Source organism: Mycobacterium colombiense, assembly GCF_001953985.1.
GTDB classification, from domain to species: domain Bacteria; phylum Actinomycetota; class Actinomycetes; order Mycobacteriales; family Mycobacteriaceae; genus Mycobacterium; species Mycobacterium colombiense_B.
The window spans coordinates 1-57,458 of sequence record NZ_MBEI01000032.1; the positions used below are offsets into that span (position 1 = coordinate 1).

Here is a 57,458-nt window from a genome sequence, read left to right on the forward strand (position 1 = left end):
ATCCGTTGTGTTGACCCAGGTCTCCGCTGGCCAGCGTCGCTCGCAGCGCCGCGTTGAGCCCGTCGTGGTTGCGCTGGCCCGGGGTGCGGGTGTCGTGCTGCACCGCCTCTTCCGAAGGGGCGCCGTCCGCGATTGGAGTGTCGTCGTCGGGGTTGCACATGCCGGGGGCGGCGAGCTTGGCCAGTACGGCCTCCCAGCTGGCTCTGGCTTCCGGTGTCAGCCATCCACTCAGGCGCGACATGCCGTCGGCCTGCTGATTGCCGAGCACCAGCCCACGCATCCGGGCCCGGTCGGCGTCGGTGTAGTTGCCGTCGGGATCCAGGCAATCCATCAGGCGCCGGGCGAGCGTGGCGAAGTGCTCGGGCCGAAATTCGGCGGCCTTGGCCGCCAACTGCTGTTCGGCGTGCACACAGGTCTCGAGGTCGACGGACTCGGGCAACTGGTGAAAAAACCGCCGGATCACCGCCACGTGGTCAGCCCCGATCGCCCCGTGTCGCTGGGCCGCCGCAGTGGCAGGCAACACCGGCGCCAACGGCTCACCGGTCAACGCCCGGCGCGGCCCCAGATCGGCCGCCTCGGCGATGCGGCGGCCGGCCTCGGCCCGGCTGATGTGCAACCGATCGGCCAACACCCAAGACAGCTTGCCGCCCAACTCGGTCGAATCCCCTTGCTCACCAATCTGATTGATGAGTTGATGACTTGGCGTCTGGAGTTTGCGTATTACGCATTCGAACTTCTCCAAGATTCCCAGGCGTTCCGGGTTGGTCAGCGCCTCGTAGGAATGCTCCTGGAAGCGGGAGGCCACCGCGCACAACGCGTCAATGTCGCGCTGAAGCTCCTCGCGGTCGGTCAAAGTCATGTGCGCCGCCCACTCGGCGGTGCGAACGGGCTCCGGAGCTCATAGATGAGTGCATCCAGCCGGCCGGTCAGAAATTCGTATCCGTCCAAGGCCGCGACCCGCTCCGATGCCGTCATCGAATCCAAGGATGCGAACAGCAGGTCTTCCGCCGCCTCGAACCTGTCGAGCCATGAGCTCCAGCGACTGACCGCAATTATCGAACGCATGTTCGAATACTACGACAGCCTACCGACAAAATCCGCCGCGGTGAAAACACCGGGGCCAAAGTGGCGCAAGTGATTTCGGGCCGGCCTGAAGCCCCTACTTCGGGCCGGACTGGAGCCCTCTCACCGACCGGGCCGAAGCCCTACTTCTGTTCGTAGGTGGCGTGGATGACCGCCCGCGCGATGGCGTGCTGGAACAGATTGAAGCCGAGGAAGGCCGGGCTGGCGTCCTCGGGAAGATCCAGCTTGTCGGTGTCCACGGCGTGCACGGCGATGTAGTACCGGTGTGCGCCGTGACCGGCCGGCGGCGCGGCGCCGATGTAGCGACGCTGGCCGGCGTCGTTCACCAGCGTCAGCGCGTCCCCGGGCAGGTTGCTGCCATCGCCGGCGCCCGCGGGCAGCTCGGTGACGTCGGCCGGCAGGTTGGCCACCGCCCAGTGCCAGAACCCGGAGGCCGTCGGAGCGTCGGGGTCGTAGACGGTGACGGCGAAGCTGCGGGTCTCGTCCGGGAATCCCGACCAGCTCAGCTGCGGGCTGACGTCTTCGCCGCCCGCACCCATGATTCCGCTGACTTGCGGATTGGCCAGCGGCTGGCCGTCGGTAACCGATTGCGAGGTCAGCGTGAAAGTCGGCAGCTTCGGCAACGATGCGTACGGGTCAGGAGCAGTGCTCATGGCGGTCCTCTCGTGTGATCGGCTTGGTGATCTAGCAGTGGGTCAGGAAGTGGGCCAGCACCTCGGTGCCGAACCGCAGCGCATCGATGGGTACCCGCTCATCGACACCGTGGAACAGCGCGGTGAAATCCAGGTCCGGCGGCAACCGCAGCGGGCTGAACCCGAAACAGCGAATACCCAAGCGCGCGAACGACTTCGCGTCGGTACCACCGGAAAGCATATACGGCACGGTACGGGCACCCGGGTCGTGCGCCAGCACCGCCTCGTTCATGGCATCGACCAGGTCGCCGTCGAAGCTCGTCTCATACGACGAGAAGTCCTTGATCCACTCGCGCGTCACGTCCGGCCCGAGCAGCTCGTCGATCTCGGCCTCGAACGCCTCCTTGCGCCCCGGCAGGATCCGGCAGTCCACCACCGCCTCGGCGATGGCGGGCACCACGTTGGCCTTGTATCCGGCCTTAAGCATGGTGGGATTCGCGGTGTCGTGCAGCACCGCCTTGAGCATGCGGGCCATCGGGCCCAGCTTTTCGATCGCCCCGCGCAAGTCGCCCGATTCGGTGTCGAAGGTCAACCCGGTCTCCTCGCTGACGGCGGCGAGGAACTGCGCGACCGAGTCGGTCAGCACGAGCGGAAACTGGTGACGGCCCAGGCGGCCGACGGCCTCGGCGACGGCGGTGACGGCGTTCTGGTCGTGCACCATCGACCCGTGTCCGGCCGGGCCCCGCGCGGTGAGCTTCATCCAGGACAGCCCCTTCTCGGCCGTCTCGATCAGATAGAGCCGACGCTCTCCCCCGTCCCGGCGCGGCACCGTCAGCGAAAAGCCGCCAACCTCACCGATCGCCTCGGTGACGCCGGTGAAGAGGTCCGGCCGGTGATCGACCAGCCACTGCGCTCCGAAGGTTCCGCCGTGTTCTTCGTCGGCGATGAATGCGAAGACCAGGTCGCGCGGCGGCACGATGCCCGCGCGCTTCAACTGGCGGGCCACCACGATCATCATGCCGACCATGTCCTTCATGTCGACCGCGCCGCGGCCCCAGACGAAGCCGTCTTTGATCGCACCGGAGAACGGGTGCACGCTCCACTCGGTCGGCTCGGCCGGCACCACGTCGAGATGCCCGTGGATCAGCAGCGCACCGCGCGACCTGTCGGCTCCCGCCAGGCGGACGAACACGTTCCCGCGGCCCGGCGCGCCGGACTCGACATACTGCGGTGCGTAGCCGACCTCGGCGAGCTGCTCAGCGATCCACTGCGCGCAGTCGGCCTCGCCCTTGGTCGTCGCCGGTTCGCCGGTGTTGGTGGTGTCGAACCGGATCAACTTGCTGACCACCTCGACCACGTCGTCGCTCCGGTTGGCCGGCACCTCGGTCGCCCCGCTCTGAATGGTCACAACCACCTTTCCTACCATTGCCGCCGCTGGACGGCTCGATGCCGATCATCGAGACTTCTGGGAGGAGCTGGATTGGGTTCGCGGCGCGCGATCCGATAGCCTTAGCTGCCAACCCATGCTGGTTTGGCCTTGTCCGAGTGGCGGAATGGCAGACGCGCTAGCTTGAGGTGCTAGTGCCCTACTAATGGGCGTGGGGGTTCAAGTCCCCCCTCGGACACACGACTGAGGTGAGGGAAATGGACGCTTGCGTTCATTTCCGAGCCGATGGAGTGTGTTGAGCGGCGAAGCCGCGATCACACCCGTATCTATTGCCGAATATGCCGCTTCGGTGGCGGGTAGACGCCCCTGGCGATCGTCGCGGACAGCCATCCGATCGCCCACCCGGCGCATACCAGCAGGAACGTGTGCCGGGAGGCGGCGTCGCCCGCCGTGGAAACCACCGCCAAAATGACCGCCCAGACGATGCCGCAGGCGATGCTGTATGCCGTGTACGTGCCGTAACGCCGTCTCATCTCGCCGATCCTCTCGGTCGTGCTGACACTGCAGCCAACCCGAACTTTGCCACCGCGCTCGGCCTGACGCACGTAGCCTGGAGGGAAGTCCATCAGCCGGGAGCGTTAACGAATGAACCCATCGAGTGGCTTTGTCCGGCGGACCTCATCGAAGACGTTCGTCGACCGGCGCGAGGCCGGACGCGCGCTGGCACAGCAGCTGGCGGCCTATCGCGACCGGGACGATGTGCAGGTATTCGGCCTGGCGCGCGGCGGTGTGCCGGTGGCCTGGGAGATCGCCGCCGCCCTGAGGGCGCCGCTCGACGTCTTCCTGGTGCGCAAGCTCGGGGTGCCGCAGTGGTCGGAGTTGGCGATGGGCGCATTGGCCAGCGGCGGTGGCGTGGTGATGAACCACGACGTGGTGGCCAGCCTGCGCATCACCGACGAGCAGGTCCGCGAGGTGATCGACAGCGAGACGGCCGAGTTGCTCCGGCGCGAGCACGCCTACCGGGGCGGTCGCCCGATCGCGGACCTGCGCGACCGGATCGTCATCCTGGCCGACGACGGAATCGCAACGGGCGCAAGCATGCTCGCCGCCGTGCGAGCCGTCCGGGCGGCCGGGCCGAAATCGATCGTGGTCGCCGTGCCGGTGGGGCCGGAGTCGACCTGCCGCGAGCTGGCGCAGGAGGCCGACGACGTGGTGTGCGCGACCATGCCGCCCGGATTCGAAGCGGTCGGGCAGGTCTACGACGACTTTCACCAGATCAGTGACGACGAGGTCCGCGAACTGCTCGCCACGCCGACCGGCTGAGGGCCGAACGGGCGCGCGGGGTGTTACTTCGTGGGCTCGTCGCCGCGGCCCTCGGCCACGACCTTGGACTCCTCGGTCGGTGTGGTCTCCCCCGTCGTCGCGGGTTCGCCCTCACCGGGGACTTCCTCGGGGTAGTCGACGTACTCGCCCTCATCGGCATGGGCCTCGTCGGCATCCTGGGCTTCGTCGCCGCCCAGGTCGCGCCGCTGGCGTTCGCGCAGCGCGTCGAGGATCAACAGCACCACGCCCACCACGCTGGCGGCGATGCAGACCCACGCCACCAGCTCGTTGCTCGTGACGACCGCGAACACCAACGCGACGAGCCCGATCAGGGCCAATACCAGCGCAATGATGAGCATCAGTCATCCTCCAAGCGACGAGCGGGATCGCGGTTTCAGGTCCTAGTGTGCCAACCCCGAAGCTCGGCGAGTGACCGGCACGCCCGAACGGCTAGTTGTTGCCCCGGTTGAACTGGTCGAAGCTGCCGGCATCCGCGCTGGAGTCCACGGGTGCCGCGGATCCGCGCTGGCCGAGTTCCTCCAGCTGAGACTCCAGGTAGGTCTTGAGCCGGGTGCGGTATTCGCGCTCGAAGGTGCGAAGCTGCTCGAGGCGGCCTTCCAGAACGGTGCGCTGCTGGTTGATGGTGCCCATGATCTCGGAGTGCTTGCGTTCGGCGTCGGCCTGCAGGGCGTCGGCCTTCTCCTGGGCCTGCCGCAGCTGGGTCTCGGAGCGGGATTGCGCATCCGCGAGCATGGCGTCGGCGCGCTGCCTGGCCTCGGTGACGGTGGTCTCGGCGGTGCTGCGAGCCTCGCTGAGGATCTGGTCGGCGTTGGCGCGGGCGTCGGCCAGCATCTTTTCCGACTCGGTCTTGGCCGTGGTGGTCAGGCGGTCGGCGGTGTCCTGCGCCAGCGTCAGCACTCGAGCGGCCTTCATGGCCTGTTCCTCGTTGTTGACCGCCGCGGCCGGGGCAGCGGCCGGCGCCGGCTTGACCGGTTCCGGTTCGGGGACGGGCTCGCGCACAGGAATGGCCTGGGTGGGCGCGGCGGCGGCCCGCGACGCTGCCGCGCCACCACCGGCGGCCAGCTCGTGATCGAGCTCTTCGATCCGCTGGCGCAGATCGCTGTTCTCTTCGATGAGCCGGGTCAGCTCGGCTTCCACCAGATCGAGGAAGGCATCCACCTCGTCTTCGTTGTAGCCCCGCTTGCCGATCGGTGGCTTACTGAACGCCACATTGTGGACGTCGGCTGGTGTAAGCGGCATTGTTTCGTCCCCTCAAGTTCCTGTCGAACGTTCTGGAAAGTGTAGAACGCAGTGGTAGCCGTGGTGCAACTGCCGTCCATCCTGTCACACCAGGCGCGACCGTTGCTGATAAGCCCAATAAATAAGAGCCAATTTCAAACAGTGAGGCCCATAAAATCCGAAACCTTAGAAATTTTAAATCGGCGGAACCAAACCGACGCTAAAACGTGGCCGAACCGTCTCCGGGCGGGAATGGGCCGCCGCTGACGGGCCCGCCGGCGGGCCGCGCGCGGGCCATGGACGCTAGGCCGCGGCGCCGAACGCCAGCTGCATGCCGATGAACGCGACGAGCAACAGCACCATGATCGACAGGTCGAAGCGGACCGCCCCGATGGTGAGCTGCGGAATCAGCCTGCGCAGCAGTTTCACCGGCGGATCGGTGATCGACAGGATGATCTCCAGCACCACCACGGTGATGCCGGTGGGATGCCAGTCCCGGCTGAACGAGCGGATGAACTCGACGACGACCCGAGCGATGAGCAGCAGCCAGAAAATGAATAGCGCAAACCCAAGGATCTGAAAGAACAACACCAACTGAAGTGCCCCGACCTTACCTCTGAGATTGCCCGGCGATGCCAAGCGCCGCGGACCAGCGCGGCGCCTGCCAGCGTACCGACTCCGGGTAAGAGGCCCTATCTCACGTCGCCCCCGGGACCCGTCGACGATCCGGCTCGCCCGCCGGGAAGCGGGCGGCGGATGCGTCTATTGGTAAGCGTAGAAACCGGTTTCGGCGATCCGGCGACGCTCCTCCGGGGATACGTCCACGTCGGCGGGCGACAGCAGGAACACCTTGGTCGCGACCTTGTCGAAGGAGCCGCGCAGCGCGAAGGCCAGGCCGGCCGCGAAGTCGACGAGCCGCTTGGCGTCGGCGTTGTCCATCGACACCAGGTCCATGATGACCGGGGTGCCGTCGCGGAAACGCTCGCCGATGGTGCGGGCCTCGCTGTAGTCCTTGGGCCGCAGCGTGGTGATCTTCGACAGCGGGTGGCCCTCTTCGAACATCATCGCCATCCGGCGCGGGTCCATCGCCAGCGCTCCGCGGGTGGAGTTGCGCAACCACGAGCCGAAGCGCGGGCCGCCGCGCTCAGGGGCCCGGTCGAAGTCACGGGGGTGGACGGCGCCGTAACGGGGCTCGTCGCCGTAGCCGCCGCGGTAGCCGGCGGGCGGCGGGTAGTCGGCGGGATCGCGGCGCGGGTCGTCGTAGTCGTCTTGCTCGTAGCGACCGTATCCGTCGTCAAATCGCGGGCGCGGAAAACCACGAGACGGGGCGTGGTCGTCGTAATACTCGTCCTCGTAGTCGTCCATTGGGGCCATACCGAAATAGGCCTTGACTTTGTGCAGTGTGCTCATTGCGTTGACCCTTCTAGCCCCTGGGAGTAGTGGTGTTAGTGATAAAGCTGTTACTGCAGTGACTACTTACGGTGACGGTAACCGCCGTGGACCCATTAACGCGGTACCGACACGCACACATGTCGAACCGTGTTGGACGGCGATTTCGAAGTCGTTGGACATGCCGGCGGACAGCCCGACGGCGTTGCGATGCGACTCGAGAACCCGCCGATGCTCGGATTGGAGCCGGTCAAACGCCTCATCGGGGTCCGAGTCCAGCGGCGGAATCCCCATCAGCCCGACCAGGTCCAGGTTCTTGGAGTCCTCGACCTGGTCGCACACCTGATCGACGGCCCCCGGCCGGGAAATGTCGACGCCGCCGCGCGTCTCGTCGCCGTCGAGGCTGACCTGCACGTAGATCCGCATCGGGGCGGTGCGGCGGCCGTCGTTCAGCGCCGCCGCCACGCCCTTGTCCAGGGCGGACACCAGGTGCGCGCTGTCGACGGAATGCGCGGTGTGCGCCCAGCGCGCCACCGACCGGGCCTTGTTCCGCTGGATATGACCCACCATGTGCCAGCGCGGATTTGCCACATCCGCGCGCCCGGACGCCGCCAGCAATCGGGTGACTTCGGCCACTTTCGCCGTCGCTTCCTGATCCCGCGATTCGCCGATGACGCGACAACCCAATCGGGACAAAGTCACAACATCGGTTGCTGGGAAGTATTTGGTAATCGGCAGAACTTCGATTTCGCCGACATTGCGGCCCGCCGCTTCCGCCGCCGCTGCAAGGCGAGAACGCACCGACGCCAATGCGTGCGTCAATTCCGATTCGCGGTCTCCCCCGGCAGGTACCTCTACCGCCATCGCGGTCACTCCATCCAGATCAGTGAGGCCAGCCGGCCGGTCGGCGCATCCCGGCGATGACTGAACAGCGCCGCGTCGTCCACCGTGCATCGCGGATCGATATCGATTGCGGTCACACCCAAATCCGTTAGCTGACAAGCGATTCCGGCCCGCAGGTCGAGTCCGGGGGTTCCCGCGGCGGTGGTGGTCCGGCTGCCCGGCAGCGCCGCCTCGACCTCATCGGCCATGGCCGCCGGCACTTCGTAATTGCGGCCGCTGACCGCCGGGCCCAACAGCACCGAAATATCTTCGGGCCGCGCGCCGAGCTCCAGCATCGTCTCCACCGTGCGGGTCACCACGCCGCGCTGGGCGCCGACCCGGCCGGCGTGCACCGCCGCGGCCACGCCGGCGCGCGCGTCGGCCATCAACACCGGGACGCAGTCGGCGGTCACCACCGCCAGGGCGAGTCGCGCCGTGCGGGTCACTAGCGCGTCGGTGTCGTCGACCGCGGTGTCACGCGCTCCGTCGACCACCTCGACCCGAACACCGTGGACCTGGTTCATCCACACCACGCGCCCGGCGCGCAGGCCGATGGCGGCGGCCAGCCGGGCCCGGTTGTGGGCGACGGCCGCCGGGTCGTCCCCGACGTGGTCGCCGAGGTTGAAGGTGTCGAACGGCGGCTTCGAGACGCCACCGGCGCGGGTGGTGGTCACCCGCCGGATGCGAACGCTCACGTGACCAGTATCCGGATTCCGCTGTCGGCCAGGCGGCCCCGACGGTCGCGGCCGGGGGTCCAGGGTCACGGGCATGTTCTCAGCGGCGCATGAACGGCGGCACGTCGACGTCATCGTCATCGCCGCCAATATTCAAGGTCGAGCCGTTGGTGTGAACCGGCACGCTGACCGCGTCGACCGGTTCGAACAACGTCGAGGTGAGCTTGCCCGCCTTCGCCGACTCGATCCGGTGCGCACCGCCCTTCTCTTCCTTATCGGCACTGCCGCCGATCACGGGTTTACGCCCGGCGCCCGCGGCATCGAAGCCCGCGGCGATGACGGTGACGCGCACCTCGTCGCCCAGCGAGTCGTCGATCACCGTGCCGAAGATGATGTTGGCGTCCTGGTGGGCGGCGTCCTGCACCAGCGAGGCCGCCTCATTGATCTCGAACAGGCCCAGGTCGCTGCCGCCGGCGATCGACATCAGCACGCCGTGGGCGCCTTCCATCGAGGCTTCCAGCAGCGGCGAGTTGATGGCGATCTCGGCGGCCTTGAGCGAGCGGCCCTCGCCGCGGGCCGAACCAATACCCATCAGGGCCGTTCCCGCGCCGGACATGATGCCCTTGACGTCGGCGAAGTCCACGTTGATCAGGCCCGGGGTGGTGATCAGGTCGGTGATGCCCTGCACACCGTTGAGCAGCACCTCGTCGGCGCTGCGGAAGGCGTCCATCAGCGATACCGCGGCGTCGCCCATCTGCAGCAGCCGGTCGTTCGGGATCACGATCAGGGTGTCGCAGCTCTCGCGCAGCGCCGAGATGCCGCTCTCGGCCTGGTTGCCGCGCCGCTTGCCCTCGAACGAGAACGGCCGGGTGACCACGCCGACAGTCAGCGCTCCCAGCTTGCGCGCGATGCTGGCGACGACGGGCGCCCCGCCGGTGCCGGTCCCGCCGCCCTCGCCGGCGGTGACGAACACCATGTCCGCGCCGCGGAGCAGCTCTTCGATCTCGTCCTTGGCGTCCTCGGCGGCCTTGCGGCCCACCTCCGGGTCCGCCCCGGCCCCCAGGCCGCGCGTGGACTCGCGCCCGACGTCGAGTTTGACGTCGGCATCGCTCATCAACAGCGCCTGCGCGTCGGTGTTGATCGCGATGAACTCCACGCCTTTGAGGCCTTGTTCGATCATCCGGTTGACGGCGTTGACGCCGCCGCCACCGATACCCACGACCTTGATGACGGCCAGGTAGTTATGCGGGGGGGTCATCATTCGTCTTCCTCCCTGATGGGCTTGGCTCAGCTCTCCCGGCGGTGGGCTCCTCCGGACGTTCGCGGGCCTCCCTGGCAAACCCTCAACCTCAACCATAGAGTTAGAGTTATGTCAAGTAGTTCCGCGCAACCAGAACGGTATGGGTATGGCGCGCCCTAACCACGCAGGCGCGCCGACACGCGTCCCGCAAATTTTGGGCCAATTTTCCCGCGTCGGGCGGCGTGCGCGCTGTTCGACGGCGCATCGCGCGGCGCGACGTGATGAAGATCGCTACTTGACCGTCGGCAGGTCCGGGCTGGACACGTCGTAGGTCTTGCCGGGCTGGGTCAGCAGCGCGGCCAGCTTCTCGGCCTTCTCATCGGTGCGGTCGGTGGTCCCCCAGATCACCACCCGGCCGTCGCCCAGCGTCAGGGTGATCGAGGCCACCGACGGGGCAGCGATGCGGCCGACCTGGCCCTCGACCTCGGGACGCAGCGCGGTCAGTACCTGCAGGGCGGCCTTGGTCGCCGGGTCGTTCGGCCCGGGGTCGGCGACGTCGAGGTACGGCAGCGCCGGGGGCGGCGGCCCGGTCGCGAAGTCCACGCCGTCGCGGTCGAAGAGGTGCGGGCCGTCGGGAAAGTCCTTGACGGCCACCGGGATTCGCTCGACGATGGTGATCCGCAGCGCCGACGGATACTGGCGCTGCACCCGCGCGCTGGCCACTCGCCGGATCGCCGCCACCCGGTCGGCGACCTGGTTGGTATTGATCTGCAGCAGTGGCGTTCCGATCCGCACCCGCGCCGCGTCCAGGACCTCGTCCCGGGTCACCACCCCGGTGCCTACGACGACGATGTTGCGAGCCGACATCGCGGGGGTGAAGTAGAGGATCAGGGCCAGCCCGATGCCGACGATCACCAGCAGGACCGTCACCAGCAGCATCTTCAGGCCCCGAACCACGCCCCGCGCAACGGGTTTGGGCTCGTTGACCAGCCGTCCACTGGCCCGGCGCTTCGCCTCGCGGCGGGCCTCTTCGATGGCGGTGGCGCGGGCCTGCGCGGCGCGGCGCTCGGCCCGCTCCCGGCGGGCGCGCCGCCGCGGCCCCTCGACCTCGGCCTGGTCGGCCTGCTGACCGTCGCCCGCGTCGCCCTCGCCCTCGCCCGTTCCGGTGGCCAGCGGTTCGGTGACCGCGATGTCGCCGGCGTCGTCGGCGTCGTCGGCCGGCTGACCCTCCGCCGGTTCGCCGACGACGTCGGCCGGGACGGGGTCGTCCGGCTGCGTCATCGCATCGCCCCGGGGGCGCTGCGATTGGCGCGCACCCGCAGCGCCGTGACGATCTCGGGCCCCAGCAGGGTCACGTCGCCGGCTCCCATGGTGACGATGACGTCGCCGGGCCCGGCGGCGGCCGCCACCTGCTCGGAGGCCGCGGCGAAGTGCGGGAGATAGCGCACCGGCACGCTGACGTGCTCGGCGACGCTGGCCCCGCTGACACCGGCCAGCGGTTGTTCGCGGGCGCCGTAGACGTCGAGCACGAAGACCTCGTCCGCGGCGTCCAGGGCCTGCCCGAACTCCTCGGCGAAAGCCTTTGTCCGCGAATACAAATGGGGCTGGAACACCGCGATGCTGCGGCCGTCACCGCTCTGCTCCAGAAGGGTGCGGACCGCCGCCAGCGTGGCGACGATCTCCGTCGGGTGGTGGGCGTAGTCGTCGAACACGCGGACCGAGGCCGCGCTGCCGACCAGTTCGAAGCGGCGGCGCACGCCCTCGAAGCCGGCCAGGCCGTCCAGCACCGCATCGATCGGGGCGCCGATCTCGAGCGCCGCCAGCAGCGCGCCCACCGCGTTGAGCGCCATGTGACGGCCTGGCACCGACAACCGCATCACCCGCGGGTGCTTCTCCGGGTCGAGTTCGGGGGCCAGCTGGATCTGCGCGACGGCTCCGGTGCCCTGCTGCTGCCACGACAACAACGTCGCGGCGAGTTCGTCGCCGGGCCGCGGAGACCCGTAGCGCAGCACCCGGATGCCCAGCTCGGCCGTGCGCCGTGCCAGCGCCTCGGCCCCCGGGTCGTCGACGCAGACCACCAGCGCCCCGCCGGGCGCCAGCCGCTCCACGAAGGCGTCGAACACGGCGACATAGGCGTCGGCGCTGCCGTAGAAGTCCAGGTGATCGGTCTCGATGTTGGTGACCACGGCGACGTTGGGGGTGTACTCCAGCAGCGAGCCGTCGCTTTCGTCGGCCTCCGCGACGAAGCAGTCGCCGCTGCCGTGGTGGGCGTTGGTGCCGGCCTCGCCCATCTCACCGCCGACCGCGAACGACGGGTCGCGCCCGCAATGCTGCAGCGCGACGATCAACATCGACGTCGTCGTCGTCTTGCCGTGCGTGCCGGTGACCATCAGCGTGGTGCGGCCGGCCATCAGCTTGGCCAGCACGGCGGGCCGCAGGATCACCGGGATGCCGCGCCGCCGGGCCTCGACGAGCTCGGGATTGGTCTTCGGGATCGCGGCGTGCGTGGTGATGACCGCGGTGGCGCCGCCGGGCAACAGATCCAGCGAGGATGCGTCGTGCCCGATGTTGATCTGCGCGCCCCGGGCCCGCAGCGCGTGAACGCCGCGGGACTCCTTCGCATCCGAGCCGGACACCAGGCCGCCGCGGTCGAGCAGGATGCGGGCGATGCCCGACATTCCGGCTCCCCCGATGCCGACCATGTGCACCCGCTGCAGCTCGGGTGGCAGCTGGTCGGTGCTCATGGCTTGCCCCCGGCCGGCGAGCGGCGGCCCAGCCGGGCCTTCCTGGCGATGTCCAGTGCCGCGAGGGCGACCTGGCGCGCCGCGTCGGGATGCCCCACCAGCGCGGCGGCGGTGGTCATCGCCGCCAGGCGCGGCGGGTCGCCCATCAGCCCCGCCACTTCCCGGGCCACCAGCTCGGGCGTCAGGTCGGCGTCGGCGACGATCATGCCGCCGCCGGCGTTGACCACCGGCAGCGCGTTGAGCCGCTGCTCGCCGTTGCCGATCGGCAGGGGCACGTAAATGGCAGGCAGGCCCACCGCCGAAACCTCGGCTACCGTCATCGCACCGGACCGGCAGATCACCAGGTCGGCGGCCGAATAAGCCAGGTCCATCCGGTCGAGGTAGGGCACTGCCACGTAGGGCGGGTCGCCCGGCTGGGGCGCTGGCAGGTCGAGCGTGTTCTTGGGCCCGTGCGCGTGCAGGACGGCCACGCCGGCGGCGGCCAGCCCGGCGGCCGCCCCGGAGACGGCCCGGTTCAGTGAGGCCGCGCCCTGCGAGCCCCCGAACACCAGCAACACCCGGGCGTCGTCGGCGAAACCGAAGAAGCGGCGCGCCTGGTCGCGCAGCGCCGCGCGGTCCAGCGAGGTGATGGTCTCGCGCACCGGCACCCCGACCACCTCGGCGCGCGGTAGCCCACAGTCGGCCACCGCGGACAGCACCCGCTCGGCCGTGCGGGCGCCCACCCGGTTGGCCAGCCCGGCGCTGGCGTTGGCCTCGTGGATCACCACCGGGACCCGTGGCTTGCGCGGCGAGACGCCGCGGGCGGCCAGGTAGGCCGGCAGCGCCACGTACCCACCGAAACCGATCACCACGTCGGCGTCGACCGCCCTGAGCACGGCACGGGTCTCCCGCACGGCCCGCCACACCCGTGAGGGAAGCCGGGCCAGGTCGCCGCTGGGTTTGCGCGGCAGCGGCACCGGGGTGATCAGCTCGAGGTCATAGCCGCGCTCGGGCACCAGCCGGGTCTCCAGCCCCCGGGCGGTGCCCAGCGCGGTGATCCTGACCTGCGGATCGAGGGCGCTCAGCGCGTCGGCGACGGCCATTGCCGGCTCGACGTGGCCGGCGGTTCCCCCGCCGGCGAGCACCACCGACAGTGGCTTAAAAGCCGACAACGCGGCACCGGCGGGCAAAGGGTTTACCCCCCGCCCGCCGGTCGGCTTGTTGACCGTGTCGTTCACCCGTAACGCTGACCTTCCAGTGCGCGAGCGCGTCGTGGCTGACGCTGGCCGGCCGCCTGGCTAACGCGGCGCTGGCCAGATCCATGATGCCTCGCCCGTGATCGAGCGGTACCCCCAGTCTGGCGAGCCGGCCGCCCGCCCGTGCGCGGTAGCGCCGGCCGCAGCGGGGCATCGGCCCTATGGGGGGCCTTCTGGGAGGCCTTGCGGGGGGCCTTGCGCCCCGGCGCACCGGCGCCCTTACGCGGCGGCTCGGCCGACTTCGGTCGGGCGCGCTTGCGATCGCGGAACGCCTCCAGGCGCGTCGGCGAGTAGGGCTCGGGCAGCGGCAGCCGCAGGATCCGGTTCACCTTGTCGTCGCGGCCGGCCCGCAGCGCGGCCACCGCCTCGGGTTCGTGACGAGCCGCGTTGGCCATGATGCCGATCATGAAAAGCGTTGCCGCGGTTGATGTTCCACCGGCGGATATCAGCGGCAGCTGAATGCCGGTGACCGGGAGGATGCCGATGACATAGCCGATGTTGATGAAGGCCTGGCCCAGCACCCACATGGTCGTGGTGGCGGTAAGCAGCCGGAGGAACGGGTCGGCCGAGCGGCGGGCGATCCGCATCCCGGTGTAGGCGAACAGCCCGAACAGCACCAGCAGCGCGAAGGCACCGATGAATCCGAGCTCCTCGCCGATGATCGCGAAGATGAAGTCGTTGTGGGCGTTGGGCAGGTAGTTCCATTTGGCCACGCCCTGGCCCAGGCCGTCGCCGAAGATTCCGCCGTGCGCCAGCGCGAATTTGGCCTGCCGGGCCTGGTAGCCGGTGTCCTGCGGGTCGTTCTCGGGGTTGATCCAGGACCGCACCCGCTCCGACCGGTAGCCGGCCGACATGGCCAGGACCGCGCCGGCGACGAAGACGGCCAGCAACGAGGTGACGAACACGCGCAGCGGCAGGCCCGCGTACCACAGCAGGGCCAGCAGGATGATGCCCAGCGACACCGTCTGCCCGAGGTCGGGCTGTGCCACGATCAGCGCCAGCGCGATCACGGCCGCCGGCACCAGCGGGATCAGCAGTTCGCGCAGGCTCGCCCGCTCCAGGCGACGGGCGGCCAGCATGTGCGCGCCCCAGATGGCGAAGGCGATTTTCGCCAGTTCGGACGGCTGCATCGAGAAGCCCGCGACCACGAACCACTTACGAGATCCGTTGGCCAGGTTGCCGATACCGGGAACGAGCACCAGCACCAGCAGGATGACGGTGACGACGTAGCCGGTGAACGCGACGCGGCGGATGAACCGCACCGACATCCGCAACGAGGCGTAGCAGGCGACGAGCCCGATCACGGTCCACAGCACCTGCTTGCCGAAGATCACCCAGGCCGATCCGTCGGCGTCGTAGGACCGCACGCCCGACGCCGACAGCACCATGATCAGCCCGAGCGTCGTCAGCAACCCGGCCACGGCGATGACCAGGTGAAAGGAGGTCATGGGCCGGCCCAGCCAGGCGCCGAACCGGCTGTGCGAACCGCCCTCCCCGGCGGCGGCCTTGTCCTTCTTGGCCTTTGGTGGCTTGTCGGCCTTCTTCTCGGCCTTGGCTTCCTTTTCAGCCTTGGCTTCCTGCTCAGCCTTGGCTTCCGCGGTGTCGTCCGTGGCGTCGGCGTCGTCGGCCGGCCCCGGCTCGGCCGCGGCGGTTTCGGTGGCGTCTTTCCCCCGGCCCAGCAGCCGGGTCAGTGCGTTACCCACGCCCGCCCTACCGCAGCGCCGCGCGGACGGCGGCCGCGAATGCGTCGCCGCGGTCGGCGTACCCCGCGAATTGGTCGAACGATGCGCCCGCCGGTGCCAGCAGCACGGTGTCACCGGGCCGCGCCACGGTACGCGCCGCTGCCACCGCCGCGTTCATCACCGCCGCGCCCAGATTGTCACCCGTTTGTTTGACTTCTGTCACATCTGCCCCAGAGACCACAGCAGTCGCATCCATACCAGCATCCTCGCCTGTCACAACGTGCAGGACGGGGACATCCGGCGCGTGTCGCGATAACGCCTCTGCAACCTCTTGTCGGTCTCGGCCGATGAGCACCGCTCCGACCAGCCGCGATGCCATCCTGGCGACCTCGGCATCGACCGACGCGCCCTTCAGCAGACCGCCGGCGATCCAGACGACGTGGGGGTAGGCCAGCACGGACGCCTCGGCGGCGTGCGGGTTGGTGGCCTTGGAGTCGTCGACGTAGGTGATGCCGTCGGCGACGGCCACGATTTCGGCCCGGTGCCGGCCCACCCGGAACGAGGCGATCGCGGCCGCGATCGCCTCGGCCGGCACGTCGACGCAGCGCGCCAGCGCCGCGGCGGCCAGGGCGTCGAGCACCCCGACCGGGCCCGGCACCGGGATGGACTCGACCGGCAGCAGGGCCAGGTCGTCGGCGAAGGCGCGGTCAACCAGGTGGCTGTCGCGCACGCCAAGCTCCCCCGCCGCCGGTTCGCCCAGCCGGAAGCCGACCCGCACGGGCGCCCGGGCGGTGTCCAGCAGCGCCGCCGCCCGGGTGTCGTCCAGGCCCACCACGGCCACCCGGCCATCTAGCACCCGCGCCTTCGCCGCGGTGTATGCGGCCAGGCTGCCGTGCCAGTCCAGGTGGTCTTCGGCGATGTTGAGCACCGCACCGGCCTCCGGCCGCAGCGAAGGCGCCCAATGCAATTGGAAGCTGGATAGCTCGACGGCCAGCAGCTCGGCGGGTTGCTCCAGGACGTCGAGCACCGGGTCGCCGATGTTGCCGCAGAGCAGGCTGCGCCGGCCGCCGGCGGTCAGCATGGCGTGCAGCATCGACGTGGTGGTCGTCTTGCCGTTGGTCCCGGTCACCACCAGCCAGCGCCGCGGCGGCCCGTAGCGGCCCGCGGCGTCGAGCCGCCAGGCCAGCTCCACGTCACCCCAGATCGGCACGCCGGCCGCCGCGGCGGCGACCAGCAGCGGTGTCGTCGGCGCGAAGCCGGGACTGGCGACCACCAGCGCGTACCGGGAGATCTCGTCGGTGGCGGTCGAGGTGGACGCGGTCGCCACCCCCGCGTCGGCGTAGCCGCGCAGCCTGGCCGGGTCGTCGTCGCACAGCGTCAGTGCCACGCCGAATGGGGCTAGCGCCGTCAGCACCGCCCTGCCCGTCACCCCGCCGCCGGCCACCAGCACCGCCGCGCCGGGCGCCAGCGGTTCCAGCGGGGCCTCAAGACCGCTCATCAGGCACCTATCGCGCCCAGCCACTCACCGTAGAAAAGGGCCACGCCCAGGCCGCACGCGATCGCGGTGAGCAGCCAGAAGCGGATGATGACCGTGGTCTCGGCCCAGCCGGCCAACTCGAAATGGTGGTGAAAGGGCGCCATCCGGAACACCCGGCGCCCGGTGGTGCGAAAAGTCAGGATCTGCAACACAACCGAACTGACCTCGGCGACGAACAGCGAACCCAGCACGACGGCGAGGATCTCGGTGCGGCTGGTGACCGAGAGGCCCGCGATGATGCCGCCCAGGGCCAGGGATCCGGTGTCGCCCATGAAGATCTTGGCGGGCGCGGCGTTCCACCACAGAAAGCCGATGCAGGCGCCCGCGGTGGCGGCCGCGACCAGCGCCAGGTCCAGCGGATCGCGCACGTTGTAGCAGCCCAGCCCGGGGGCGGTGACGCAGGCGTTGCGGTACTGCCAGAAGGTGATCAACACGTAGGCGGCGGTGACCATCGCCATGCTCCCGGCGGCCAGCCCGTCCAGGCCGTCGGTGAAGTTGACCGCGTTGGACCAGGCGCTGACGACGACCACGCAGAACAGGACGAACAGGCCCGGGGCCAGTGTGACGGTGGCGATCTCGCGCACGTAGGACAGGTCCGCGCTGGCCGGTGTCAGGCCGTTGTTGTTGTGGAACTGCACCGCCAGCACACCGAAGATCACCGCGGCGGCGACCTGCCCGATGGTCTTGGCAGTCTTGTTCAAGCCGAGGTTGCGCGACCTGCGGATCTTGATGATGTCGTCGAGGAATCCGACGCCGCCGAGCACGGTGGCCAGGCCCAGCACCAACAGACCCGAGACGGTGACGCCCTCGCCGTCGAAGGCCATCCCGGCCAGGTGCGTGCCCAGGTAGCCCGCCCAGATGCCGGCCAGGATGGCCACGCCGCCCATCGACGGCGTGCCGCGTTTGGCGTGGTGGGTAGGCGGGCCGTCCTCGCGGGTGTGGTGGCCGAAGCCCTGCCGGGTGAACAGCCGGATCAGCGCCGGGGTCAGCAGGATCGACACGGTCAGTGCGACGGCGACGGCGATCAGGATCTGCCTCATGCGCGCGTCCCGCCCGCAGAGCCTTCCGAGGCGAGTGCGTCGGCCAGCGCACCGAGTCCGGCGGCGTTCGACGCCTTGACCAGCACGACGTCGCCGGGTTGCAGCTCGGCCCGCAGTAACGCCAGGGCGGCATCGCTGTCGGCGACGTTGACGGCCCCCTTGTCGGCTGCGCCCCAGGAACCCTCCATGACCGCTCCGTGGTGCATGGCGCTCATCGACCTCCCACTTCCCACGACAACGAGTCGAGACACATCTAAGCGCACGGCCAGCCGGCCGATGCGATCGTGCTCGGCTATCGCGTCATCACCCAGCTCAGCCATCTCGCCGAGCACCGCCCAGCTCCTGCGCTTTTCGGCGGGGCTTTGGCCGCCGCCCGCGCCCCCGCCATGGGCGATCCAGGCCAGCGCCTGCAACCCGGCCCGCATCGAATCGGGGTTGGCGTTGTAGGCATCGTCGATCACGGTAACCCCGTCGGCGCGGGTGGTGACCTGCATGCGGTGCCGCGACACCGGCCCCGTCCCGGCGAGCGCGGCCGCGACCTGTTCGAGGCCGGCGCCGCATTCCAGCGCGACCGCGGCCGCGCACAACGCGTTGCTCACCTGGTGATCGCCGTAGACGCCGAGTTGCACCTGCACCTGCGTCACCCCCGACGCCTGGCGCCGGTGCAGGGTGAACCGCGGCCTGGCCAGCTCGTCGAGCGACACCGGCCCGGCCCACAGGTCGCTGGGCCCCGCGTTGGTGTGCTCCGCGCGGCCGACCCGGACCACCCGGGCGCCGGTCACGTCCGCCATGGCCGCCACGGCCGGATCGTCGGCGTTCAGGATCACCACGCCGGACGCCGGAACAGATTGCGGCAGTTCGGATTTCGTTTGGGCGATGGCTTCGCGTGAGCCGAATTCGCCCAGGTGCGCGGTGCCGACGTTGAGCACCACCCCGATGGACGGTGTGGCGATGTCGGCCAGCGCGGCGATGTTGCCGGGATGCCGGGCCGACATCTCGAGAACCAGGTAGTCGGTGTCGGCCGTCGCGCGCAGCACCGTCCATGGATGTCCCAGCTCGTTGTTGAACGACCCGGGCGGGGCCACCACCTCGCCCAGCGGCGCCAGCCCGGCGGCCACCAGGTCCTTGGTCGACGTCTTCCCCGACGATCCGGTGATGCCGACGATGGTCAGCCCGCCGGCCACCAGTTCGGTGGCCACCGCTTGGGCCAGCTTGGCCAGCGCGGCCAGCACCGCGGCCCCCGAGCCATCCGGGTCGTGCTCGAGCACCCCGGCCCGCGATCCCGAAGCCCCCTCGGGGGCGACGACGATGGCGGGAACCCCGACCGGCCGCGCGGCCAGCACCGCGACCGCGGGCGCCGCCACGGCCGAGGCCGCATGGTCGTGCCCGTCGCTGCGCGCGCCCGGCAGGGCCAGGAACAGCCCGCCGGGCTTGACGGCGCGCGAGTCGAATTCGACGCTTCCGGTGACGTGGCGCTGCGCGGCGTCCTGCGGCGAAATGTCGGCCAGGGTGCCGCCGACGATCTCGGCGATCTGCGCGATGGTCAGGGCGATCATGCGCGATCCCGCAACGCCTGCGCCAACTCCACGCGGTCGTCGAACGGGCGGACGACGTCGCCGGTGCGCTGCCCGGTTTCGTGGCCCTTGCCGGCGATCAGCACCACGTCACCGGTGCCCGCCCAGGCGACGGCGTGCCTGATCGCGTCGCGCCGGTCGGCGACCTCGACAACCTCTGCCGCGCAACCACTTTCGGTCGCACCGGCCAGGATTTCGCGGCGAATCGACGCCGGGTCCTCGCCGCGCGGATTGTCGTCGGTGACCACGACCAGGTCGGCCAACTCGGCGGCCGTCGCGCCCATCGGCGCCCGCTTGCCCGGATCACGCTCACCGCCGGCGCCGAACACCACCGCCACGCGACGGCCCGGACGCGCCAGCGTGGTCAGCACCGCGCGCAGGGCGCCCGGCTTGTGGGCGTAGTCGACCAGCGCCAGGAAGTCCTGCCCGGCGTCGATCTTTTCCATGCGTCCCGGCACGCGGGTCTGCCGCAGTCCCGGCGCCGCCCGCTCCGGCGAGACCCCCACCGCGTCCAGAAGCGCCAGTGCCAGAAGGCAATTGGCGACGTTGTAGTGCCCGGGTAGCGGGACCTCGATCTGATGCTTCGCGCCGGTGGGGTCGATGACGGTGAACTGTTGTCCCCCGGCGCCCATCGGGGCCACCTCGGCGGCGCGCCAATTCGCGGGCCGGCCCTCGGCGCTGACGGTGATCGCGTCGCGGGCCCGAGCCGCCATGGCCCGCCCTGCCTCGTCGTCGATGCACACCACGACGCGGCGCGCCCGCAGCGGCGAATTCGGCTCGAACAGCAGGGCTTTGGTTTCGAAGTAGTCTTCCATGGTCGGGTGAAAGTCGAGGTGATCGCGGGAAAGGTTGGTGAAACCGCCGACCGCGAAGCCGGTTCCGTCCACCCGGCCCAACGCCAGCGCGTGGCTGGAGACCTCCATGACGACGGTGTCCACGCCTTGTTCGGCCATCGCCGCCAGCATCGCCTGGAGTGCGGGGGCCTCCGGAGTGGTGAGCGCGCTGGGGATGTCGGCGCCGTCGATGCGAATGCCGATGGTGCCGATCAGCCCGGCCGTGCGGCCGGCGGCGCGCAGACCGGACTCGACCATGTAGGTGGTGGTGGTCTTGCCGGAGGTGCCGGTGATGCCGATGACGGCCACCCGCTCGGACGGGCGCCCGTACACCGCGGCGGCCAGGCCGCCGAGCACCGCGCGAGGGTCGGGATGCACCAGCGTCGGCACGGTGGGGGCGCCGGCCGCGGTCATCTGGGTGACCCCGGCGGGATCGGTGAGCACGGCGGCGGCGCCGCGTTCGATCGCGTCGGCGGCGTAACGGGCCCCGTGGGTCGTCAGGCCGGGCAGCGCGGCGAACAGGTCGCCGGGCCGCACGTCCTGGGCGCGCAGCGTCACGCCGGTGATGGTCACGTCGGCCACGACGTTGCCCTGGCCTGGGCCGCCGGCCGGCACCGCGCCGACCTGGTCGGCCAGCGCGGGCAGCCGCGCGCCCGCGGCGGCGCTGGGGCGTAACCCAGTGGGCACCGGCACCACTTCTCCTCACACCTCCCTCGACGCCGCGTGATCCTCATGATCGGCCATGACACCCTACCTAGCCGCAACCGGCCGGGAGGCGATCCGCGCGCCGACGGAGCCGCAGCGCTGCTCCCGCGGAGGTCCCCCGGCCCGGCCGTCTGGCGGCGACCCGTCCCCCGCAAGCGGGCGGTGCCCCCGGCGCCCGGCCGCGCCGCGCGGCGATCGCCGCTAGGTGGCCTGCAACGTCAGCGGCGGGCCCGGGTCGGGCGACAGCGGCACGTTCTCGCGCTGCATGAGCCAGCCGGCGATGTTGTGGAACAGCGGGGCCGCCGAGTGGCCCGGCGTGCCGTCGGCGTTGCGCTCCGGGTTGTCCATCATGATGCCGATGACGTACCGGGGGTTGTCGACGGTGGCCATCCCGGCGAACGTGATCCAGTAGACGTTGTCGAAGTAGCAGCCGCAGGCCGGGTTGATCTGCTGCGCGGTACCCGTCTTGCCGGCCATCTGGTAGCCGGTCACCGCGCCTGCCGAGCCGGTGCCCTGCTGGTACCCCATCGGGTCCTTCTGCACGACGGCGCGCAGCATGTTGCGCACGGTCTGCGCCGTCTGCGGCGAGACCACCCGCACGCCGTCCGGGCGCGGCTCCTCGGTACGCGTGCCGTCGGGGGCGATGGTGGCCTTGATGATCCGCGGCGGAATCCGCAGGCCGTCGTTGGCGATCGCCTGGTACATGCCGGTCATCTGCAGCAGCGTCATCGAAAGACCCTGGCCGATGGGCAGGTTCGAGAAGGTGCTGCCCGACCACTGGTCGATCGGCGGCACCAGTCCGGCGCTCTCACCCGGCAGGCCCACGTTGGTGCGTTGCCCCAGACCGAATTTGCGGACCATGTCGTAGAAGCGCTCCGGGCCGACGCGCTGGGCGAGCATCAAAGTGCCGACGTTGGAGGACTTTCCGAACACGCCGGTGGTGGTGTAAGGCATCACGCCGTGATCCCACGCGTCGTGGATGGACACCCCGCCCATCTGGATCGTGCCGGGAACCTGCAGTACCTCATCGGGATTCGACAGGCCGTACTCGATGACTGACGACGCGGTGATCACCTTATTCACCGAGCCGGGCTCGAACGGCGAGGACACCGCCAGGTTGCCCAGCTGCTTGTCACCCTGCCGCCCGATGTCCTGGGAGGGGTCGAAGGTGTTGTCGTTGGCCATCGCCAGCACCTCGCCGGTCTTCGCGTCGAGCACGACGGCCGAAACATTGTGCGCGCCAGACACATTCTTGGCCTGCTGAACCTGCTGCTGCACGTAGAACTGGATGTCGTCATCGAGGGTCAGCTGGACCATCGAGCCGTTGACCGCCCGATGCCGGTTGCGGTAACTGCCGGGGATGACCACGCCGTCGGATCCGCGGTCATAGGTGACCGCACCGTCGGTGCCCGACAGCACCGAGTCCATGGCCTCCTCCAGCCCCAGCAGGCCGTGACCGTCCCAGTCGATGCCGCCGACGATGTTGGCCGCCAGCGATCCGCCCGGATACTGGCGAAGATCCTGGCGTTCGGAACCGACCTCGGGATACTTGTCCGAGATCGCGCTGGCGACAGCGGGATCCACGGCGCGCGCCAGGTAGACGAAGTTGTCGTCGGTTTGCAGCTTCTTCAAGACGGTCGCCGAGTCGGGCTTGTTGCCCAGGCGGCTGGAGACCTCTTTGGCGATATCGCGCAGCCGCTGCTGTGGATCGGGGGCGGTCGAGTTCTTGGCCTTGGCTTCCTCCAGTTGCTTGCGGATCCGTTTCGGCTGAAACGTCAGCGCACGCGACTCGATGGTGAAGGCAAGCTGGTCTTTGCGGCGGTCGATGATGCTGCCGCGCACCGCCTTTTCCACATCGGTGACCTTGAGCTGGCCGGCGGCCTGGGCGCGCAGCGACGGGGCGCTGGTCACCTGCAGGACGAACAGCTGAGAGGCGGCCACCAGCATGAGCACCAGGATGACCACGTTGCCGGCCCGGTGCCGGAAGACGAATGACCCACCGCGGCTGGTCAACTCCACGATCTGGCGGGTGCGACGCTCCCGCGTCGAGTGCCCGGCCGTCACCGCCTCGGACCGCTGTGTTGCCCCGGCGCCCTTGGCCTGCTTAGCCTTCCGGAATCGCTTCGGTTCCCGTACGTCTCGCCCGACATCGGCTTGCTGCGGTTTCGGGCGACGCTTGGGTTGCCGTACGCCCTTGCCCGCCAAGTCCTTACGGGGTCCACGTGTCGGCCGTGCCGACTGCGACCGGCGTGCCCGCGGGGATTCTCCGCGGCTCACCTGGGAGCACCTGGCGGCGCGCCGACCGCCGGTTGGGCCGGGGCCGCCGGGCGGCCCAGCTGCAGCGGTACCGGAATCTCGGCGGGCAACGGCGCGGGCACCTGGCCAGGAGCCGGAATCGGCAGCCCGCCCAAGGGAATCGGCACCTCGGCCGGCGCTGGAGCGGTCGCCGGTCCGGCCGGCATGGGCAGCCCCGGAGTCGGCAATCCCGGCAGCACACCGGGTGCGCGTCCGATGGCCGGGGCAGCGGGCATAGCGGGCAATGCACCCGTCGCCGGTCCGCCTGGCATGCCGGGCAGCGTACCCGGCACCGGCACACCGGGTGCGGCAGGCGCGCCGGGCACCGGGGGCACCGCCGGCGGCAGGTGCTGACCGCCTACCGTCGACGCGCCGTCGGGCGCACGCAGCAGCGCTTCGGGCCCGGACCTGGCCGGCGCCGGGCCACCGGGGGCGGGCTCCACCCGCATGGAAACCTCCGGCGGAGCGGCCGGCGGCTTGGGCGGCTGCGGCACCTCGTCGGGGAGCTTGCTGTTCAGCGGCGGCGGCGGAACACCGTCGGCCGGCTTGGGAGTGCCCACCACCACCCAGTTCCCGGACGCGTCCTGCACCAGGTGCGCGGTGTCCCTGCTCGGGATCATGCCCTGCTTGCGCGCGGCCTCCGCCAGCGCGGGGGCGGCCTCGGCCTCGCGCACGTCGCGCTCCAGCGCTTCCTTCTGCTGCTGCAGCAGCCGGGTCCGCTCCCGGGCGTGACTCAGCTTGTAGGAGCGCTCGGCGGAGTCGGTGGACAGCCACAGCGTCAGCCCGAGCCCGACGCCCAGCGCACCGATGATCAGCACGACGAACGGCACCTTGCTGGCAAGCGTCCGCGGCCGCAGGTCGATCGCCGCCAGCCGGGCGGCCAGCCGCTCGGTCAGGCGAGGACGAACAACCTTGGGTGCCTTAGCTTTCCGCGCCTTCGCCCGGGCCTTGGCCTGGCTGGTGCTCTTGGGCCGGGCCGGCCGCTCGACCGGCCGGGCGATGGGGCTGGTCTGCGGTCCGGACTTGGGCGCGCGGGCCTCGCGGGCGGGCGCCGAGGTCCGGCCGTTCCGGACGCGGCGCGCCGAGCCGGATTCGGCCGCGGGCCGGCGGCTTCGCCGGGCAGAACCGTCGCGTCCACCCCGACGGTCGCTGCCGCCGCGCCGTTTGGACGTCTCGCGCTCTGCTCTCATGCGTCGCCTCTCCCGCTTGCCTGCTGTGATTCCATTCGTTGCAGCGCCCGCAATCGCACTGCGGCACTGCGTGGATTGCGTTCGACCTCGGCGGCGTCGGCGCGCCCGGCGCCGTGCGTCAGGGCCCGAAATCGTGGCTCATGGCCGGGAAGCTCGACCGGCAGATCCACCGGAGTGCGCGACGCGACCGCCCGGGCGAAGAGCCGCTTGACGATCCGGTCCTCCAGCGACTGGTAGGCCATCACCACGATGCGCCCGCCGACATCCAGGGCGTCCAGGGCGGCTGGGAGCGCACGGCGCAGCGTGTCCAGCTCGTCGTTGACCGCGACCCGCAACGCCTGGAACGTGCGCTTGGCCGGATGCCCGCCGGTGCGCCGCGCCGCGGCCGGAATCGCTTCGTAGAGCAGGGCTACCAGGTCCGAGGTCGACGTGAACGGCTCACGCGCGCGCCGGCGCACGATGTGGGCGGCGATGCGGCGCGCGAATCGCTCCTCGCCGTAGCGGTGCAAGATGTTCGCCAGCTCCGCCTCGTCGTAGGTGTTGACGATGTCGGCCGCCGTCAGCGGTGACGAGGGATCCATCCGCATGTCCAGCGGTGCGTCCTGGGCGTAGGCGAAGCCCCGCTCGGTGCGATCGAGCTGCATGGACGACACCCCGAGGTCGAACAGCATTCCGTCCACCGATTCGGTTGCCGCATAACCCGATTCCTCGAGCGCTGCGGCTATGCCGTCGTAGCGCGTGTGCACCAGCGTGACCCGGTCGGCGAAGCGCGCCAGCCGTGCCCGGGCGATGTCCAGCGCGCTGGGATCGCGGTCGAGTCCGATCAGCCGCAGGCCCGGCAGATCGGTGAGGAACCGTTCCGCGTGCCCGCCGGCGCCGAGCGTGGCGTCTAACAGCGTCGCCCCCGACCCGTCGGGGTGGTGTCGGGTCAGTGCGGGCGTGAGCAGCTCGACGCAGCGTTCCAGCAGGACGGGGACGTGCCCGTAATCGTCGGAACTTGAATTGTCAGCCACCGCAACGCCTCCACGGATCTGCCGGCACCCGTCGGCCGCTCGGGCCCCCAACAGACGGGCCCTCGCGCCGCTGCGGGTCTGTGCCGCCCGGACTGGCCTTACCGGGCACCCGGAAAGATGGGCAGCCCCTGCATCGAGGTCTCTGACCGAAGTCGCGAACCTGGCGTTGGGGAAGTACGCCAGGGTCGGTTCGGGCAGAGGCCACGTTGCACGGGCATGCGCCTCAGATGATGTCGCCGAGTGCTTCATCGCTTGCCGCGGAGAAGTTCTCTTCGTGGGTCTGTTGGTAGTCCTGCCAGGCTTGCGCGTCCCAGATCTCGAGGTTGTCGATCGCGCCGATGACCACGCAGTCCTTCGTGAGGTTGGCGTAGCGCCGGTGATCGGCCGACAACGTGATCCGGCCCTGCGCGTCGGGATGCTGCTCGTCGGTGCCGGCGGCGAGGTTGCGGAGAAACGCCCGCGCCTCCGGGTTGCTCCGCGAGGCCTTGCTCGCACGGCGGGCCAGTTGCTCGAATTCCGCCCGCGGGTAGACGGCGAGGCTGTGGTCCTGGCTCTTGGTGACCATCAACCCCCCTGCCAGCGCGTCGCGGAACTTGGCGGGCAGCGTCAGCCGCCCCTTGTCGTCGAGTTTGGGCGTGTAGGTGCCGAGAAACACCAGCTCACCTCCCCTATGGGGTCACCCAAACACTGCAGCCACCATACCCCACAATCCCCCACTACGCCCCATTCTTTGAGTGTCGTCGTGCCGTTTTCGGGGTTATCCGTCGTCAGGAGGCCGTCAACGCCTCATATGGGGTGTGTCGAGCCCATCCCCGGGCGTGTTCCTGGCCCGCGGGCAAAGGATGTCTACCAGGCAAAACGCGCTTTGTGGGGCGTAGTGGGGAACTTTAGTGGGGCGCGGTGGGGCGTAACCGGCGCGACGCGCCTCTGTTGGAGCTCGATTTGGCCGCAAAACGGCATCGACGGTTGATTGTCAGCGGCACGACCGGCCGGACGAGTCCCGCGCTAACACACCGGGGCAAATAAAGCGGGGCAGCCGATGGCTACCCCGAATGCGTGGACGCGCTCAGTCGTCGAAGCGACGGCGGAACCGGTCCTCCATGCGGCTGGTGAAGGAACCGCCGCCCTTGTTGCGGCGCTGACGCAGCGAGGCGGGCGCGGGGCCGGAATGATCGGCCCTGCCGGACAACCGGGGGCCGGTGATCGCGAAGATCACCCCGCCAAACATGACGATGAACCCGAAGACGCTGAGGATCGGGAAGTTTCCGATCATCGTCGCCTTGAACGCCACTCCAGAGACCAGCATCGCCAGACCGATGACGAACAACGCAACGCCCTGCAGCCGCCGACGGGCGGTGGGTGCGCGGAAGCCTCCGCCGCGGACACTCGACGCGAATTTGGGGTCCTCGGCGTAGAGAGCGCTCTCGATCTGATCGAGCATCCGCTGCTCATGATCGGAGAGTGGCATTCGTCCCTCCTTGCCGACTGTTTGGCACGTGACTACCGGTAGCACGCGGATGCCCGTTGCGGGGGCAACTAATTGAATGATACGAGGTCAATCTGCCCCATACCACTGGTTCGGCGCCGATTCTATCCCGGCGGCCTCCCGACCCATCTCCAGACCGGAACGACCGTGCGCTACAACCGGCTTCCCGAACCGGACGGTTCCTCGGTCCGGTGCCACGACCGCCCGTCGGCCCGTCGCGCACGGGTCCGATAATGGGCGATGGAGGCCCGGTCCACAGCGACCACATAACGCCGAGGCGCCGCCCGAGCCTGGATCAACGATGAGGAGGAGACCGCGAGTTGGCGATATTCCTCATCGATCTGCTTCCCGACGACATGGAGCGCCGCCTGGGTGACGCCCTTGCGGTGTACGTGGACGCGATGCGCTACCCGCGGGGTACCGAGAACCAGCGCGCCGCGATGTGGCTGGAACACATCCGGCGCCGCGGCTGGCAGGGTGCCGGCGTCGTCGAGACTCAGGAAGCCGAAGACGCAGGCGCACAACCGCCCTCGGCGGAGGAGCTGGCCGGTGCCCCGCTGCTCGGTGTGGCCTATGGCTACCCCGGCGCGCCCGGGCAATGGTGGCAGCAGCAGGTCGTGCTGGGCATGCAGCGCGGCGGCTCGCCGCCCCAGGAGATCTCCCGGCTGATGGACAGCTACTTCGAGCTGACCGAGCTGCACATCCATCCCCGCGCCCAGGGCCGCGGTCTCGGCGAGGCGTTGGTCCGACGGCTGCTCGCCGGACGCGCCGAGCAGAATGTGCTGCTCTCGACGCCGGAAACCAATGGCGAACCCAACCGCGCCTGGCGGTTGTACCGGCGTTTGGGTTTCACCGACGTCATCCGCGGCTACCACTTCGCCGGCGACCCGCGGGCGTTTGCGATTCTGGGCCGCAAGCTGCCTCTGTGACACCCGGACCGGGCACGCATCGGAAGACTCCACTTATTTAAGTGGCACATCGGATCTGGCACGATGACCTGGTGCGAGCCAGCTCTCCCCCGCCCCGCAGCCGAGGATCCCGAGCGTTTCGAGCTCGGCGGCGCCGCCTGACGGCCATCGCGATGCTGCTGCTGCTGGTGCCGCTGGCCGCCGGATGCCTGCGGGTCAGGGCCTCGCTCACCATCTCCCCCGACGACCTGGTGTCCGGCGAGATCGTCGCCGCCGCCAAACCCAAGACCTCCAAAGACACCGGTCCCCAACTGGACAGCAACAACCTGCCGTTCAGTCAGAAGGTGGCGGTGTCGAATTACGACAGCGACGGCTACGTCGGCTCGCAGGCGGTGTTCTCCGATCTGACGTTCGCGGAGCTGCCGCAGCTGGCCAACATGAACCCCGACGCCTCCGGGGTGAACCTCACGCTGCGCCGCAACGGCAACCTGGTGATCCTGGAAGGCCGGGCGGATCTGACCTCGCTGACCGACCCCGAGGCCGACGTCGAGCTGACCGTGGCCTTCCCCGGCGTCGTGACCTCCACCAACGGCGACCGGGTCGAACCCGATGTGGTGTCGTGGAAGATGAAACCGGGCGTGGTGACCACCATGACCGCCCAGGCCCGCTACACCGACCCCAACACCCGGTCCTTCACCGGGGCGGTGGTGTGGCTTTGCATCGCGTCGTTCGCGGCCGCGGGCGTGGTGGGCCTGCTGGCCTGGGTCAGCCGGGACAGGTCACCGCGGTTGACCGCGCCGCGCGACCAACCGCCCGATTAGCCGGGCGTCGGGGACCAGTAGGCGAGCATCTCCGCGAACGTCTGGAAGGCCGGCCCGGAGTTCCCGTAGGTCGCCTCGAGGTGGATGCTCAGCGGGAAGCCGAGCTCGGCGACCCCGTCGATGACGCGTTTGTAGAGGTCGACCATCTGCCGGCGCTTCTCCGCCGGTTCGCCGGCGGCCAGCTGCTTGACGAACTCCTGCTCCGCGGCCACCGCGGGATTGCCCGGGTCCTGGATCAGCCAGTTGATCAGTCCGACCCGGCTCTCCATCTTCGGTACGAAGCCGAACGACAGCAGGATCTCCGGCCGGTGATCGGTTTGGCGGGCGAACTCGGTCAGGAAGCCCACGATCGCGTCGGAGTACAGCAGCTGGGTCATGCCGTAGGTGGCGCCCTGGTCGCACTTGAAGTTGAACCGGCCCTGTTCGCCGTCCCGGGTGGGGATCAGGATGACTCCGCGGTTGGTCAGCAGCTCGCGGTAGATCGACAGGGCGTCGGTGGGAGCGACGCCGGAACCCTCGCCGTCGTTCATGGTGCGCGGCACGCCGACGAAGACCACACCTTCCATGCCGGCCGACTTCAGCTCGGTCAGCCGCGTGCGCAGCGACGGCTCGTCCATGAACGCGGTCACCTGCGTGCAGAGGCCCTTGATCCCCGGCAGTTCCGGCTTGACGATCGACCAGAACTCGAGCACGTCGAGCTTGGGCTTCATCTGGATCGGACGGTCGTCGTCCTCGGCGATGATCCCCGGAATCATCACGTGCCCGATCCGGCCGCCCAAACCGGCCTCGGCCGAATTCCGCACCACTTTCTGCGCCTCGTCGAGTGCCCGCTCCCGACCTTCGTCGGCGTTCGGCGGCACCAGCTCGAGCGCAATGGTGTTGAGGGTCACGCGGCTTCTCTCCATCTGACGACAATTGGCCCGGGGGCGTCTGGCGGCCGCGCAGTCTGCGCGCGAGCCCAGCGCACCCGCCAGCATAGGGGCGGGTTACTGAGGCAGGCGAAGCAACTGGGTCCACCCGCCCCGGTCACGTGCGGAGCGTCACGGGTGGCGCGGCGAATACACTGGTCGGGCCTGGAACACCCAGCCAGCCGAGCAGAAAGGGGCGCCGCGCTGAGCCTAGGAGCTTCAGAAGCAGCGGCAACCGTCGAGTTGACCGGCGCCATCACCGACCAATTGCGGCGGTACATGCATGACCGGCGCACCGAAACCGCGTACATCGGTGACGACTACAGCGGTCTGATCGCCGTGCTGGAAGATTTCGTACTCAACGGGGGCAAGCGGTTGCGGCCCGCGTTCGCCTATTGGGGCTGGCGCGCCGTCACCACCGAAGCCCCCGATGAGCAAGCGCTGCTGCTGTTTTCAGCGCTCGAGCTGCTACACGCGTGTGCGCTGGTGCACGACGACGTGATCGACGACTCCTCGACCCGCCGGGGCCGGCCGACCACGCACGTCCGGTTCGCGACGCTGCATCGCGACCGGCACTGGCAGGGCTCGCCCGAGCAGTTCGGCATATCGGCCGCCATCCTGCTCGGTGACCTCGCGCTGGCCTGGGCCGACGACATCGTCTTCGGCGTCGAGTTGACGCCGCAGGCTTCCAGGCGGGTGCGGCGGGTGTGGGCCAACATTCGCACCGAGGTGCTCGGCGGGCAGTACCTCGACATCGTGGCCGAGGCAAGCGCGGCCGCCTCGATCGCCTCGGCGATGAACGTCGACACCTTCAAGACCGCCTGCTACACCGTGTCCCGGCCGCTGCAGCTCGGCGCGGCCGCCGCGGCCGACCGGCCCGACATCCACGACGTCTTCAGCCAATTCGGAACGGATCTGGGGGTGGCGTTTCAGTTGCGCGACGACGTGCTGGGGGTTTTCGGTGATCCCGCGGTCACCGGCAAACCGTCCGGAGATGATCTGCGGTCCGGCAAGCGCACGGTGCTGCTGGCCGAGGCGGTGGAGTTGGCGGAGAAGTCGGACCCGGTGGCGGCCAACCTGTTACGCACCTCGATCGGCGCTCGGCTGACCGACGCCCAAGTCGATCGGCTGCGCGACGTCATCGAGTCGGTGGGCGCGCTGGCCGCCGCCGAACAGCGGATCGCCGCGCTGACCCAGCGGGCGCTGGCCACGCTGGCGGCCGCACCCATCAACACCGCGGCCAAAGCGGGCCTGTCCGAATTGGCCAAGCTGGCCACGAACCGGTCCGCCTGAGCCGATGACGACGCCCACGGACGCCCCGGCAGCGGATTCGCCGGCCGCCAAACCCTCTCGCGGCGAATGGTTTTCCCGGCTGAAGGCGTTCGTCGCGTCCGGCGACTCCGGTCCGGCGAAGCTGGGCATGCTGGGATCGGTGCTGATCACACTGGGCGGGCTGGGCGCGGGCAGCACCCGCCAGCACGACCCGCTGCTCGAGTCAATGCACATGTCCTGGTTGCGTTTTGGCCACGGCCTGGTGCTGTCGTCGATCGTGTTGTGGACCGGCGTCGGCCTGATGCTGATCGCGTGGCTGGCCCTAGGCCGTCGGGTGCTGGCCGGCGAGGCGAGCGAGTTCGTCATGAAAGCCACCACCGGCTTCTGGCTGGCGCCGTTGCTGGTGTCGGTACCCGTCTTCAGCCGGGACACCTACTCGTATCTGGCGCAGGGCGCGCTGCTGCGCGACGGCCTGGACCCGTACGCGGTGGGACCGGTCGCCAACCCAAACAGCCTGCTGGACAACGTGAGTCCCATCTGGTCGATCACGACGGCACCCTATGGCCCGGTCTTCATCCTGGTGGCGAAGGTCATCACCATCATCGTGGGCAACAACGTGGTGGCGGGCACCGCATTGCTGCGGCTGTGCATGCTGCCCGGCCTGGTGTTGCTGGTGTGGGCGACGCCCCGCGTGGCGCGGCACCTGGGCACCGACGGTTCGACGGCGCTGTGGATCTGCGTGCTCAACCCCTTGGTGCTCATCCATCTGATGGGCGGGGTGCACAACGAGATGCTGATGGTGGGCCTGATGGCCGCCGGCATCGCGCTGACGTTCGCCGCCCGCCACGTCGCGGGCATCACGCTGATCACCGTCGCCATCGCGGTCAAGGCCACCGCCGGCATCGCGCTGCCCTTCCTGGTGTGGGTGTGGATGCGGCACCTGCGCGACCGGCGGGGATATCGGCCGGTGCCAGCGTTTTTCGCCGCCACGGCACTGTCGCTGCTGATCTTCGCCGTGGCCTTCGCGATCCTGTCCGCGGTCGCCGGCGTCGGCCTGGGCTGGTTGACCGCGCTGGCCGGATCGGTGAAGATCATCAACTGGCTGACCGTGCCGACCGCGGCGGCCAACCTGATCCACGCGATCGGCAGCGGCTTCTTCCCGGTGAGCTTTTACCCGATCCTGCGCGTCACCCGGCTGGTCGGCATCGCGGTCATCGCAATCTCGCTGCCGCTGTTGTGGTGGCGGTTCCGCCGCGACGACCGGGCCGCGCTGACCGGCATCGCGTGGTCGATGCTGATCGTGGTGCTGTTCGTGCCGGCCGCCCTGCCCTGGTACTACTCGTGGCCGCTGGCGATCGTGGCCCCGCTGGCGCAGTCGCGGCGGGCGGTCGCGATCATCGGCGGCTTGTCGACCTGGGTGATGGTGATCTTCAAACCCGATGGCTCGCACGGCATGTACTCGTGGCTGCACTTCTCGCTGGCCACCGCGTGCGCGCTGATCGCCGGGTACAGCCTGTACCGGGCTCCCGCGCGGCGAGCCGAGCGAGCCGACGTCTCCGCCGGATGAGCGATCGGGCTCAGTAGGCCATCGCCTGCGCCCGGCGCACGACTTCCCGCGCCTGGTGGGCGTGCAGGGCGTCGACGGGACGGGCGTTGTTGAGAGCATCCCGGCTGCCGTCGCGGGTGACCGTCAACGAGGGGTCGCGGGTGAACAACCAGCGCACGATCTCGGTGTCGTGGTAGCCGCCGTCGTGCAGGATCGTCAACAATCCCGGCAGGCTCTTGACCACCTCACCGGACTTGGTGAAGAACACCTGCGGCACCACCAGTCCCTCGTCGCGGCGAACCGCAACCAGGTGCCCCTCCCGGAGTTGCTGGTGCACCTTGGTGACCGGCACCCCCATCAATTCGGCGACCCGCTTCAGGTCATAGATCGGCTCGTCGGGTTCTAGCACATCGTCGCCGGCCGGAATACTGCTCATCCGGGCAAGTGTAGGCCTAGATGGCCGCGTTGAGCCCGTGTTCTACCGGCCAATCACGGCCGCACACCTACGATGGCCCCGTGGCCCAAGCTGAATCGCCCGGCCCTCCCCCGCGACCGGGCGAGACCCCCGCTTCGGGGCGGCCCGGCCCGCACCGTCGCCGACCCGAGACCGGGTCGGTCGACCCGCTGGACGACACTTTGCTGGACGGCCGCTACCTGGTTCAGTCAAGGATCGCCAGCGGCGGCACCTCGACGGTGTATCGCGGCCTGGACACCCGGCTCGACCGTCCCGTCGCGGTGAAGGTTATGGATTCCCGCTACGCCGGCGACGAGCAATTCCTGACCCGCTTCCAGCGCGAGGCGCAAACCGTAGCCCGGTTGAAGGATCCCGGGCTGGTGGCGGTCTACGACCAGGGCCTAGACGCCCGGCACCCGTTCCTGGTGATGGAGCTCATCGAGGGCGGCACGCTGCGCGAACTGCTGGGCGAGCGCGGACCCATGCCGCCGTACGCCGTGGCGGCGGTGCTTCGTCCGGTGCTCGGCGGGCTGGCCGCCGCCCACCGGGCCGGCCTGGTGCACCGCGACGTCAAACCCGAGAACGTGCTGATCTCCGACGACGGCGAGGTGAAAATCGCCGACTTCGGTTTGGTCCGAGCCGTCGCGGCCGCCGGAATCACCTCCACCAGCGTGATTTTGGGCACCGCGGCCTACCTGTCGCCCGAGCAGGTGCGCGACGGCGACGCCAGTCCGCGCAGCGACGTCTACTCCGCGGGGATCATGACCTATGAGCTGCTGACCGGGCGCACCCCGTTCACCGGCGACTCGGCGTTGTCGCTCGCCTACCAGCGGCTAGACACCGACGTGCCGCCGCCCAGCGCGGTCATCGACGGTGTGCCCGCGCAGTTCGACGAATTCGTCGAGCGCGCGACGTCCCGCGACCCGGCGCAGCGCTATGCCGACGCGATCGAGATGCGCGCCGACCTGGACGCGATCGCCGAAGAGCTTGCGCTGCCGAGCTTTCGGGTGCCGGCACCCCGCAACTCCGCACAACACCGGTCGGCGGCGCTGCAGCGCAGCCAGGCCCCCCAGCGGCCGCCCACCGCGCAGCAGCCCGCGCCGCCCGGCCCGGCGCCGGTGCGTCAGCCCACTCGCCAGATGACGCGGGGGCCCGAGGACTGGCCGGAGCCGGCACGCCCGGCGCAGATCGACGACGAGGACGATCACGAATACGAGTCGGTCGCAGGCGAATTCGCGGGAATCCCGATCAGCGAATTCGTCTGGGCGCGCCAGCACAACCGGCGAATGGTGCTGGTCTGGGTGGCGCTGGTGCTGGCGATCACCGGGCTGGTCGCCACCGCGGCGTGGACGATCGGAAGCAACCTGAACGGGTTGCTCTAGCGGCCGGGCGCCGGCGACCAGCACCCCGGCCCAGGCGACACGAATCTTAACGTAATCACAAAGTTCTCTTATTTTTCTTAATTTTGGTGTACCGTGCTACTGCATGGGTTCGACAATGGATAGCGTCGACTCGCCGAACCGGCTCGGCGAGCACGCAGTCGTACTGGGTGCCGGAATGGCGGGTTTGCTTGCCGCGCGCGTACTTTCGGAGTTCTACGATTCGGTCAGTGTGGTCGAGCGGGACAGGTTGCCCGACCACCCGTGCCACCGCAGGGGCATCCCCCAGGGCCGGCACGCGCACAACTTCCACAGCCGCGGCCTGCAGGTGCTGGACGAATTGTTTCCCGCCCTGCTCGAGGACCTGTCCAGGGCAGGGGCCGTTGTCGTCGACGACGGCGATTTGTCGCGGTTCTACGTGCGCTTCGGACGCTACGAGTTGAAGCACTCGGGCACGTTCACCGATTCGGACGCGTTGGCGCTCCATATGACGACCCGGCCGTTCATGGAGTTCCACCTGCGCCGGCGGGTCAAGGCCCTGCCGAATGTGACATTCCTCGACGCGCACGACGTGTCCGGGCTTCTCACCACCGCGGACATCGTCAACGGTGTACGAATCACCCGGCGCTACAACGGTTTTCTCACGGCGCTGGACGCTGATCTGGTGGTGGACGCCATGGGGCGCGGGGCGCGCACCCCGGCGTTCTTGGAGAGCCTGGGGTACGAACGTCCAACCGAGGAGCGGGCGGTCGCCAGATACGGCTATGCGAGCCACCAGTTGAGCATGCCCGAGGGATCGATCGCCCAGCGGCTGGTGATGTTCAACCCCGGGGGCGGCAGGCCGGGCGGTTTGTTGCTGGCCAACGAGCACGACACATTCATGCTGGCGATCGGCGTGCCGGCCGACCGCGGCGAGCCGCCAACCGATTTCGACGCGATGCTCGCGATGGCCGAGCCGTCCCTACCCCCGGCGATCATCGAGGGCCTGCGCCGCGCATATCCCATCGGGGAAGCCGTGACCTATCACCACGCCGCCGCGATCTGGCGACGCTACGACCAAATGGCCGAATTCCCTTCAGGTCTGCTGGTGATCGGCGACGCGTTATGCAGTCTCGATCCGACCTACGGCCAAGGCATGACGATCGCCGCGCTGGAGGCTCTGACCCTGCGCGATTGCCTGCGCGCGGGCGATGCGCACCTGGCACAGCGCTTTTTCCGGGCGACGGCCCAGTACATCGGCGAGACGTGGGCGGCCAATCAGGCCAGAGACCGGGCCACCTCCGGCGCATACCGGCCACGCGGGATCCGGCAGCGACTGCGGGGCTGGATGTCCAGGGCGGCGCTGAACGCCGCGACCCGCGACGTCGTCCTGACCGAGCGCTTCTTTCGAGTTTCCAACTTCATCGACCCGCCGTCGCGGCTGCAGGATCCCGCCCTGCTGCCGCGCATCGTGTGGGGGAACCTACGAGCCCGGTTCACGCACAAGCCACGCCGCGCAGCCACGGCTGAAGTCGCGCCGCAGAGCCCACAGAGGGAGCCGCTTTCGGTGCGCCGCTAGTCGCGCAGCATCTCGGCGACGAGGAAGGCCAATTCCAGCGACTGCTGGGTGTTCAGCCTTGGGTCGCAGGCGGTTTCGTAACGACCTACCAGGTCGGTGTCCGAAATGTCTTGCGCCCCACCCAGACACTCGGTGACGTTGTCGCCGGTGATCTCGACGTGGATGCCGCCCGGGTGAGTGCCCAGCGCGCGGTGCACCTCGAAGAAGCCCTGCACCTCGTCGACGATGCGGTCGAAGTGGCGGGTCTTGTAGCCGTTGGACGATTCGTGGGTGTTGCCGTGCATCGGGTCGCACTGCCAGATCACCTGGTGACCGGTGGCCTGGACCTTCTCCACGATCGGGGGCAGGAGATCGCGCACCTTGTTGTTGCCCATCCTGCTCACCAGCGTCAGCCGGCCGGGCTTGTTGTGCGGGTCGAGCCGCTCGACGTACTCGACGGCCAGCTCCGGGGTGATCGTCGGGCCGATCTTGACGCCGATCGGGTTGGCGATCACCTCGGCGAACGCGACGTGCGCGCCGTCGAGCTGGCGCGTCCGCTCGCCCACCCACACGGTGTGCGCCGACAGGTCGTACAGCTGCGGTTCGCCGCTGTCGCTTTCGGACAGGCGCAGCATGGACCGCTCGTAGTCGAGCACCAAGGCCTCGTGGCTGGCGTAGATCTCGGCGGTCTGCAGGTTGCGGTCGGCTACCCCGCAGGCGCTCATGAAGCGCAGGCCGCGGTCGATCTCGGTGGCCAGCGCCTCGTATCGCGCGCCGGCCGGCGAGGTCCGGACGAATTCGCGGTTCCAGTCGTGCACCAGGTGCAGCGAGGCCAATCCCGAAGACGTCAGCGCGCGAACCAGATTCATCGCCGCGCTGGCATTGGCGTAGGCCCGCACCAACCGCGACGGGTCGTGCTCGCGCACGGCGGCGTCCGGGGCGAAGCCGTTGATCATGTCGCCGCGATAGGACTTCAACCCGAGCGCGTCGATGTCGGCCGATCGGGGCTTGGCGTACTGCCCGGCGATCCGGGCCACCTTGACCACCGGCAGGCTCGAGCCGTAGGTCAGCACCACCGCCATCTGCAGCAGGGTGCGCACATTGCCGCGAATGTGGTGTTCGGTGTTCTCGGTGAACGTCTCCGCGCAGTCGCCGCCCTGCAGCAGGAACGCCTCACCCCGCGCCACCTGGGCCAGCTGCTCTTGCAACAGGACAATCTCCGACGGCACCGTCACCGGCGGCACGCTCTCCAGGACCGCGCGCATCGCCGTCGCCCGGTCGGCGGGCCAGCTGGGCTGCTGGGCGGCCGGTTTGGCCAGCGCGGCGTCCAACCGCGCCCGCAGATCGGTCGGCAGCGGCGGCAGCGGCGGCAGCTGATCGATCGGTATGTCGACGGTCCAGTTCATCGGTTCATCTTAGCCAAGGCACGGGGGCCCCAGGTCAGAGTTGATCTGCGGGAATTCGACTCGGCGGACCCGTTCCGGTCGCCCGCTCAGTCCCCCGACGTGATGAGCCGGTATCTGCGGAGCTGATCGCGCGCGTCGACCAGCGCGTCGTGCGCATCGGACGGCCGCGGCGGCATCCGCGGGCTGCCCCGGTCCTCCCACAGTTGCCGCAGCTCGCGGGTGAAACGGGGGATGGATCGCGGCAGCTCCGGCATGGTCCCCCACAGCTGGCACAACGCCACGTGGTCGTAGGCCGCCACCCAGGCCCACAGCTCGATCGGCTCGGCGCCGCCGACCCCGAAGAAGCCCTCCAGGTCTTCGCGGATCTGGCGGCGGGAGCGCCACAGCTGCGACGCCGGCGGCGGCAACTTGGGCAGCACGTTGGCGCGCACCCAGGGCCCGGCGCGCTCGGGGTCGAATTCCGTGGACACCGCGTAGTACTCGCGGCCGTCTTCGGCGGCCACCCCGATAGAGATCAGCTCGATGGTGCGGCCGTCCTCGATGAATTCGGTGTCGTAGAAGTACCGCACCGGAGACAGCCTAGGGACGCGGGCTAACGACTGATCAGGATGGGGCCGGTGGGCGCCGGCGCGGGGTGGACCTCCTGGTCCAGCGTGGCGTCGACGGTGCGTTGGTCGGGCAACCGCGGTGTGCCGGCGATGGCGCACTGCAAGTACAGCTTGGCCCGCACCACCGGGCGGCGCAGCGTCCGCTCGCGTTGCAGTGCGCGGCGCATTTTGTCGGGTTGCGTGGAGTATCGCCAGCGGGCCCAGGGCGCGTGCGGGCGCGACAACCGGATCGCGCCGATGACCAGCAAAACGACAAGGAACATGCCCAGCAGGCCCGTCCACACCTTGCCCTTGAGCACCACCACGACGGCGAGTGGCAGCGTCAACGCCATCGCGCTGGCCACCACGGCCCGCAGCGCCGTCGATTCGGCGCTGTGCCAGATCGGCAGGAAGAACATCAGCGGGTGCAGGCCCATGATCAACAGCCCGGCCACCGCCACCGCGGCGAACACCGCGTCCACCGAGGTGCGGCCGTCCTCGGACCAGTAGACGTCGGACAGGTGCAGGATCAACGCATACTCGTCCAGAACCAGGGCGGCCCCAATACCGAAAAAGGTTGCCGCAATGGTGAATTCGGGTTCGTGGCCGTCGATGGCCAGCGTGACCAGCGTCAGGCCGGACAGCAGGGTCAGCACCACCCCGAAGGTCACGTGGTGAATGTGCACTCCGCCGACGTGGACGTTGCGCGGGTGCCACCACCGGGTGGGCCGGCCGTTGTCCGCGCGGTGCCGGATCAACCGCACGAACGTTCTCGTGACGAAAAACGTCAGGATGAAGGCGACCAGGCAGCACAGCAGCGGCAGGTGGCCGCGGTCGTAGACGTCGTGGGCGAACCATCGGGTCACCTCGGCCACGAACGAATGGAGCACTCTTGAAAGCTACGCCTGTCTGCGCCGGAGCCGTGGGACCCGCGCTGCACCAGGCGGGTCGGGGCCCGGACACCCATTACGCTGTTGTGCGACATGAGTACACGGCAGGCGCCCGGCGTGGGCAATCGACCCGGGTGGGCGCTGTGGTGGGGGCTGGCTTGGCTGGTGGCCGCCGCGGGGCTGAATTATGCGGCGTGGCAGCTGTTCGGGCACACGCCCTATCGCATCGACATCGACGTCTATCAGATGGGCGCCCGGGCCTGGATGGACGGCCACCCGCTGTACCGCGGGGACGTGCTGTTCCACACGCCGATCGTGGATCTGCCGTTCACCTATCCCCCGCTGGCGGCCATCGTGTTCTGCCCGTTCGCGTGGCTGCACATGCCCACCGCCAGCGTCGCGATCACCGCGTTGACGCTGGTGCTGCTGGTCGTGTCGACCGTGATGGTGCTGACCCGCCTCGGCGTCTGGAGCACGTCGGCGACGCTGCCCGGCCCGGCCTGGGTGCGCCGGTGGTGGCTGGCGATCGTCGTCGCCGCCGCGGCGACCGTCTGGCTGGAACCGATCAGCTCGAACTTCGCCTTCGGCCAGATCAACGTGGTGCTGATGACGCTGGTGATCGCCGACTGCGTGCCGCGGCGCACGCCGTGGCCGCGCGGGCTGCTGCTGGGCCTGGGCATGGCGCTGAAGCTGACCCCGGCCGTGTTCCTGCTCTATTTCCTGCTGCGGCGCGACACCCGAGCGGCGCTGACCGCGCTGGCGTCTTTCGTGGGGGCGACGCTGCTGGGCTTCGCGCTGGCCTGGAAAGACTCGTGGGAGTACTGGACGCACACCGTGCTGCACACCGACCGGATCGGTTCGGCGTCGTTGAACACCGACCAGAACATCGCCGGCGCGCTGGCCCGGCTGGGGCTGGGACAGCAGGAACGGTCGCTGCTCTGGGTGGCCGCGTCGCTGCTCGTGCTGGCGGTGACGGTCTGGGCGATGCGACGGGTGCTGCACGCCGACGAGCCCACGCTCGCGCTGGTGTGCGTCGCGCTGTTCGGGCTGGTGGTGTCGCCGGTGTCGTGGTCGCACCACTGGGTCTGGGTACTGCCGGCGGTGTTGGTGACGGGGATCTTGGGCTGGCGGCGCCGCAACGCGGCGCTGATCGTGGTCAGCGTCATCGGGGTGGCGCTGATGCGCTGGTCGCCGATCGACCTGCTGCCCAAGCACCATGAGGCCAGCGCGGTCTGGTGGCGTCAGCTGGCCGGGATGTCCTACGTCTGGTGGGCGCTGGCGGTCATCGTCACGATGGGAGTCACCGTCACGGCCCGCGGGGTAGCGCGGAATGCCGCCCCGCAGCAGTTGGCGCCGGTTACCGCAGTCGGCTAGCCGGCGGCCGTCTCGGGAATCCGCGCGGCCTCGCCGTCGGCCGCGTCGTTACCGCCCTTTTTTAGGCTCGCCGCGTAGATGTCGACGTATTCCTGGCCGGACAGCCCCATCAGCTCGTAGATCACCTCGTCGGTGACCGCCCGCTCGATGAAGCGGTTGCCGGCCAGCCCGTCGAAACGGGAGAAGTCCATCGGCTTGCCGAAGCGGACGGTGACCCGGCCGAACCGCAGCATGTTCGTCCCGGGCGGGTTGACGACGTTGGTGCCGATCATCGCGACCGGGATCACCGGAACGCCGGTCTCCAGGGCCAGCCGCGCCAGCCCCGTCTTGCCCTTGTAGAGCCGCCCGTCCGGCGACCGAGTGCCCTCGGGATACATGCCCAGCAACTTGCCCTGGCTCAGCACCTGCTGCGCGGTGTTCAGCGCGGCCTGGGCGCTGTCGGCGTCGGTGCGGTCGATCGGCACCTGGCCGACGGCGGTGAAGAACCACCGCTGGAACCAGCCCTTCAAACCGGTGCCGGTGAAGTATTCGGACTTGGCCAGGAACGTGATTCGGCGCCGCACCACCAGCGGAAGGTAGAAGCTGTCCATCACCGCCAGGTGGTTGCTGGCCAGTATCACCGGCCCGGAACTCGGAACGTGTTCTAAGCCTTCAACTTTCGGCCGGCCCAGCAATGACAGCAGCGGGCCGAGGAGCACGTACTTGAATAGCCAGTACCACATGGCCCTCCCTCTCGGCTTTACCGCTGATGTTCTGCGCCAACTGTACCCATCCCCACCCGAACCGACCACCTGCGACGCAGGCCGCTCACTCCTCGAGCGTGACCGGGATGGGCTGATAGCGGGTCCGCGTCGCGGCGTCTTGGGTATCGCCCGGCGCACCTTGCCCGCCGCCGGGCGGACCGTCCGGCGGTTCCGGCGTCGGCTTGGCGGACCGGTCCATGTCGTTGACGATGTCGCGGATCACCTCGAGCAGGGCGATGCTGTGGTCGGCGATCGCGGAGAGCAACGGGTGCTGGTCGCCCGTCGCCAACGCGGCCAGCGCGCACACCGGGCACCACACCTGCTGGCACTTGCCGGTGCCGACACCGGCGCCGGCCGTCAGCGCCGCCGCCGCGCGCACCGCGGGGTCGATGCCGTCCAGGATCGTCTGGGCGAGCCTGCGCAGTTCCGGGCCGATGTCGGAATGAGCCCCACTCACTTCGGCCACACCTCCGGATCTGGTCGAAAACGCACCGTCAGCTCGCTACCCCGCAGATGTGCGTCCAGCACGGTGCACCGCCGAAGTACTGATGCCAACCTAACCCGGCGCCGCAAACCCCCGGCGCTGATGATCAGATCGTCATCGACGCGGCCCAACGTCAGGGCCGACGGATCGAGTTGCGGCAACGCTAGCCGCATTCGGTAGATGGACCCTAATCCCGTCCCGGATTCGAGGTCGACGGTGGGTCGCAGCGGGCCGGGCGGCGCCGTGCCGCCCCGCCGCCGCGCGGCGTCGAGCAGCCCGCTCAGCGCCTTGGGACCGATCGGCTCGCCGGACAGGTGCGGGGTCATCACCAGCGCCACCTCACCGATGGTGGCGTCGAGCTCGTCGAGCACCCCCTGCTGCTCGGCGATGCGCTCGGTGTACCAGTAGAAGGCGGGGTGATCGGGCAGGTTGCGGTACTCGTACGAGTCATCTTGCAGCAGAACTTGATTCACGATCAGCTCTTCGACGCGCACCCCCATCAGGGCCAGCGAGCCCAGCGTTCGGGCCGCCTCGGCCGCGACCACCCGCTCCGGGGTCAGCACCAGGTGTGCGCTGACCAGATCGCCGTCGGTGAGCAGCGTACTGAGCCACTCCACATGCGAGCTGATCCGCTCGAGCAGTGCGACCACTGCCGCCGACCGGGCGTCGTCGGCGGTGACGGACAGCCGGCGATGCCGCGGCCACGCCCGCTCGACATAGAGTCCGAAGGTGGCGGGCAACGTCAACATCCGCAGCGCATCGGCGGTCGACGCGCAGTCGACCACCACGCGGTCCCATGCCCCGGAGCGCGCCAGCTCGCCGACGGCGTACAGACCGAGCACTTCCTGAACGCCCGGCAGGGCCGAAAGTTCTTCGGGCGCAATGGTACTCAGTTCCGAGTCGGGAAAACGACGGTCCAGCGTGGCGACGACGTCGTGCCAGCGGGCCTCGAGCAGCGCCAGCGTGTCCAACGCCAGCGCGTCGAGAAACCCACCGCCGGCCTCCGCCTGCCCGGTTTCGAGGTCGGCGAGCACCCGCACCGGTTCGCCCTGACTGGGCGACACGGTGACACCCAGGACGTCACCGAGCGAGTGCGCCTGGTCGGTGGAGACCACCAGCACTCGCTGCCCGGCGCTCGCGGCGCCGACGGCGGTGGCGCAAGCCAGGGTGGATTTTCCTACCCCGCCTTTGCCGACGAAAAGGCTGATCCGGGCCGGGGCAGGCGCAGCGGACTCACTCAGCCTCGACTCGTTTCTTGAGATCTTTCAGCGCGGTGTCGGTCAACCGGCGCTCGGCCTTGCGCTTGAGCAGGCCGATCATCGGCATGGCCAGGTCGACGGAGAGTTCGTAGGTGACCTCGGTGCCGGACCCCTTGGCCGCCAACCGATATGAGCCTTCAAGCGAGCGCAGCAGCGAACTCGACACCAGCGTCCAGCTCACCGACTGGCGATCCTTGGGCCACTCGTAGGACATCACCATCGTGTCCTTGATAACCGTGGCGTCCATGACGATCCGGGCAACTTTGGGGTAGCCGTCGGCGTCCTTCTCCTGAACCTCGGCCTCTTTGTATTCCGAGATCCACTGCGGGTAGGAATCGATATCCGCGATCACCTGCATCACCGTGGCCGGGTCGGCTTCGATGTAGATGGTTTGCGTCGTCTTCTCCGCCACCTGGTTGCTGCCCTCTCTCCCGCGAACGGATCGACCCCTCCGATGTGGGGGACCCCGCGGGTCTCGGTCCGAAACGGTACTCTCTGCGCGGACCTGACCCGGCTAAACTACCGGAGAAACCCCCACCGGACGTGACCGTTCCAGTGTCGTCTTCACCTCGAACGCCATTTTCTTGCCCGCCACCCGACGGCGGTGCGTCATCTTCGCCAGATTCAGCTTGGCCAGCTGCCAGGCCGCCACCCCGGTCGGCTCGGCGTGCAGGAAGTAGTGCAACACGACGCCGTCCAGCGACGGTTCCAGCCAGATCTCCATGGTCCCGGTCAGCGCGCCGGTGACCGACCACCGGATGCCCTTCTCCCCTCGATCCTCGACGACCTCCAGCCGCAGGTCCGGCCACCAGCGGCGCCAGCTCGCCCGATCGGCGACCGCGGCGCCCACCCGTGCGCCGGCGGCCGCGACAAACGTCTCATCCGCGATCTGGATGCTGTTCATGACCACAGCTTCACACACCGGCTCGCCGCGCCCCGCCGAGGGCGGGCCCCACAATGCGGCGGGCAATAGCGGTGCCCGCCGACCCACTCTGACCGTGCTGGGTCAACGCGCGGATTAGGCTGGTCACCAGCAACCCGGCTCCCGGGAATCTTCACGAGGTCAATCGAGGTCATAAGAGTGCGTGAGTACAGCGTCCCCGCCCGCTTTTCCGTCGGCGAACAGGACAACATCGCCGCGATGGTCTTCGAACACGAGCGCGAGGACCCCAACTTCGTCATCTACCAGCGTCAAGTCGACGGCGAGTGGACCGACGTCACCTGCGCCGAGGCGGCCCAGCAGATCCGCTCCGCCGCACTGGGTTTGATCTCGCTGGGGGTGCAGGCCGGCGACCGGGTGTCCATCTTCTCGGCCACCCGCTACGAATGGGCGATCCTCGACCTGGCGATCCTGTCGGTGGGCGCGGTCACCGTGCCGATCTATGAGACGTCATCGGCCGAGCAGGTGCGCTGGGTGCTGCAGGACTCCGAGGCGGTGCTGGCGTTCGCCGAGACCGACGAGCACGCGGCGATGGTCACCGAGCTGACCGCCGAACTGCCCGCGCTGCGCCGGGTGCTGCACATCGACGGTTCGGGCCCCAAGGCGCTCGACCAGCTGGCGGAGGCCGGTGCATCGGTGGAACCGGCCGAGCTGAGCGCCCGACTCGAGGGACTGCGGGCCGGGGATCCCGCGACGCTCATCTACACCTCGGGCACCACCGGGCGGCCCAAGGGGTGTCAGCTGACGCATTCGAATCTGCTCTATGAGACCAGGGGCGCCAAGGAGAGCCTGCCGACCCTGCTCGACGAGGGGCAGCGGCTGCTGGTCTTCCTGCCCTTGGCGCACGTGCTGGCGCGCTCACTGACGCTGTCCGCGTTCGCCAACAAGGTCACCGTCGGATTCACCAGCGACATCAAGAACCTGGTGCCGCAGTTCGCAGTGTTCAAACCGACCGTGGTGGTGTCGGTCCCGCGGGTGTTCGAAAAGGTTTACAACACGGCCGAGCAGAACGCCTCCAACGACGGCAAGGGCCGGATCTTCGCGGCGGCCGTCCAAACCGCCGTCGACTGGAGCGAGGCGCAGGACCGCGGCCGCCGCGGGCTCACGCTGCGCGCCAAGCACGCCCTGTTCGACCGCCTGGTGTACAACAAATTGCGCGCCGCGCTGGGCGGCGACTGCCACGCGGCCGTCTCCGGCGGCGCGCCGCTGGGCTCGCGGCTTGGGCATTTCTACCGCGGCGTGGGTCTGACCATCCACGAGGGCTACGGCCTGACCGAGACCAGCTCGGCGATCACCGTCAACCAGGTCGGCAACGTCAAGATCGGCACCGTCGGAACGCTGGTGCCCGGCAACAGCATGCGCATCGCCGAGGACGGCGAACTGCTGGTGCGCGGCGGCGTGGTGTTCAGCGGCTACTGGCGCAACGAGCAGGCCACCGAGGACGCCTTCACCGACGGCTGGTTCAAGACCGGCGACCTGGGCGTGCTCGACGAAGACGGCTTCCTGAAGATCACCGGGCGCAAGAAGGAAATCATCGTGACCGCCGGCGGCAAGAACGTCGCGCCGGCCGTCCTGGAGGACCGGCTGCGGGCCCATCCCTTGATCAGCCAGGCGATGGTCGTCGGGGACAACAAGCCGTTCATCGGCGCGTTGATCACCATCGACCCCGAAGCGTTCGACGGCTGGAAGCAGCGCAACCAGAAGGGCGCAGGCGCGTCGGTCAGCGATCTGACCACCGATCCCGATCTGGTCGCCGAGGTGGACGCGGCCATCAAGGACGCCAATCAGGCGGTGTCGCACGCGGAGTCGATCCGCAAGTTCCGCATCCTGCCGGTCGATTTCACCGAGGACACCGGTGAACTGACGCCGACGATGAAGGTCAAGCGCAACGTGGTGGCCGAGAAGTTCGCCTCCGACATCGAAGCCATCTACCAGAAGGACTAGCGGGGCGCTCGCCGGCGCGGACGCCGTTCAGCCGAGCAGCGCGCCCAACCGTGTCGCCAGGGTGTCCCAGCGCCACTGGGCCGTCACCCAGGCGCGCCCGGCCGCGCCCATCGCGGCGGCCCGGTCGCGATCGGTCAGCAACTCGACGACGGCGTCGGCGATCTCGTCCACCTCGCGGCCGTCGACGACCAACCCGGTCTTGTTGTGTTGCACCGTTTCTGGAGCTCCCCCGGATCTGCCGGCGATCACCGGCACGCCGGTCGCCGACGCCTCGAGGAACACGATGCCCAACCCCTCGACGTCCAGCCCGGCGCCGCGGGTGCGGCACGGCATCGCGAACACGTCGGCCAGCGCGTGATGCGTCGGCAGCTCCGCGGCCGGTACGCCGCCGGTGAAGGTGACGTCGTCGGCCACCCCGCACTCGTGGGCCAGTGCGCGCAGCGAGTCCTGGTAGGGGCCGCCGCCGACGATGACCAGGGCGGCGCCGTCGACGCGTCGCCGGATCGACGGCAGGGCTTTGATGAGCATGTCCTGGCCTTTGCGCGGCACCAGCCGGGACACGCACACCACGGTGGGCCGCTCCCCCAGCCTGTAGCGGTCACGCAGCCGCGCCCGGGCCGCCGGATCGGGCCGGAACCGGTCGATGTCCACCCCGGACGGCAGGTATTCCAGAGAAGCCTTGGGGCCGAAGGCCGGCGCGAATCGGGAACGGGTGTAGCGGCTGACGAAGGTGACGACGTCGGTGTCGTCGCCGATGCGGCGCAGCACCGAGCGCGCGACCGGCAGCATCGACCACCCGACCTCGTGGCCGTGCGTGCTGGCCACCACCCGGCTCGCCCCGGCGCCGCGGGCGCGCTGGGCCAGTAGCGCCAGCGGTGCGGCCGCCCCGAACCAGACGGTGTCGATGCCCTCGTCGGCGATCAGCCGCCGCATCCGGGCGTCGACCGCCGGGCCGGGCAGCATCAGCGTGCCCGGGTGGCGCACCACCCGATAACAGGCGGCCTCGTCGTAAGCCTCGGCGCCCTTCCATTGCGGCGCGTACACCGTCACCGAATGCGGCCCGGCGTCGACCAGCCGGCCGACGAACTCACCGAGGTACGACTGGATGCCGCCCGGGCGGGGCGGAAAGTCGTTGGTTACCAGCAGGACCCGACTCACCTGCGTCAGGCTAGCTTGGCGACGACGCGAACCGTGCACACGGCCTGAGCCGGGCGAGCCGGATTTAGTGTGTCAGCCACTGCTGCCAGCGCGTGAGCAGGCCCGCCGGGCTGGCGCCCAGCACGTCCTGGCCGGCGGCGGCCATGTCGGCGTGCCTGATGCCGCAGGTGGCCAGGTAGAGATCGCGCAACTTGGGCGGTCCGAAGGCGTCGGCGACGAAGCGGGCGAACCACCACGCGCGGTCGTAGGCCAGCGAGCGCTGCGCCCCGGGCACGTCCAGGTCGCCGTCGGTGGGCAACGCCATGGGCAACAACGTGTCGGTGGGCACCGGCTCGGGCGGGCGGCCAACGAAGTCAGCCACTCCCTCGGTGAGCCAGCGGGGCGCGTCCGCGACGGTGTCGGCGCGCGCGGCGTAGTGAAAAAGCTCGTGGGTCAACACGATTCGCAGCGATGCGGCGCTCATGTGGGCCGCGCCCGGCGCGAACACAATCCGCTGGCCGACGGCGACCCGGCGGACGGGGTCGACACGGTCGACGACCGTGACGGCCGCGATGTCGGCCCACTGGGACGCCGGTCCCCCGCCGGCGGCCGCGCGAAACTCCTCGTCGGTGCCGGCCGCGACCACCGAGATCTCGCGCGGCCAGTCGACGCCCCAGAACGACTCCACCGCGGCGATCGCCGCGCCCATGGTCGAAACCACCCGGGACAGCAGCCGGTCACTGGCGGCCCCGCCGAGCCCCAGCAGCCGGACGGTGCGGTCACCGACGGTGATCGATTTCGTCGACGCGCTGACCTGGCTGCGGGCGGGCGTGACCAGCTGGGCGGGCCGGATCCGGCTCTCGCGCACGGCATCGAACGGCACGGCCGCGGCCACCAGCAGCTCGACGGCGAATACCCAGGCCAGCAGTATCGGGAGCCGCCGGCGCCGCGGTCGAGGGTCTTTAGTAACGGCGGGCGTCGTAGATCGGGCCGCCGGCGCTCATCGGCGCGACCCGGACCGGCACGCCATAGGTAGAGGAGTGGATCATCATGCCGTCACCGATGTAGATGCCGGTGTGCGAGGCGTCGGAGTAGAAGGTCAGCACGTCGCCGGGCTGCAGATCTCCCAGCGAGACGGGCTGGCCGCCGTGCGCCAACGCCTGGCTGGAGTGCGGCAACGAGATACCAGCCTGCTGGAACGCCCACATCACCAGGCCGGAGCAGTCGAATCCGCCCGGTGCGGAGCCACCCCATACATAGGGCGAACCGACCTGGGTCAGCGCGGCCTGCACGACGGTGGCGCGGTCACCGCCGCCGACACCGCCCGGAGCCATGCCGGGCATGCCGGGCATTCCGCCGGCGGGCGGAGCCTCGCCCGGCGCCTGCCCGGGAGGCGCGCCCGGGGGCAACGCTTCGGGTGCCGGCGCGCCGGGAGGCGGCGCGGGATTGGCCAGCGCGGTGCGCTGGTCCGCGGTTAAAGAAAGGTATTGCGACTTGACGACCGCGATCTGCACCTGCAACTGGCTCTGCTTGGACTGCAGGCTCGCCCGGACCGCGGCGGCCTGCTCGGCCGCGCTCTTGGCGTCGGCGGCCGACTTGGCGGACTCCCGCTCGGCCTTGGCGGCCTGCTCCCCGGCGATCTGGTAGCTCTTCATCTGGCTGGCCATCTGCGTGGCCATCACCCGCTGCACCGCCAGCTTGTCGATCAGGCCCTGCGGCGAGCCCGCGGTCAGGATGGCCTCCATGCCGTCGACGTGACCGCCCATGTAGGTCGCGGCGGCCAGCTTGTTGACCGAGTCCTGATACGACGACAGGTGCGCCTTGGCCGCATCGACCGCGGCCTGGTCGTCGGTGTGCTTCTTGTCCGCGGCGCGCTGGGCGGCCAGCTTGTCGTTCAGATCGAGCTGGGCGCTGTGCATGGCCTCGGTGGTCTGCTCGGCCTGCCGGGACAGTTGGTTGAGTTTTGCGGTGGCGTCCTCGGCCGGGTCGGCCCACGCGGGGGCGGTCATGACACCGGAGAAGATTGCGAAGCCAGCTAGTGCCCCTATGGCCGAACGTGTCAGGGCACGCGCAACCGGGTACCTAGAGTCAAGCCTCAAGATTTGCTTCCTTAAACGGCCATCGACGATGGATAGGTCGTCGAGCTGGTTTAGGTCTCAAACAGGTTACGAAACGATATCGGCGTTTGTCCAAAGCGAGCGGTTAAGAAGTTAGAAAGAATCCTGTCATTTCTATGTGAATCGTTTCGCGTGCCCCGAGGACCTTTGTGGGACAAGGCGATTAGGCTACACCAGTACCCCGGTCCCGACGAATCGGAACGAGACGAAGTCGCGGCGCCAGGCCGACTTCGGCGAGAACTTCCAATGCCGCGCGTTCATCCTGCAATAAAGTATCCGGAACCCCGAGTATCACGCTGACGACACAGTCGCGGCAGCCGGGGCCGCGCACCGCGCACTCGTCGCAGTCGATCACCACCGGTGTCCCCGGCTCCGGCGGCGTCATGCCGATGTCGGTAGGTCCAGTTCTTGGTGCCATCGGATCGGTCCTCTCGCTCTGGCTCCGGCAACTCAGGTGGGCGAACTTCACTCACGCCGGACTGCCCGAACGGTAACCGCGGGCACCGACAGGTATCCGTCCCCGCATTCCGGCCCCGCGCCCGGCGTGGGAGCCGCGCGAGTGTCGGTCGTCCGCCTTAACGTCACCGCCGTGGCTTCCGTGGGTGCGACTCAGCTGAGCTTCGCCGACGTGGGATCACCGTTCACGCCCGACGAGCTCTCGCTGCGCGAGACCACCTTCGTCGTGGTCGACCTGGAGACCACCGGCGGGCGCACCAAGGGCACCGCGGGCACCGTGCCCGACGCCATCACCGAAATCGGGGCGGTCAAGGTGCGCGGGGGCGTCGTGCTCGGCGAGTTCGCCACCCTGGTGGATCCGCAGCGCAGCATCCCGCCGCAGATCGTGCAGCTGACCGGCATCACCACCGCGATGATTTCCGACGCACCGACCATCGACTCCGTCCTGCCGATGTTTCTGGAGTTCGCCGGGGACGCGGTACTCGTCGCGCACAACGCCGGCTTCGACATCGGCTTCCTGCGCGCCGCCGCACAGCAGTGCGACATCGCGTGGCCGCGGCCGCAGGTGCTGTGCACGGTCCGGCTGGCCCGCCGGGTGCTCAGCCGCGAGGAAGCCCCCAGCGTGCGGCTGGCCTCGCTGGCGCGGCTGTTCGCCGTCGCCACCCAGCCCACCCACCGCGCCCTGGACGATGCGCGCGCCACCGTCGACGTCTTGCACGCCCTCATCGAGCGGGTGGGCAACCAGGGCGTGCACACCTATGCCGACCTGCGCTCCTATCTGCCCGACGTGACACCGACCCAGCGCCGCAAGCGGGTGCTCGCCGAGGGCCTGCCGCGCCGGCCGGGCGTGTATCTGTTCCGGGGGCCGTCGGGCGAGGTGCTCTACATCGGCACCGCCGTCGACCTGCGGCGGCGGGTCAGCCAATACTTCACCGGCGCCGACCCCCGGGGCCGCATGAAGGAGATGGTCGCGCTGGCCGGCGCGGTCGACCACGTCGAGTGCGCCCACGCGCTGGAGGCCGGCGTGCGCGAGCTGCGGCTGCTGGCCGCGCACGCCCCGCCGTACAACCGGCGGTCCCGGTTCCCGCAGCGCTGGTGGTGGGTGGCGCTCACCGAGGAGGCCTTCCCCCGCCTCGCCGTGGTGCGGGCGCCGCGGCACGACCGTGCCGTCGGCCCGTTCCGCGCCCGCGCCGACGCCGCCGACACGGCCGCGCTGCTGGCGCGGTTCACCGGGTTACGAACCTGCACCAACCGGCTGGGCCGCTCGTCGCTGCACGGACCGCTGTGCGCCGAGGCGGAGGTGTCGCCGTGCCCGGCCGCGCGCGGAGTCACCGCCACCCAGTACGCCGCCGCCGTGGCGCGGGTCGCGGCGCTGGTCGACGGCGCGGACAACGGCGCGCTGAGGTCGGCCGTGGATCAGGTCGGCGCGCTCGCCGAGCGGCATCACTTCGAGAGCGCCGCGCGCCTGCGCGACCGCACCGTCACCGCGGTCGAGACGCTGTGGCGCGGTCAGCGGCTGCGCGCCCTGGCCGCGCTGCCCGAGCTGATCGCCGCCGCGCCGGACGGCAGCGGTGGCTATCACCTGGCCGTCATCCGCCACGGCCAACTCGCCGCGGCGGGCAGCGCGCGGCGCGGGGTGCCGCCGATGCCGGTCGTCGACGCGATTGTTGCTGGGGCGCAAGCGATTCTGCCCACAGCCGCCCCACTCGGCGGCGCACTGGTCGAGGAGAGCGCGCTCATCGCGCGCTGGTTGACGGCGCCCGGGGTGCGCATCGTCCGGGTCGCCGAGGACGGCTGGGCTTCCCCGCTGCGGTCGGCCGGCGCCTGGTCGGCGTGGGCCGCGACGGCGCGCTCGGCGCGACTGGCCGGCGAGCAGGCGCTGCGGGAATCAGACCTGCTGGCCGAACCGCACCCATCGCGCGAGCAGTTGTTCGGCCGCGCCGGAATCGATGGCCTTACAGGCGCGGGCCAACCCGTCCTCCCACGCCGGCAACCATTCAGCGCGGCTGGATAACCCGGCGTGCGCGACGATCGCGCCGGCGGCATTGAGGACGACGGCGTCGCGCACCGGACCCTTGCCGCCGGCCAGCACCGCGCGGACCTCCGCGGCGTTGGCCTGGGCGTCGCCGCCCAACAAATCATCGAGATCGGCTCGGGGGAAACCGAATCCGGCCGGATCGAAGGTCAGCTTGTCCACCGTGCCGGCCTGCACCCGCCAGATCGTGCTGGTGGTGGTGGTCGTCAGCTCGTCGAGCCCGTCGTCACCGTGCACCACCAGCACACTTGACCGGCGCGCGGCGAACACCCCGGCCATCACCTCGGAGAGCTCGGCGAACGCGCAGCCGATCAATCCGGCCCGCGGCCGGGCCGGATTGGTAAGCGGCCCAAGGAGATTGAACACCGTCGGCACGCCGATCTCGCGGCGCACCGCGGAAGTGTGCCGGTAGGACGGGTGGAACAGCGGCGCGAAGCAGAACCCGATGCCGACCTCGGCGAGGCTGCGTGCGACCTGCTCGGGACCGAGGTCGATGCGGATGCCGAGCGCCTCGAGCGTGTCGGCGCCGCCGGACAACGACGAGGCCGCCCGGTTGCCGTGTTTGACCACCGGCACGCCCGCGGCCGCGGCCACGAGCGCCGCCATCGTGGACAGGTTCACGGTGTTGACCCCGTCGCCGCCGGTGCCGACGATGTCGACGGTGTCGTCGCGGATGGCACCGGGGGGAATCGGCAGCGCGTGGTTGAGCATGACGTCGGCCAGCTCGATGACTTCGGCCGAGGTGGGAACCTTCACCTGCATCGCCACCGCGAAGGCCGCGATCTGGGCGGGGCTCGCGTCGCCGGCCATGATCCGGTCCATGGCCCAGGCGGCCTGGCCGCGCGTCAGGTCCTGCCCGCCGGTCAGACGGGACAGGATCCGCGGCCACGAGGTCGCGGGTGCGCCGGACGGCCCGCCCCCAGACGGAGCCTTAGATGACAAAGCCACGCGCCGATGGTCCCACGACGGCCACACCTGCCCCAACCGTCTCCGCGAGCGGCCCGCTGCGCACCCGCGCGCGACGCGCCAGACACCAAATGCCGCCCCGGGTGGAGTTCAACAACTACAAAGCGTCATACTTGCGGATGTGACCAGCGCTGCCGGGACTTCGGGTACTGCAATTACGTCGCGGGTGCATTCGCTGAACCGACCCAACATGGTCAGCGTCGGCACCATCGTTTGGCTTTCCAGCGAGTTGATGTTCTTTGCTGGCCTCTTCGCGATGTACTTCACCGCTCGCGCCCAATCGGGCGGGAAGTGGCCTCCGCCGCCGACCGAGCTGAACCTGTACCAGGCCGTCCCGGTCACGTTGGTGCTGATCGCGTCGTCGTTCACCTGCCAGATGGGGGTGTTCGCGGCCGAGCGCGGCGACGTGTTCGGGCTGCGGCGCTGGTACGTGCTGACCTTCCTGATGGGGCTGTTCTTCGTCCTCGGGCAGGGCTACGAGTACTACCACCTGATGGGTCACGGGACCACCATCCCCGGCAGCGCCTACGGCAGCGTGTTCTATTTGGCGACCGGGTTCCACGGCCTGCACGTCACCGGCGGCCTGATCGCCTTCATCTTCTTGCTGGCCCGCACCGCGATGAGCAAGTTCACCCCGGCGCAGGCTACGGCCAGCATCGTCGTCTCGTACTACTGGCATTTCGTCGACATCGTGTGGATCGCGCTGTTCGCCGTGATCTATTTCATCCGATGAGCAGGCGCTGGACGAACAGGAGTGCTCGGTTGAAGAAACTGGGATCTACCCGATCCGGTGCGGCCAAGCCGCCGCAGGGGCAGCGTGACCGTTCGCGACGGCGGCTGCGCCGCCGGCTGTCCGGCGGTCTGCTGCTGCTGATCGCGCTGACCATCGCCGGTGGCCTGGCCGCGATCCTGACCCCGCGGCCGCAGGTGGCCGTCGCCGACGAGTCGAACTCGGCGCTGCTGCGCACCGGCAAGCAGCTGTTCGACACGTCGTGCGTGTCCTGCCACGGCGCCAACCTGCAGGGTGTCCACGACCGCGGGCCGAGCCTGATCGGCGTCGGCGAGCAAGCCGTCTACTTCCAGGTTTCGACGGGCCGGATGCCGGCAATGACCGGCGAGGCCCAGGCCCCGCGCAAGGAACCGATCTTCGACGAGGGCCAGGTCGACGCGCTGGGCGCCTACGTCCAGGCCAACGGCGGCGGCCCCACCACGGTGCGCAACCCGGACGGCAGCCTGGCGATGCGCTCGCTGCGCGGCGAGGACCTGGGCCGCGGTGGCGACCTGTTCCGGCTGAACTGCTCCTCCTGCCACAACTTCACCGGTAAGGGCGGCGCGCTGTCGTCCGGCAAGTTCGCGCCGGACCTGGAGCCCGCGAACGAGCAGCAGATCCTGGCGGCCATGCGGACCGGTCCGCAGAACATGCCGAAGTTCTCCGACCGTCAGCTGTCGTTCGAAGCCAAGAAGGACATCATCGGCTACATCAAGGCGGTGACCGAGGAGCGCCAGCCGGGCGGTTACGGCCTGGGCGGATTCGGTCCCGCACCCGAGGGCATGGCCGCCTGGATCATCGGGATGGTCGCGGCCATCGGGCTGGCACTGTGGATTGGGGCACGAGCATGAGCCGCGCCGAGACGATGCAGAGCGAAGCGATGAGGAGGAGCGGCGCAAAATGAGTGAGGCGGACGTTCGCGGCTCTGACACCGGCGGGAGCCCGCACGGAACCGGCGAGCGAGAACCCGACGACGCGGCGCTGGCCGCCATGTCGCAGCACGAACTGGTGGCGCTGGGCGGCAAGCTGGACGGCGTCGAGACGGTGTTCAAGGAACCCCGTTGGCCGATCGAGGGCACCAAAGCCGAAAAGCGCGCCGAGCGTGGCGTGGCCCTCTGGCTTTTGCTGGGCGGTTTCTTCGGGCTGGCGCTGCTGCTGATCTTCTTGTTCTGGCCCTGGGAGTACAAGCCCAAGGAGAGCGCCGGCAGCTTCCTGTACGACCTGACCACCCCGCTGTACGGGCTGACCTTCGGGATGTCGATCCTGTCGATCGGGATCGGCGTCATCCTCTACCAGAAACGCTTTATCCCCGAAGAGATTTCGATCCAGGACCGCCACGACGGCGCCTCGCGCGACGTCGACCGCAAGACCGTGGTGGCGAACCTGGCCGACGCGTATCAGGGGTCGACCGTCGGGCGCCGCAAGCTGATCGGCCTGTCGCTGGGAATGGGGCTGGGCGCCTTCGGCCTGTCCACCCTGGTCGCGTTTGCCGGCGGGTTGATCAAGAACCCGTGGAGGCCGGTCGTGCCCACCGCCGACGGGAAGAAGGCCGTGCTGTGGACGTCCGGCTGGAGCCCGCGCTACCACGGCGAGACCATCTTCCTGGCGCGGGCCACCGGCTCCGCCTCCACGTCGCCGTTCGTCAAGATGCGCCCCGAAGACCTCGACGCCGGCGGCATGGAAACCGTCTTCCCGTGGCGGGAGTCCGACGGCGACGGCACCACGCCGGAATCGCAGGAAAAGCTGCGGGCCATCAACCAGGGTGTGCGAAACCCGGTGATGCTCATCCGCGTTCGCCCCACCGACATGAACCGCGTGGTCAAGCGGCAGGGCCAGGAGAGCTTCAACTTCGGCGAGTTCTTCGCCTACACCAAGGTCTGCTCGCACCTGGGTTGCCCCGCCTCGCTGTACGAGGAGCAGTCGTACCGGATCTTGTGCCCTTGCCACCAGTCGCAGTTCGACGCGCTGCACTTCGCCAAGCCGATTTTCGGGCCGGCCGCGCGTGCGTTGGCGCAGCTGCCGATCACCATCGATTCCAACGGGTATCTGGTCGCCAACGGTGACTTCGTCGAGCCCGTCGGACCGGCATTCTGGGAGAGGACGACGACATGAGTCCGAAATTGAGTCCCCCGAAGATCGGCGATGTCCTGGCCCGTCAAGGCGAGGACATCGATACGCGCTATCACCCGTCCGCGGCGGTCCGTAGACAGCTCAACAAGGTCTTCCCCACCCACTGGTCGTTCCTGCTGGGCGAGATCGCGATGTACAGCTTCATCGTGCTGCTGCTCACCGGCGTGTACCTGACGCTGTTCTTCGATCCGTCCATGGCCGAGATCACCTACAACGGCGCCTATCAGCCCCTGCGCGGCGTGGACATGTCGAAGGCCTTCGCATCGACCCTCGACATCTCCTTCGAGGTGCGCGGCGGCCTGTTCGTGCGTCAGGTCCACCACTGGGCGGCACTGATCTTCTCCGCGTCGATCATGGTGCACCTGGCCCGCATCTTCTTCACCGGCGCCTTCCGGCGGCCGCGCGAGGCCAACTGGGTCATCGGCTCGCTGCTGCTGATCCTGGCCATGTTCGAGGGCTACTTCGGCTACTCGCTGCCCGACGACCTGCTGTCCGGCATCGGGTTGCGCGCCGCGCTGTCCTCGATCACGTTGGGCATGCCGGTGATCGGCACCTGGCTGCACTGGGCCCTGTTCGGCGGTGACTTCCCCTGCGGCGGCGTCGGAAACGAATGCGCCACAGCGGGTTACATCATCCCGCGGATGTACTCCCTGCACATCCTGCTGCTGCCCGGGATCATCCTGGCGCTGATCGGGCTGCACCTGGCCATGGTGTGGTTCCAGAAGCACACCCAGTTCCCCGGCCCCGGCCGTACCGAGCACAACGTGGTCGGCGTGCGAGTGATGCCGGTGTTCGCCGTCAAGTCCGGGGCGTTCTTCGCCGCGATCGTCGGCGTGCTGGGCCTGCTGGGCGGTCTGCTGCAGATCAACCCGATCTGGAACCTGGGCCCCTACAAGCCATCTCACGTCTCGGCCGGTTCGCAGCCGGACTTCTACATGATGTGGACCGAGGGCCTGGCCCGTATCTGGCCGCCATGGGAGTTCTACTTCTGGCACCACACCATTCCGGCGGTGGTCTGGGTGGCGCTGATCATGGGCGGTGTGTTCGGTCTGCTGATGGTCTATCCGTTCCTGGAGAAGCGGTTCAGCGGTGACTACGCGCACCACAACCTGCTGCAGCGGCCGCGCGACGTGCCGGTGCGCACGTCGATCGGTGCGATGGCGATCGCGTTCTACATGCTGCTGACGCTGTGCGCGATGAACGACATCATCGCGTTCAAGTTCGACATCTCGCTGAACGCGACGACGTGGATCGGGCGCATCGGCATGGTGATCGTTCCGCCGGTGGTCTACTTCATCACCTACCGGTGGTGCATCGGACTGCAGCGCAGCGACCGCGCGGTGCTCGAGCACGGCATCGAGACCGGCATCATCAAGCGGCTGCCGCACGGCGCGTACGTCGAGCTGCACCAGCCGCTGGGTCCGGTCGACGACCACGGCCACCCGCTGCCGCTCGCATACCAGGGCGCGGCACTGCCCAAGAAGATGAACAAGCTGGGCTCGGCCGGATCTCCGGGCAGCGGCAGCTTCCTGTTCGCCGACCCGGCGTCCGAGGATGCGGCGCTGCGCGAGGCGGCGCACGGCTCGGAGCTGCGCGCCCTGACCGCGCTGCGCGAACACCAGGACGGCCTCAACGGTTCGACCAACGGTTCACCAAACGGTTCGACAAACGGCGAGGGCGGCGAGCACTAGCTCGCTCCCCCACCCGTTTTCGTCAATGTCCCGCCCAACGGGTGGGCGCACGCCCGTTGCTGTTGGGCGGCCCGCAGGATCGAGCCGGCCGTGACGAACACCCGCTTGCCCATGTCGCGGGTTTCGACGGGGAGCCCGGCCGCACAGCGCAACACCATGAGGGCCAGCGCGCTGTAGGTCGTGTACGGGACGATCAGCAGGTTGGCCCGGGCGTCTCCCCCGATGACCGTGATCACGTGCTGGCGTTTGTTCTCCCACCCCGGCCAGTTGAAGTCCGGCGGGCGCTGCAACGGCGGCCAGTTGACGTTGATGGAATCCACGTCGCCGAGCAAGGGCGTCAGCAGCGCGACCAGATCGGGCAATTCGTTGGTGATGCGGTCCGCGCGGGGCCACCACGCGCCGTCGATCGGGCGGCCGAGCTCACGGCCCACCGATACCCGGATGGGATTGGCGCGTGCTCGCCGTCTGGCTGCGGCATTCACTTGCGGTTCCCTTCACGGTTGGCGTCCTTCGCCCCGACGG

General features: G+C 69.4%; 53 protein-coding genes, 1 tRNA gene and 2 pseudogenes. 16 read left to right on the plus strand and 40 right to left on the minus strand.

What is annotated here, in order from left to right:
- Nucleotides 1-859 (minus strand): 13E12 repeat family protein (locus A5732_RS07360; protein ID WP_142256569.1); only part of this gene is annotated, 859 nt, incomplete at its 3' end.
- Nucleotides 860-904: 45 nt separating this feature from the next.
- On the opposite strand from A5732_RS07360, the gene A5732_RS26940 reads away from it, so the two are divergent.
- Nucleotides 905-1,138: a hypothetical protein gene (locus A5732_RS26940; RefSeq protein WP_139334594.1), complete on the plus strand. Its 234-nt coding sequence runs from the start codon at nt 905-907 to the stop codon at nt 1,136-1,138.
- A gap of 67 nt (nt 1,139-1,205) precedes the next feature.
- Here A5732_RS26940 and A5732_RS07370 read toward each other — a convergent pair whose 3' ends face one another.
- The gene (locus A5732_RS07370) at nt 1,206-1,736 is read right to left on the minus strand and encodes a YbhB/YbcL family Raf kinase inhibitor-like protein (protein ID WP_064877514.1); all 531 of its coding nucleotides are present in this window, start codon (nt 1,734-1,736) and stop codon (nt 1,206-1,208) included.
- Between the two features lie 31 nt (nt 1,737-1,767).
- Entirely contained in the window at nt 1,768-3,141 is a 1,374-nt protein-coding gene (locus A5732_RS07375; RefSeq protein WP_432760637.1) for a M20/M25/M40 family metallo-hydrolase, read from the minus strand.
- A gap of 113 nt (nt 3,142-3,254) precedes the next feature.
- Between A5732_RS07375 and A5732_RS07380 the strand changes: the two genes are divergently transcribed.
- A tRNA-Leu gene (locus A5732_RS07380) sits at nt 3,255-3,340 on the plus strand.
- 88 nt (nt 3,341-3,428) lie between these two features.
- Here the strand turns inward: A5732_RS07380 and A5732_RS07385 are convergent.
- Complete coding sequence (locus A5732_RS07385; protein WP_076052132.1) at nt 3,429-3,635, minus strand: hypothetical protein; 207 nt, start codon at nt 3,633-3,635, stop codon at nt 3,429-3,431.
- 112 nt (nt 3,636-3,747) lie between these two features.
- Between A5732_RS07385 and A5732_RS07390 the strand changes: the two are divergent.
- Nucleotides 3,748-4,425: pseudogene (locus tag A5732_RS07390) on the plus strand (phosphoribosyltransferase); the annotation flags it as partial.
- Between the two features lie 23 nt (nt 4,426-4,448).
- Here the strand turns inward: A5732_RS07390 and A5732_RS07395 are convergent.
- The 20 genes from A5732_RS07395 to A5732_RS07490 all read right to left on the minus strand — a co-directional run bounded on the left by A5732_RS07395 (nt 4,449) and on the right by A5732_RS07490 (nt 27,165).
- Complete coding sequence (locus A5732_RS07395; protein WP_076052097.1) at nt 4,449-4,784, minus strand: phage holin family protein; 336 nt, start codon at nt 4,782-4,784, stop codon at nt 4,449-4,451.
- Nucleotides 4,785-4,875: 91 nt separating this feature from the next.
- A complete protein-coding gene (gene wag31 / locus A5732_RS07400) occupies nt 4,876-5,685 on the minus strand; it encodes a DivIVA-like cell division protein Wag31 (RefSeq protein ID WP_076101827.1) in 810 nt (269 codons plus the stop codon).
- A 282-nt stretch (nt 5,686-5,967) separates the two neighbouring features.
- Entirely contained in the window at nt 5,968-6,258 is a 291-nt protein-coding gene (locus tag A5732_RS07405) for a YggT family protein (protein WP_007770770.1), read from the minus strand.
- 168 nt (nt 6,259-6,426) lie between these two features.
- Nucleotides 6,427-7,074, minus strand: coding sequence for a cell division protein SepF (locus A5732_RS07410; protein ID WP_076052099.1), 648 nt, complete (start codon nt 7,072-7,074; stop codon nt 6,427-6,429).
- 66 nt (nt 7,075-7,140) lie between these two features.
- Nucleotides 7,141-7,917 (minus strand): YggS family pyridoxal phosphate-dependent enzyme, encoded by a 777-nt coding sequence (locus A5732_RS07415; RefSeq protein WP_076052133.1) that lies wholly within the window; start codon nt 7,915-7,917, stop codon nt 7,141-7,143.
- Nucleotides 7,918-7,922: 5 nt separating this feature from the next.
- Nucleotides 7,923-8,630, minus strand: a complete 708-nt coding sequence (gene pgeF / locus A5732_RS07420) for a peptidoglycan editing factor PgeF (RefSeq protein WP_076052100.1) — start codon at nt 8,628-8,630, stop codon at nt 7,923-7,925.
- 79 nt (nt 8,631-8,709) lie between these two features.
- Nucleotides 8,710-9,867 (minus strand): cell division protein FtsZ, encoded by a 1,158-nt coding sequence (gene ftsZ, locus A5732_RS07425; protein ID WP_007770764.1) that lies wholly within the window; start codon nt 9,865-9,867, stop codon nt 8,710-8,712.
- Between the two features lie 273 nt (nt 9,868-10,140).
- Nucleotides 10,141-11,130 carry a cell division protein FtsQ/DivIB gene (locus A5732_RS07430; protein WP_076101828.1) on the minus strand — a complete coding sequence of 330 codons (990 nt, stop codon included), beginning with the start codon at nt 11,128-11,130 and terminating at the stop codon, nt 10,141-10,143.
- Nucleotides 11,127-12,593, minus strand: a complete 1,467-nt coding sequence (gene murC, locus A5732_RS07435; RefSeq protein WP_076101829.1) for a UDP-N-acetylmuramate--L-alanine ligase — start codon at nt 12,591-12,593, stop codon at nt 11,127-11,129. The genes A5732_RS07430 and murC overlap by 4 nt, the downstream gene beginning before the upstream one ends.
- Nucleotides 12,590-13,810, minus strand: a complete 1,221-nt coding sequence (gene murG / locus A5732_RS07440; RefSeq protein WP_076101830.1) for an undecaprenyldiphospho-muramoylpentapeptide beta-N-acetylglucosaminyltransferase — start codon at nt 13,808-13,810, stop codon at nt 12,590-12,592. Before murG ends, murC begins: the two co-directional genes overlap by 4 nt.
- Complete coding sequence (gene ftsW, locus A5732_RS07445; RefSeq protein WP_076101831.1) at nt 13,807-15,531, minus strand: putative lipid II flippase FtsW; 1,725 nt, start codon at nt 15,529-15,531, stop codon at nt 13,807-13,809. Before ftsW ends, murG begins: the two co-directional genes overlap by 4 nt.
- Before the next feature lie 7 nt (nt 15,532-15,538).
- Complete coding sequence (gene murD, locus A5732_RS07450; protein ID WP_076052105.1) at nt 15,539-17,008, minus strand: UDP-N-acetylmuramoyl-L-alanine--D-glutamate ligase; 1,470 nt, start codon at nt 17,006-17,008, stop codon at nt 15,539-15,541.
- On the minus strand, nt 17,008-18,087 hold the full coding sequence (gene mraY / locus A5732_RS07455; protein WP_064950564.1) for a phospho-N-acetylmuramoyl-pentapeptide-transferase: 1,080 nt from the start codon (nt 18,085-18,087) through the stop codon (nt 17,008-17,010). Before mraY ends, murD begins: the two co-directional genes overlap by 1 nt.
- The gene (locus tag A5732_RS07460) at nt 18,084-19,643 is read right to left on the minus strand and encodes a UDP-N-acetylmuramoyl-tripeptide--D-alanyl-D-alanine ligase (protein WP_076101832.1); all 1,560 of its coding nucleotides are present in this window, start codon (nt 19,641-19,643) and stop codon (nt 18,084-18,086) included. Before A5732_RS07460 ends, mraY begins: the two co-directional genes overlap by 4 nt.
- Entirely contained in the window at nt 19,640-21,190 is a 1,551-nt protein-coding gene (locus tag A5732_RS07465; protein ID WP_170879992.1) for a UDP-N-acetylmuramoyl-L-alanyl-D-glutamate--2,6-diaminopimelate ligase, read from the minus strand. Before A5732_RS07465 ends, A5732_RS07460 begins: the two co-directional genes overlap by 4 nt.
- A 210-nt stretch (nt 21,191-21,400) precedes the next feature.
- Nucleotides 21,401-23,404 carry a peptidoglycan D,D-transpeptidase FtsI family protein gene (locus A5732_RS07470; protein ID WP_371915831.1) on the minus strand — a complete coding sequence of 668 codons (2,004 nt, stop codon included), beginning with the start codon at nt 23,402-23,404 and terminating at the stop codon, nt 21,401-21,403.
- A 68-nt stretch (nt 23,405-23,472) separates the two neighbouring features.
- Nucleotides 23,473-24,684 carry a hypothetical protein gene (locus A5732_RS07475; RefSeq protein WP_076101833.1) on the minus strand — a complete coding sequence of 404 codons (1,212 nt, stop codon included), beginning with the start codon at nt 24,682-24,684 and terminating at the stop codon, nt 23,473-23,475.
- Nucleotides 24,681-25,946 carry a 16S rRNA (cytosine(1402)-N(4))-methyltransferase RsmH gene (rsmH, locus tag A5732_RS07480; protein ID WP_142256570.1) on the minus strand — a complete coding sequence of 422 codons (1,266 nt, stop codon included), beginning with the start codon at nt 25,944-25,946 and terminating at the stop codon, nt 24,681-24,683. Before rsmH ends, A5732_RS07475 begins: the two co-directional genes overlap by 4 nt.
- Nucleotides 25,921-26,352: a division/cell wall cluster transcriptional repressor MraZ gene (gene mraZ / locus A5732_RS07485; RefSeq protein ID WP_064877499.1), complete on the minus strand. Its 432-nt coding sequence runs from the start codon at nt 26,350-26,352 to the stop codon at nt 25,921-25,923. Before mraZ ends, rsmH begins: the two co-directional genes overlap by 26 nt.
- Before the next feature lie 411 nt (nt 26,353-26,763).
- Complete coding sequence (locus tag A5732_RS07490; RefSeq protein ID WP_076101835.1) at nt 26,764-27,165, minus strand: DUF3040 domain-containing protein; 402 nt, start codon at nt 27,163-27,165, stop codon at nt 26,764-26,766.
- Between the two features lie 338 nt (nt 27,166-27,503).
- On the opposite strand from A5732_RS07490, the gene A5732_RS07495 reads away from it, so the two are divergent.
- Nucleotides 27,504-28,112 carry a GNAT family N-acetyltransferase gene (locus tag A5732_RS07495; RefSeq protein WP_076052110.1) on the plus strand — a complete coding sequence of 203 codons (609 nt, stop codon included), beginning with the start codon at nt 27,504-27,506 and terminating at the stop codon, nt 28,110-28,112.
- A gap of 152 nt (nt 28,113-28,264) precedes the next feature.
- Nucleotides 28,265-28,912, plus strand: a complete 648-nt coding sequence (locus A5732_RS07500) for an LppM family (lipo)protein (RefSeq protein ID WP_076052111.1) — start codon at nt 28,265-28,267, stop codon at nt 28,910-28,912.
- Here A5732_RS07500 and A5732_RS07505 read toward each other — a convergent pair.
- A complete protein-coding gene (locus A5732_RS07505; RefSeq protein ID WP_076052112.1) occupies nt 28,909-29,802 on the minus strand; it encodes a mycobacterial-type methylenetetrahydrofolate reductase in 894 nt (297 codons plus the stop codon). The genes A5732_RS07500 and A5732_RS07505 overlap by 4 nt on opposite strands.
- 261 nt (nt 29,803-30,063) lie before the next feature.
- Between A5732_RS07505 and idsA2 the strand changes: the two genes are divergently transcribed.
- Both idsA2 and A5732_RS07515 read left to right on the plus strand, forming a co-directional pair.
- Nucleotides 30,064-31,113: a bifunctional (2E,6E)-farnesyl/geranyl diphosphate synthase gene (idsA2, locus tag A5732_RS07510; protein WP_076101836.1), complete on the plus strand. Its 1,050-nt coding sequence runs from the start codon at nt 30,064-30,066 to the stop codon at nt 31,111-31,113.
- A gap of 4 nt (nt 31,114-31,117) precedes the next feature.
- Nucleotides 31,118-32,659 (plus strand): alpha-(1->6)-mannopyranosyltransferase A, encoded by a 1,542-nt coding sequence (locus A5732_RS07515; protein ID WP_076101837.1) that lies wholly within the window; start codon nt 31,118-31,120, stop codon nt 32,657-32,659.
- Between the two features lie 10 nt (nt 32,660-32,669).
- On the opposite strand, the gene A5732_RS07520 is transcribed toward A5732_RS07515, so the two are convergent.
- On the minus strand, nt 32,670-33,074 hold the full coding sequence (locus tag A5732_RS07520; protein ID WP_007770743.1) for an Rv2175c family DNA-binding protein: 405 nt from the start codon (nt 33,072-33,074) through the stop codon (nt 32,670-32,672).
- An 80-nt stretch (nt 33,075-33,154) separates the two neighbouring features.
- Between A5732_RS07520 and A5732_RS07525 the strand changes: the two genes are divergently transcribed.
- Both A5732_RS07525 and A5732_RS07530 read left to right on the plus strand, forming a co-directional pair.
- Entirely contained in the window at nt 33,155-34,474 is a 1,320-nt protein-coding gene (locus tag A5732_RS07525; RefSeq protein WP_436971813.1) for a protein kinase domain-containing protein, read from the plus strand.
- 103 nt (nt 34,475-34,577) lie between these two features.
- Nucleotides 34,578-36,029, plus strand: a complete 1,452-nt coding sequence (locus tag A5732_RS07530; RefSeq protein WP_076101838.1) for an FAD-dependent oxidoreductase — start codon at nt 34,578-34,580, stop codon at nt 36,027-36,029.
- Here the strand turns inward: A5732_RS07530 and A5732_RS07535 are convergent.
- The 3 genes from A5732_RS07535 to A5732_RS07545 form a co-directional block, all read right to left on the minus strand.
- Complete coding sequence (locus tag A5732_RS07535) at nt 36,026-37,414, minus strand: class II 3-deoxy-7-phosphoheptulonate synthase (protein ID WP_076052116.1); 1,389 nt, start codon at nt 37,412-37,414, stop codon at nt 36,026-36,028. The genes A5732_RS07530 and A5732_RS07535 overlap by 4 nt on opposite strands.
- Before the next feature lie 86 nt (nt 37,415-37,500).
- Nucleotides 37,501-37,983, minus strand: a complete 483-nt coding sequence (locus tag A5732_RS07540; RefSeq protein ID WP_064950550.1) for a polyadenylate-specific 3'-exoribonuclease AS — start codon at nt 37,981-37,983, stop codon at nt 37,501-37,503.
- 23 nt (nt 37,984-38,006) lie between these two features.
- The gene (locus A5732_RS07545) at nt 38,007-38,876 is read right to left on the minus strand and encodes a hypothetical protein (RefSeq protein WP_371915830.1); all 870 of its coding nucleotides are present in this window, start codon (nt 38,874-38,876) and stop codon (nt 38,007-38,009) included.
- Nucleotides 38,877-38,984: 108 nt separating this feature from the next.
- Here A5732_RS07545 and A5732_RS07550 point away from each other — a divergent pair, with 108 nt between their 5' ends.
- The gene (locus A5732_RS07550; protein ID WP_076052118.1) at nt 38,985-40,265 is read left to right on the plus strand and encodes a glycosyltransferase 87 family protein; all 1,281 of its coding nucleotides are present in this window, start codon (nt 38,985-38,987) and stop codon (nt 40,263-40,265) included.
- On the opposite strand, the gene A5732_RS07555 is transcribed toward A5732_RS07550, so the two are convergent.
- The 5 genes from A5732_RS07555 to A5732_RS07575 form a co-directional block, all read right to left on the minus strand.
- Entirely contained in the window at nt 40,262-40,987 is a 726-nt protein-coding gene (locus A5732_RS07555; protein WP_065051585.1) for a lysophospholipid acyltransferase family protein, read from the minus strand. The two genes, A5732_RS07550 and A5732_RS07555, sit on opposite strands and share 4 nt — an antisense overlap.
- A gap of 85 nt (nt 40,988-41,072) precedes the next feature.
- Complete coding sequence (locus A5732_RS07560; protein WP_076052136.1) at nt 41,073-41,465, minus strand: hypothetical protein; 393 nt, start codon at nt 41,463-41,465, stop codon at nt 41,073-41,075.
- On the minus strand, nt 41,462-42,733 hold the full coding sequence (locus A5732_RS07565) for an ArsA family ATPase (RefSeq protein WP_212568079.1): 1,272 nt from the start codon (nt 42,731-42,733) through the stop codon (nt 41,462-41,464). Before A5732_RS07565 ends, A5732_RS07560 begins: the two co-directional genes overlap by 4 nt.
- Entirely contained in the window at nt 42,726-43,163 is a 438-nt protein-coding gene (locus tag A5732_RS07570) for an SRPBCC family protein (RefSeq protein ID WP_065075751.1), read from the minus strand. Before A5732_RS07570 ends, A5732_RS07565 begins: the two co-directional genes overlap by 8 nt.
- Nucleotides 43,164-43,265: 102 nt before the next feature.
- The gene (locus tag A5732_RS07575) at nt 43,266-43,655 is read right to left on the minus strand and encodes a polyketide cyclase / dehydrase and lipid transport (protein WP_076052137.1); all 390 of its coding nucleotides are present in this window, start codon (nt 43,653-43,655) and stop codon (nt 43,266-43,268) included.
- Nucleotides 43,656-43,832: 177 nt separating this feature from the next.
- Here A5732_RS07575 and A5732_RS07580 point away from each other — a divergent pair, with 177 nt between their 5' ends.
- Nucleotides 43,833-45,635, plus strand: coding sequence for an AMP-dependent synthetase/ligase (locus A5732_RS07580; RefSeq protein ID WP_076101839.1), 1,803 nt, complete (start codon nt 43,833-43,835; stop codon nt 45,633-45,635).
- Nucleotides 45,636-45,662: 27 nt separating this feature from the next.
- On the opposite strand, the gene pimB is transcribed toward A5732_RS07580, so the two are convergent.
- The 4 genes from pimB to A5732_RS07600 form a co-directional block, all read right to left on the minus strand.
- Nucleotides 45,663-46,793 carry a GDP-mannose-dependent alpha-(1-6)-phosphatidylinositol monomannoside mannosyltransferase gene (gene pimB / locus A5732_RS07585; RefSeq protein ID WP_076101840.1) on the minus strand — a complete coding sequence of 377 codons (1,131 nt, stop codon included), beginning with the start codon at nt 46,791-46,793 and terminating at the stop codon, nt 45,663-45,665.
- 64 nt (nt 46,794-46,857) lie between these two features.
- The gene (locus tag A5732_RS07590) at nt 46,858-47,700 is read right to left on the minus strand and encodes a hypothetical protein (protein WP_253189020.1); all 843 of its coding nucleotides are present in this window, start codon (nt 47,698-47,700) and stop codon (nt 46,858-46,860) included.
- 34 nt (nt 47,701-47,734) lie between these two features.
- Nucleotides 47,735-48,871: a peptidoglycan hydrolase RipC gene (gene ripC / locus A5732_RS07595; RefSeq protein WP_076052123.1), complete on the minus strand. Its 1,137-nt coding sequence runs from the start codon at nt 48,869-48,871 to the stop codon at nt 47,735-47,737.
- A 181-nt stretch (nt 48,872-49,052) separates the two neighbouring features.
- Entirely contained in the window at nt 49,053-49,307 is a 255-nt protein-coding gene (locus A5732_RS07600; protein WP_171974976.1) for a hypothetical protein, read from the minus strand.
- Nucleotides 49,308-49,487: 180 nt separating this feature from the next.
- Between A5732_RS07600 and A5732_RS07605 the strand changes: the two are divergent.
- Nucleotides 49,488-51,296, plus strand: a pseudogene (locus tag A5732_RS07605) (DEDD exonuclease domain-containing protein); the annotation flags it as partial.
- Here the strand turns inward: A5732_RS07605 and trpD are convergent.
- Nucleotides 51,234-52,328 carry an anthranilate phosphoribosyltransferase gene (gene trpD, locus A5732_RS27550; protein ID WP_065073582.1) on the minus strand — a complete coding sequence of 365 codons (1,095 nt, stop codon included), beginning with the start codon at nt 52,326-52,328 and terminating at the stop codon, nt 51,234-51,236. The pseudogene A5732_RS07605 and the gene trpD sit on opposite strands and share 63 nt — an antisense overlap.
- A 139-nt stretch (nt 52,329-52,467) precedes the next feature.
- Here trpD and ctaE point away from each other — a divergent pair, with 139 nt between their 5' ends.
- Genes ctaE through qcrB form a run of 4 tightly spaced genes read left to right on the plus strand, consistent with a single transcriptional unit; the run spans nt 52,468 to nt 56,936 of the window.
- Entirely contained in the window at nt 52,468-53,079 is a 612-nt protein-coding gene (gene ctaE / locus A5732_RS07615) for an aa3-type cytochrome oxidase subunit III (protein ID WP_064950539.1), read from the plus strand.
- Nucleotides 53,080-53,108: 29 nt separating this feature from the next.
- Nucleotides 53,109-53,966, plus strand: a complete 858-nt coding sequence (qcrC, locus tag A5732_RS07620; RefSeq protein ID WP_076101843.1) for a cytochrome bc1 complex diheme cytochrome c subunit — start codon at nt 53,109-53,111, stop codon at nt 53,964-53,966.
- Nucleotides 53,967-54,015: 49 nt separating this feature from the next.
- The gene (qcrA, locus tag A5732_RS07625) at nt 54,016-55,227 is read left to right on the plus strand and encodes a cytochrome bc1 complex Rieske iron-sulfur subunit (RefSeq protein ID WP_065051566.1); all 1,212 of its coding nucleotides are present in this window, start codon (nt 54,016-54,018) and stop codon (nt 55,225-55,227) included.
- The gene (gene qcrB / locus A5732_RS07630; RefSeq protein WP_076101844.1) at nt 55,224-56,936 is read left to right on the plus strand and encodes a cytochrome bc1 complex cytochrome b subunit; all 1,713 of its coding nucleotides are present in this window, start codon (nt 55,224-55,226) and stop codon (nt 56,934-56,936) included. Before qcrA ends, qcrB begins: the two co-directional genes overlap by 4 nt.
- Here qcrB and A5732_RS07635 read toward each other — a convergent pair.
- Entirely contained in the window at nt 56,933-57,418 is a 486-nt protein-coding gene (locus A5732_RS07635; RefSeq protein ID WP_076052129.1) for a DUF5994 family protein, read from the minus strand. The genes qcrB and A5732_RS07635 overlap by 4 nt on opposite strands.
- Between the last annotated feature and the right edge of the window lie 40 nt (nt 57,419-57,458).

Excerpts from the sequence above, each read along its gene's own strand:
- A5732_RS26940 (WP_139334594.1), top strand. The coding sequence starts at position 905 with ATGAGTGCATCCAGCCGGCCGGTCAGAAATTCGTATCCGTCCAAGGCC.
- A5732_RS07370 (WP_064877514.1), bottom strand. The coding sequence starts at position 1,736 with ATGAGCACTGCTCCTGACCCGTACGCATCGTTGCCGAAGCTGCCGACT.
- A5732_RS07375 (WP_432760637.1), bottom strand. The coding sequence starts at position 3,141 with ATGGTAGGAAAGGTGGTTGTGACCATTCAGAGCGGGGCGACCGAGGTG.
- A5732_RS07385 (WP_076052132.1), bottom strand. The coding sequence starts at position 3,635 with ATGAGACGGCGTTACGGCACGTACACGGCATACAGCATCGCCTGCGGC.
- A5732_RS07395 (WP_076052097.1), bottom strand. The coding sequence starts at position 4,784 with ATGCTCATCATTGCGCTGGTATTGGCCCTGATCGGGCTCGTCGCGTTG.
- wag31 (WP_076101827.1), bottom strand. The coding sequence starts at position 5,685 with ATGCCGCTTACACCAGCCGACGTCCACAATGTGGCGTTCAGTAAGCCA.
- A5732_RS07410 (WP_076052099.1), bottom strand. The coding sequence starts at position 7,074 with ATGAGCACACTGCACAAAGTCAAGGCCTATTTCGGTATGGCCCCAATG.
- A5732_RS07415 (WP_076052133.1), bottom strand. The coding sequence starts at position 7,917 with ATGGCGGTAGAGGTACCTGCCGGGGGAGACCGCGAATCGGAATTGACG.
- ftsZ (WP_007770764.1), bottom strand. The coding sequence starts at position 9,867 with ATGACCCCCCCGCATAACTACCTGGCCGTCATCAAGGTCGTGGGTATC.
- A5732_RS07430 (WP_076101828.1), bottom strand. The coding sequence starts at position 11,130 with ATGACGCAGCCGGACGACCCCGTCCCGGCCGACGTCGTCGGCGAACCG.
- murC (WP_076101829.1), bottom strand. The coding sequence starts at position 12,593 with ATGAGCACCGACCAGCTGCCACCCGAGCTGCAGCGGGTGCACATGGTC.
- murD (WP_076052105.1), bottom strand. The coding sequence starts at position 17,008 with ATGAGCGGTCTTGAGGCCCCGCTGGAACCGCTGGCGCCCGGCGCGGCG.
- mraY (WP_064950564.1), bottom strand. The coding sequence starts at position 18,087 with ATGAGGCAGATCCTGATCGCCGTCGCCGTCGCACTGACCGTGTCGATC.
- A5732_RS07460 (WP_076101832.1), bottom strand. The coding sequence starts at position 19,643 with ATGATCGCCCTGACCATCGCGCAGATCGCCGAGATCGTCGGCGGCACC.
- A5732_RS07475 (WP_076101833.1), bottom strand. The coding sequence starts at position 24,684 with ATGAGAGCAGAGCGCGAGACGTCCAAACGGCGCGGCGGCAGCGACCGT.
- rsmH (WP_142256570.1), bottom strand. The coding sequence starts at position 25,946 with ATGAAGCACTCGGCGACATCATCTGAGGCGCATGCCCGTGCAACGTGG.
- A5732_RS07490 (WP_076101835.1), bottom strand. The coding sequence starts at position 27,165 with ATGCCACTCTCCGATCATGAGCAGCGGATGCTCGATCAGATCGAGAGC.
- A5732_RS07500 (WP_076052111.1), top strand. The coding sequence starts at position 28,265 with ATGCTGCTGCTGCTGGTGCCGCTGGCCGCCGGATGCCTGCGGGTCAGG.
- A5732_RS07515 (WP_076101837.1), top strand. The coding sequence starts at position 31,118 with ATGACGACGCCCACGGACGCCCCGGCAGCGGATTCGCCGGCCGCCAAA.
- A5732_RS07520 (WP_007770743.1), bottom strand. The coding sequence starts at position 33,074 with ATGAGCAGTATTCCGGCCGGCGACGATGTGCTAGAACCCGACGAGCCG.
- A5732_RS07530 (WP_076101838.1), top strand. The coding sequence starts at position 34,578 with ATGGGTTCGACAATGGATAGCGTCGACTCGCCGAACCGGCTCGGCGAG.
- A5732_RS07535 (WP_076052116.1), bottom strand. The coding sequence starts at position 37,414 with ATGAACTGGACCGTCGACATACCGATCGATCAGCTGCCGCCGCTGCCG.
- A5732_RS07550 (WP_076052118.1), top strand. The coding sequence starts at position 38,985 with ATGAGTACACGGCAGGCGCCCGGCGTGGGCAATCGACCCGGGTGGGCG.
- A5732_RS07555 (WP_065051585.1), bottom strand. The coding sequence starts at position 40,987 with ATGTGGTACTGGCTATTCAAGTACGTGCTCCTCGGCCCGCTGCTGTCA.
- A5732_RS07575 (WP_076052137.1), bottom strand. The coding sequence starts at position 43,655 with ATGAACAGCATCCAGATCGCGGATGAGACGTTTGTCGCGGCCGCCGGC.
- A5732_RS07600 (WP_171974976.1), bottom strand. The coding sequence starts at position 49,307 with ATGGCACCAAGAACTGGACCTACCGACATCGGCATGACGCCGCCGGAG.
- qcrA (WP_065051566.1), top strand. The coding sequence starts at position 54,016 with ATGAGTGAGGCGGACGTTCGCGGCTCTGACACCGGCGGGAGCCCGCAC.
- qcrB (WP_076101844.1), top strand. The coding sequence starts at position 55,224 with ATGAGTCCGAAATTGAGTCCCCCGAAGATCGGCGATGTCCTGGCCCGT.